Source organism: Levilactobacillus mulengensis (assembly GCF_003946045.1).
GTDB lineage: Bacteria > Bacillota > Bacilli > Lactobacillales > Lactobacillaceae > Levilactobacillus > Levilactobacillus mulengensis.
In genome coordinates this window covers 1-57,671 of the sequence record NZ_RHNW01000001.1, presented here as the reverse complement: position 1 = coordinate 57,671, position 57,671 = coordinate 1, and the positions used below count along the sequence as shown (strand labels likewise).

General features: G+C 52.2%; 52 protein-coding genes (1 of these 52 running past the window's edge). 11 read left to right on the top strand and 41 right to left on the bottom strand.

What is annotated here, in order from left to right:
• Window positions 1-123, bottom strand: the 5' portion of a protein-coding gene (locus EKM84_RS00255; RefSeq protein ID WP_125762454.1) for an RsmF rRNA methyltransferase first C-terminal domain-containing protein. 1,242 nt of this gene lie to the left of the window's left edge; the window shows 123 of its 1,365 coding nt (coding positions 1-123); the start codon lies at window positions 121-123; its stop codon lies beyond the left edge, outside the window.
• Window positions 124-345: 222 nt separating this feature from the next.
• Between EKM84_RS00255 and EKM84_RS00250 the strand changes: the two genes are divergently transcribed.
• On the top strand, window positions 346-1,158 hold the full coding sequence (locus EKM84_RS00250) for a Cof-type HAD-IIB family hydrolase (protein WP_125762452.1): 813 nt from the start codon (window positions 346-348) through the stop codon (window positions 1,156-1,158).
• A gap of 60 nt (window positions 1,159-1,218) precedes the next feature.
• On the opposite strand, the gene EKM84_RS00245 is transcribed toward EKM84_RS00250, so the two are convergent.
• Window positions 1,219-2,376, bottom strand: a complete 1,158-nt coding sequence (locus EKM84_RS00245) for an ArgE/DapE family deacylase (RefSeq protein WP_125762450.1) — start codon at window positions 2,374-2,376, stop codon at window positions 1,219-1,221.
• A 185-nt stretch (window positions 2,377-2,561) separates the two neighbouring features.
• Here EKM84_RS00245 and EKM84_RS00240 point away from each other — a divergent pair, with 185 nt between their 5' ends.
• Window positions 2,562-3,089: a hypothetical protein gene (locus EKM84_RS00240; RefSeq protein ID WP_125762448.1), complete on the top strand. Its 528-nt coding sequence runs from the start codon at window positions 2,562-2,564 to the stop codon at window positions 3,087-3,089.
• Here the strand turns inward: EKM84_RS00240 and EKM84_RS00235 are convergent.
• The 4 genes from EKM84_RS00235 to EKM84_RS00220 form a co-directional block, all read right to left on the bottom strand.
• Window positions 3,086-3,460, bottom strand: coding sequence for a hypothetical protein (locus tag EKM84_RS00235; RefSeq protein WP_125762446.1), 375 nt, complete (start codon window positions 3,458-3,460; stop codon window positions 3,086-3,088). The two genes, EKM84_RS00240 and EKM84_RS00235, sit on opposite strands and share 4 nt — an antisense overlap.
• Before the next feature lie 80 nt (window positions 3,461-3,540).
• Window positions 3,541-5,043 carry a glycerol kinase GlpK gene (gene glpK / locus EKM84_RS00230; protein ID WP_125762444.1) on the bottom strand — a complete coding sequence of 501 codons (1,503 nt, stop codon included), beginning with the start codon at window positions 5,041-5,043 and terminating at the stop codon, window positions 3,541-3,543.
• Between the two features lie 175 nt (window positions 5,044-5,218).
• Window positions 5,219-5,407, bottom strand: a complete 189-nt coding sequence (locus EKM84_RS00225; protein ID WP_011667624.1) for a 2-hydroxymuconate tautomerase — start codon at window positions 5,405-5,407, stop codon at window positions 5,219-5,221.
• 71 nt (window positions 5,408-5,478) lie between these two features.
• Entirely contained in the window at window positions 5,479-6,375 is an 897-nt protein-coding gene (locus tag EKM84_RS00220; protein ID WP_125762442.1) for a YitT family protein, read from the bottom strand.
• A gap of 257 nt (window positions 6,376-6,632) precedes the next feature.
• Here EKM84_RS00220 and EKM84_RS00215 point away from each other — a divergent pair, with 257 nt between their 5' ends.
• Window positions 6,633-8,048, top strand: coding sequence for a C69 family dipeptidase (locus EKM84_RS00215; RefSeq protein WP_125762440.1), 1,416 nt, complete (start codon window positions 6,633-6,635; stop codon window positions 8,046-8,048).
• A gap of 45 nt (window positions 8,049-8,093) precedes the next feature.
• Complete coding sequence (gene yjeM / locus EKM84_RS00210) at window positions 8,094-9,605, top strand: glutamate/gamma-aminobutyrate family transporter YjeM (RefSeq protein WP_125762438.1); 1,512 nt, start codon at window positions 8,094-8,096, stop codon at window positions 9,603-9,605.
• An 870-nt stretch (window positions 9,606-10,475) separates the two neighbouring features.
• Here the strand turns inward: yjeM and EKM84_RS00205 are convergent.
• On the bottom strand, window positions 10,476-12,479 hold the full coding sequence (locus tag EKM84_RS00205) for a KUP/HAK/KT family potassium transporter (RefSeq protein WP_125762436.1): 2,004 nt from the start codon (window positions 12,477-12,479) through the stop codon (window positions 10,476-10,478).
• 461 nt (window positions 12,480-12,940) lie between these two features.
• On the opposite strand from EKM84_RS00205, the gene EKM84_RS00200 reads away from it, so the two are divergent.
• On the top strand, window positions 12,941-14,116 hold the full coding sequence (locus EKM84_RS00200; protein ID WP_164511256.1) for an MFS transporter: 1,176 nt from the start codon (window positions 12,941-12,943) through the stop codon (window positions 14,114-14,116).
• Window positions 14,117-14,651: 535 nt separating this feature from the next.
• Here the strand turns inward: EKM84_RS00200 and tnpA are convergent.
• Window positions 14,652-15,071 carry an IS200/IS605 family transposase gene (gene tnpA / locus EKM84_RS00195; RefSeq protein ID WP_125762432.1) on the bottom strand — a complete coding sequence of 140 codons (420 nt, stop codon included), beginning with the start codon at window positions 15,069-15,071 and terminating at the stop codon, window positions 14,652-14,654.
• Window positions 15,072-15,167: 96 nt separating this feature from the next.
• Here tnpA and EKM84_RS00190 point away from each other — a divergent pair, with 96 nt between their 5' ends.
• The gene (locus tag EKM84_RS00190) at window positions 15,168-16,421 is read left to right on the top strand and encodes an RNA-guided endonuclease InsQ/TnpB family protein (protein WP_125762430.1); all 1,254 of its coding nucleotides are present in this window, start codon (window positions 15,168-15,170) and stop codon (window positions 16,419-16,421) included.
• 277 nt (window positions 16,422-16,698) lie between these two features.
• Window positions 16,699-17,238, top strand: a complete 540-nt coding sequence (locus EKM84_RS00185) for a hypothetical protein (protein WP_125762428.1) — start codon at window positions 16,699-16,701, stop codon at window positions 17,236-17,238.
• A 57-nt stretch (window positions 17,239-17,295) separates the two neighbouring features.
• Here EKM84_RS00185 and EKM84_RS00180 read toward each other — a convergent pair whose 3' ends face one another.
• Together EKM84_RS00180 and EKM84_RS00175 are read right to left on the bottom strand one after the other, a co-directional pair.
• A complete protein-coding gene (locus tag EKM84_RS00180; protein ID WP_225418103.1) occupies window positions 17,296-17,778 on the bottom strand; it encodes a hypothetical protein in 483 nt (160 codons plus the stop codon).
• 114 nt (window positions 17,779-17,892) lie between these two features.
• Window positions 17,893-18,495, bottom strand: a complete 603-nt coding sequence (locus EKM84_RS00175) for a DJ-1/PfpI family protein (protein ID WP_125762426.1) — start codon at window positions 18,493-18,495, stop codon at window positions 17,893-17,895.
• Between the two features lie 418 nt (window positions 18,496-18,913).
• Here EKM84_RS00175 and EKM84_RS00170 point away from each other — a divergent pair, with 418 nt between their 5' ends.
• Complete coding sequence (locus EKM84_RS00170; RefSeq protein WP_125762424.1) at window positions 18,914-19,996, top strand: acyltransferase family protein; 1,083 nt, start codon at window positions 18,914-18,916, stop codon at window positions 19,994-19,996.
• A gap of 248 nt (window positions 19,997-20,244) precedes the next feature.
• Window positions 20,245-21,510 carry an MFS transporter gene (locus EKM84_RS00165; protein WP_125762422.1) on the top strand — a complete coding sequence of 422 codons (1,266 nt, stop codon included), beginning with the start codon at window positions 20,245-20,247 and terminating at the stop codon, window positions 21,508-21,510.
• Between the two features lie 136 nt (window positions 21,511-21,646).
• Here EKM84_RS00165 and EKM84_RS00160 read toward each other — a convergent pair whose 3' ends face one another.
• The 13 genes from EKM84_RS00160 to EKM84_RS00100 form a co-directional block, all read right to left on the bottom strand.
• On the bottom strand, window positions 21,647-22,036 hold the full coding sequence (locus tag EKM84_RS00160) for a type II toxin-antitoxin system death-on-curing family toxin (protein WP_125762419.1): 390 nt from the start codon (window positions 22,034-22,036) through the stop codon (window positions 21,647-21,649).
• Window positions 22,033-22,287 (bottom strand): AbrB family transcriptional regulator, encoded by a 255-nt coding sequence (locus tag EKM84_RS00155; RefSeq protein WP_125762417.1) that lies wholly within the window; start codon window positions 22,285-22,287, stop codon window positions 22,033-22,035. The genes EKM84_RS00160 and EKM84_RS00155 overlap by 4 nt, the downstream gene beginning before the upstream one ends.
• A gap of 120 nt (window positions 22,288-22,407) precedes the next feature.
• Entirely contained in the window at window positions 22,408-22,764 is a 357-nt protein-coding gene (gene rplS / locus EKM84_RS00150; RefSeq protein ID WP_048736156.1) for a 50S ribosomal protein L19, read from the bottom strand.
• Between the two features lie 128 nt (window positions 22,765-22,892).
• Entirely contained in the window at window positions 22,893-23,657 is a 765-nt protein-coding gene (gene trmD, locus EKM84_RS00145; RefSeq protein ID WP_125762415.1) for a tRNA (guanosine(37)-N1)-methyltransferase TrmD, read from the bottom strand.
• A complete protein-coding gene (gene rimM, locus EKM84_RS00140) occupies window positions 23,657-24,175 on the bottom strand; it encodes a ribosome maturation factor RimM (RefSeq protein ID WP_125762413.1) in 519 nt (172 codons plus the stop codon). Before rimM ends, trmD begins: the two co-directional genes overlap by 1 nt.
• A gap of 88 nt (window positions 24,176-24,263) precedes the next feature.
• A complete protein-coding gene (locus EKM84_RS00135) occupies window positions 24,264-24,524 on the bottom strand; it encodes a KH domain-containing protein (RefSeq protein ID WP_125762411.1) in 261 nt (86 codons plus the stop codon).
• A 9-nt stretch (window positions 24,525-24,533) separates the two neighbouring features.
• Complete coding sequence (rpsP, locus tag EKM84_RS00130; protein ID WP_020088982.1) at window positions 24,534-24,809, bottom strand: 30S ribosomal protein S16; 276 nt, start codon at window positions 24,807-24,809, stop codon at window positions 24,534-24,536.
• 87 nt (window positions 24,810-24,896) lie between these two features.
• Window positions 24,897-25,184 carry a hypothetical protein gene (locus tag EKM84_RS00125; protein ID WP_225418102.1) on the bottom strand — a complete coding sequence of 96 codons (288 nt, stop codon included), beginning with the start codon at window positions 25,182-25,184 and terminating at the stop codon, window positions 24,897-24,899.
• Window positions 25,184-26,497, bottom strand: a complete 1,314-nt coding sequence (locus tag EKM84_RS00120; protein WP_125762407.1) for a vWA domain-containing protein — start codon at window positions 26,495-26,497, stop codon at window positions 25,184-25,186. Before EKM84_RS00120 ends, EKM84_RS00125 begins: the two co-directional genes overlap by 1 nt.
• A 3-nt stretch (window positions 26,498-26,500) precedes the next feature.
• Window positions 26,501-27,673: a P-loop NTPase family protein gene (locus EKM84_RS00115; RefSeq protein ID WP_125762405.1), complete on the bottom strand. Its 1,173-nt coding sequence runs from the start codon at window positions 27,671-27,673 to the stop codon at window positions 26,501-26,503.
• 386 nt (window positions 27,674-28,059) lie between these two features.
• Complete coding sequence (locus EKM84_RS00110; RefSeq protein ID WP_125762403.1) at window positions 28,060-30,708, bottom strand: cation-translocating P-type ATPase; 2,649 nt, start codon at window positions 30,706-30,708, stop codon at window positions 28,060-28,062.
• Window positions 30,709-31,176: 468 nt separating this feature from the next.
• A complete protein-coding gene (ffh, locus tag EKM84_RS00105) occupies window positions 31,177-32,634 on the bottom strand; it encodes a signal recognition particle protein (protein ID WP_125762401.1) in 1,458 nt (485 codons plus the stop codon).
• Between the two features lie 19 nt (window positions 32,635-32,653).
• Entirely contained in the window at window positions 32,654-32,995 is a 342-nt protein-coding gene (locus tag EKM84_RS00100) for a putative DNA-binding protein (RefSeq protein ID WP_125762399.1), read from the bottom strand.
• 257 nt (window positions 32,996-33,252) lie between these two features.
• Here EKM84_RS00100 and EKM84_RS00095 point away from each other — a divergent pair, with 257 nt between their 5' ends.
• On the top strand, window positions 33,253-33,714 hold the full coding sequence (locus EKM84_RS00095; protein ID WP_125762397.1) for a GNAT family N-acetyltransferase: 462 nt from the start codon (window positions 33,253-33,255) through the stop codon (window positions 33,712-33,714).
• A 127-nt stretch (window positions 33,715-33,841) separates the two neighbouring features.
• On the opposite strand, the gene ftsY is transcribed toward EKM84_RS00095, so the two are convergent.
• The 8 genes from ftsY to EKM84_RS00055 all read right to left on the bottom strand — a co-directional run bounded on the left by ftsY (window position 33,842) and on the right by EKM84_RS00055 (window position 46,710).
• Complete coding sequence (ftsY, locus tag EKM84_RS00090; RefSeq protein ID WP_125762395.1) at window positions 33,842-35,422, bottom strand: signal recognition particle-docking protein FtsY; 1,581 nt, start codon at window positions 35,420-35,422, stop codon at window positions 33,842-33,844.
• Window positions 35,422-38,976 (bottom strand): chromosome segregation protein SMC, encoded by a 3,555-nt coding sequence (gene smc, locus EKM84_RS00085; protein WP_125762393.1) that lies wholly within the window; start codon window positions 38,974-38,976, stop codon window positions 35,422-35,424. The genes ftsY and smc overlap by 1 nt, the downstream gene beginning before the upstream one ends.
• Before the next feature lie 12 nt (window positions 38,977-38,988).
• On the bottom strand, window positions 38,989-39,684 hold the full coding sequence (gene rnc, locus EKM84_RS00080) for a ribonuclease III (RefSeq protein ID WP_125762391.1): 696 nt from the start codon (window positions 39,682-39,684) through the stop codon (window positions 38,989-38,991).
• Between the two features lie 600 nt (window positions 39,685-40,284).
• Window positions 40,285-40,536: an acyl carrier protein gene (gene acpP, locus EKM84_RS00075; protein ID WP_125762389.1), complete on the bottom strand. Its 252-nt coding sequence runs from the start codon at window positions 40,534-40,536 to the stop codon at window positions 40,285-40,287.
• 929 nt (window positions 40,537-41,465) lie between these two features.
• On the bottom strand, window positions 41,466-42,500 hold the full coding sequence (plsX, locus tag EKM84_RS00070; protein ID WP_125762387.1) for a phosphate acyltransferase PlsX: 1,035 nt from the start codon (window positions 42,498-42,500) through the stop codon (window positions 41,466-41,468).
• 16 nt (window positions 42,501-42,516) lie between these two features.
• A complete protein-coding gene (gene recG, locus EKM84_RS00065) occupies window positions 42,517-44,550 on the bottom strand; it encodes an ATP-dependent DNA helicase RecG (protein WP_125762385.1) in 2,034 nt (677 codons plus the stop codon).
• A 73-nt stretch (window positions 44,551-44,623) separates the two neighbouring features.
• Window positions 44,624-46,315, bottom strand: coding sequence for a DAK2 domain-containing protein (locus EKM84_RS00060; protein WP_125762383.1), 1,692 nt, complete (start codon window positions 46,313-46,315; stop codon window positions 44,624-44,626).
• Between the two features lie 32 nt (window positions 46,316-46,347).
• Window positions 46,348-46,710 carry an Asp23/Gls24 family envelope stress response protein gene (locus EKM84_RS00055; protein ID WP_061776403.1) on the bottom strand — a complete coding sequence of 121 codons (363 nt, stop codon included), beginning with the start codon at window positions 46,708-46,710 and terminating at the stop codon, window positions 46,348-46,350.
• A 233-nt stretch (window positions 46,711-46,943) separates the two neighbouring features.
• Between EKM84_RS00055 and rpmB the strand changes: the two genes are divergently transcribed.
• Entirely contained in the window at window positions 46,944-47,129 is a 186-nt protein-coding gene (gene rpmB, locus EKM84_RS00050) for a 50S ribosomal protein L28 (protein ID WP_048736175.1), read from the top strand.
• A gap of 650 nt (window positions 47,130-47,779) precedes the next feature.
• Here rpmB and EKM84_RS00045 read toward each other — a convergent pair.
• From EKM84_RS00045 to EKM84_RS14275, 10 genes are all read right to left on the bottom strand, one after another.
• The gene (locus EKM84_RS00045) at window positions 47,780-48,454 is read right to left on the bottom strand and encodes a thiamine diphosphokinase (RefSeq protein ID WP_125762381.1); all 675 of its coding nucleotides are present in this window, start codon (window positions 48,452-48,454) and stop codon (window positions 47,780-47,782) included.
• A complete protein-coding gene (rpe, locus tag EKM84_RS00040; protein WP_125762379.1) occupies window positions 48,454-49,107 on the bottom strand; it encodes a ribulose-phosphate 3-epimerase in 654 nt (217 codons plus the stop codon). Before rpe ends, EKM84_RS00045 begins: the two co-directional genes overlap by 1 nt.
• Before the next feature lie 12 nt (window positions 49,108-49,119).
• Window positions 49,120-50,016 (bottom strand): ribosome small subunit-dependent GTPase A, encoded by an 897-nt coding sequence (gene rsgA, locus EKM84_RS00035; protein WP_125762377.1) that lies wholly within the window; start codon window positions 50,014-50,016, stop codon window positions 49,120-49,122.
• 479 nt (window positions 50,017-50,495) lie between these two features.
• The gene (locus EKM84_RS00030) at window positions 50,496-50,963 is read right to left on the bottom strand and encodes an MFS transporter (RefSeq protein ID WP_404819483.1); all 468 of its coding nucleotides are present in this window, start codon (window positions 50,961-50,963) and stop codon (window positions 50,496-50,498) included.
• Window position 50,964: 1 nt separating this feature from the next.
• Entirely contained in the window at window positions 50,965-51,582 is a 618-nt protein-coding gene (locus tag EKM84_RS00025) for an MFS transporter (protein WP_125762373.1), read from the bottom strand.
• A 359-nt stretch (window positions 51,583-51,941) separates the two neighbouring features.
• Window positions 51,942-53,972 (bottom strand): Stk1 family PASTA domain-containing Ser/Thr kinase, encoded by a 2,031-nt coding sequence (pknB, locus tag EKM84_RS00020; RefSeq protein WP_125762371.1) that lies wholly within the window; start codon window positions 53,970-53,972, stop codon window positions 51,942-51,944.
• Complete coding sequence (locus EKM84_RS00015) at window positions 53,972-54,718, bottom strand: Stp1/IreP family PP2C-type Ser/Thr phosphatase (RefSeq protein WP_125762369.1); 747 nt, start codon at window positions 54,716-54,718, stop codon at window positions 53,972-53,974. Before EKM84_RS00015 ends, pknB begins: the two co-directional genes overlap by 1 nt.
• Before the next feature lie 12 nt (window positions 54,719-54,730).
• Complete coding sequence (gene rsmB, locus EKM84_RS00010) at window positions 54,731-56,074, bottom strand: 16S rRNA (cytosine(967)-C(5))-methyltransferase RsmB (protein ID WP_125762367.1); 1,344 nt, start codon at window positions 56,072-56,074, stop codon at window positions 54,731-54,733.
• Entirely contained in the window at window positions 56,074-57,018 is a 945-nt protein-coding gene (gene fmt / locus EKM84_RS00005; RefSeq protein WP_125762365.1) for a methionyl-tRNA formyltransferase, read from the bottom strand. Before fmt ends, rsmB begins: the two co-directional genes overlap by 1 nt.
• 427 nt (window positions 57,019-57,445) lie before the next feature.
• A partial coding sequence (locus EKM84_RS14275; protein WP_225418101.1) for a hypothetical protein occupies window positions 57,446-57,671 on the bottom strand: 226 nt, incomplete at its 5' end.

The following is a 57,671-nucleotide window of genomic DNA, read 5'->3' as shown; positions in this document are numbered from 1 at the left end:
ATGGTGGGCGGGATTGACCCGGTAGCCACTGAGGCTGGGTGTGTCAAAACTGGCAAAGAAATCGGCCGCTGCCGGTCCCAAGAGCCGTTGGTACTTCGTAATAAAATCGTCAGGTAAATTCACCGTTATTCCTCCATTTTGCTAGATACAACTAATCATTTGTTATATACATATTACTAGTCTTCGTCTTAAATTCTGTTCCCATTATACCCGTTTCACCGGGCGAACTCTACCCCGGGTGAAACTGAAATGGTCGCTATTTTCAGAAAGGTGTGTTAAGTTGTAAGGGCGAGTTTTATTTGAACGTGAATCCAATCAACCAACGAAATTGCGAGGTGTTTCTCTTTGGAAAGAAAATTAATTGCCATTGACTTGGATGGCACGACTTTAAATGCAGAATCTCAGCTCTCTGCCAAGACCAAGCGCGTCTTGACCCAAGCCCGAGAAGCGGGTCACATCGTCAGCATTGTGACCGGCCGACCGAACCGAATCTCGGCCAACTTTTACGATGAGTTGCACCTGGATGGCCCGATGATCAACTTTAACGGCAGTCTGGGGCACATCCCCCACCAACAGTGGTCGGACGAATACCAATATACCTTTAACAAGGAAGTGGCCTTTGACCTGCTGGCCCACCGCGAAGAACTGGGCATCAACATGATTGCCGCGGAAGGCAAGAACCTCTTTCTGGCCGTGCGCGACCAACCCGTTGAAGTGGGCTTCTTCCCCTCCGTCTTACAGTCCAATCAAATCTTGAACCAAAAGACGTTGACCGAAAATCCCACGAGCTTGACGGTAGCGGTCGACCGTAGCCATCAAGAACACCTGCTGAGCTACCTGCAACACAACTTCAGTGATGAGATTGACGCTGCCCCTTGGGGTGGCCCGAACGCCGTCGTTGAGTTGGGCGTTAAGGGTGTGCAGAAGGCAACCGGCGTGGACTTCCTGGCCCACCAGTACCACGTGGACCGCAAGAACATCATTGCCTTTGGTGATGAGCACAACGATACGGCCATGATCGATTACGCTGGTTGGGGTGTGGCTATGCAAAACGCCACCCCAGCCATCAAGGGTCTGGCCCAGGACGTCACGTCGCTCGACAACGACCACGACGGCCTCGCCACCTACCTGCAAGACTATCTAAAATTAGCCGAATAAATCACAAAAAGTCGTCACCTCAAAACGTTGAGGTGACGACTTTTTGTTAGGCACAATTTATTATTTCAGCTTTAAATAACCAGGCAATAACTGCTGGTACAGTTCCGTAAAGTCCAAGAACATTTGCCGGTCGACATATTCATCAACTTGATGGGCCGTGTTGCTACCGGGACCGAAGACGATGAACGGAAACTGGTTGCCCTTGTCCTTTAACAGGTTGGACGCATCGGTCACGGCGGGCAGTGGCAGCTTCGGAATTGGTTCACCGGCAAATGGCTCCCCGAGCTTAGCCGCTAAATTGCTCAGTGGATTGTCCTGCGGTTCTTCGACCGGCCATTGATCCATATAGATGTCCATGGTCACCTGGGCGCCCTGCGCATTTTGCTGGTCGACCAGGCGTTGAAGTGTCTCACGCACCGCGGCGTTATCAAATTCCGGAATCGTCCGCACGTTCATCTCGGCCGTGGCCGCCTCGGGAATCGAATTGACCTGATTACCCCCGGAGAAGATGGTCGTGTTGAACGCCAATTTACCCAGCAAGGCGTTTTCCTTGGGCGTTTCCCGGAAGGCCTGGTTGGCCTGCGTTAAAATCACCAGCAGCGGATCGATCGCGTTGGCGCCTAACTCCGGCATCGAGCTGTGAGCGGCAAGGCCCTTGGCCGTCAGCCGCACATCCATCGAGCCCTTGTGCGAGGAGAAGAGGTTGTAGCCGGTAGGTTCCCCAATCAACAGGGCATCGACATCGTCCATGGTCCCTGCCTCATAGAAGGCCTGGGAGCCGTATTCGCCGACCTCTTCGCCCACCGTGGCCATGAGACGAATCGTGCCATGCGTGGGTTGCCCGGCCGCGTGCAGCTCAATCAGGGCAATCGTTAACGCGGCCAGCCCCGATTTCATATCCGCCGCCCCGCGACCGTACAACCGACCATCACGGTTCGTTAACGTGAATGGGTCACTTTGCCACTGACCGACCTCACCGGGTGAGACCACGTCCATGTGCCCGGAAACACCTAAGACTGGGCGACCACTGCCGATTTCGGCGACCAAATTAGGACGTTGGGCGTTGCCATTCACCGGCAACAATTTCGCCGCAATACCGTATTCACCCAACAACTGTTGCAGGTAAGTGGCCACCGCCACCTCGTTATCGTTGACCGAGTGAATCGCCACCAGGTCGCTAAGAATTTGAACTTTCTGTGCCGCCGTCAAGACTGCCATCGCAGATTCCTCCTTCAATGATTCAATCACTTAATCGATTATCCCCATTGTAACCCGAACGCGCGCACAATTCCCGCAACCCGTTCGGCCAGTTTTGCGTCTAAGGTTTCGGGCAAGCGTCAAACCCCTGCACGAATCACTCGCGACAATGGTAAACTAGAACCAAGACCAAAGGAGGTTTCCCCATGCGTCCCACGATTCAAACCCTTTACGACCCCAACCTGCCAACGATTCTCTTCTCCCTGCATCCCCTGCCGACCGAACAGATTCGGCTCGGCGAGAAGGTGCTCGAATATCGCAAGCATTTTCTCAAACACGCCTTTCAGGGCTTCGTGCACATGACCGGGACCCATGGCGGCGTCACGCTGTTCGTGCGCTGTGCGCAACCGCTCTCGGCCACACCGGCAAAACTCGCCGAACTGGGCCAACAGCTCCAGCACGACGACCCCCAGGCCATTGAGGATTACCTGGGCATGGCGGGCGTTGCCATCCCCATTTCAGCCGTGGCAACGCTGCCCACCTTACCGGCGCAGACACTGCGGACGATTGACTCAACATTCGTACCGCCGCGGACCTTCGTTTACCTGGACAAGCCGCAAAAGCAAGACTTATTAGCCTTTCTGCTTAGCCAACCTTATACCAACTACTTAGAAAACGACTGGTGCGCCCGGATCAAAACCGTCCGCGCCATTTTAGGCGACTGCCTCGATTAATTGTCGCGCCACATCTTGGTCACCCGAAACCGGGAAACCAGGCCTAGTGGATCAATCTTTTGCCGGTGGACCTTCAGTAACAGGTGCCACTTGGTCCCGGTGATGGTGCCCATGTACCAACTGGCCGGCCAATCGCCATCCGGCTGCACAGTCACCGTGATTTTAGGGTGTTGCTGCAGGCGCCGCAACAGCTGCTGGTCGTTGCCCGTTAAGGCCTTAATCTTAGACCACTGGTGGGTCCGCAAATCCCGGTTGACCGTGCGTTCTGCATAGGCTTGGCCCTGGGCACTACTGGGGTCGCTCACCACGACCCAGCCCCATAGGCCACCGACAACGAGCACCCCAATCACTAACCACAATCCTCTACGCATCCTCATATCCCCCATCTCTAACGAAAAACGGCTCACCCGTCTACAAGCTGCAGTGGTGAGCCGTTTCGTTTTATTTTCAATTAGTCTTGATGGAACGCTTGCGTGGCCTTGATGGCCGCTTGCCAGCCGTTGTAGCAGCGCGCCCGCTTATCTTCAGCCATCTGCGGCACGAACTCATCTCGCGACTTGTGCATCGCGCGAATCGTATCCATGTCCGGCCAGAAGCCTACGGCCAAGCCGGCCAGGTAAGCCGCGCCGAGGGCGGTCGTTTCGTTGATGGCGGCCCGCTTGATCGGCGTGTTTAAAATGTCCGCCTGGAACTGCATCAGGAAGTTGTTGTTGGCGGCCCCACCATCGACACTCAGGGACTGCAGGTTCAACCCGGTCTCCTTGGTCATGGTGTCGACCACGTCGCGCGTTTGGTACGCAATGGCTTCGACCGTGGCGCGGACGAATTGTTCCCGCGTGGTGCCACGAGTCAGGCCAAAGACGGCGCCCCGTGTTTCCTGGTTCCAGTAAGGTGCGCCCAACCCGGTAAAGGCAGGGACCACGTAGACGTCGCCCGTGGTCTGGGCGTCCACGGCCATTTTTTCGGACTCGCTGGCATTTTCAAAGAAACGCATGCCATCGCGTAACCATTGAATGGCGGAACCGGCCACGAAGATGGACCCTTCCAACGCATAAGTCACCTTGCCATTTAGCCCATAAGCAATCGTGGTCAGTAACCCATTGTGCGACAGCGTGGGTTCTTCACCGGTGTTCATCACGATAAAGGCCCCGGTGCCGTACGTGTTCTTGATCATCCCTTTGTCAAAGGCGGTCTGCCCAAACAAAGCGGCCTGTTGGTCTCCGGCGATTCCGGCAATCGGCACCTGAACCCCACTGAACGTGTAGCCCGCGGTGTAGCCGTAAATTTCAGAGGAAGACCGAACCTCTGGCAACAGGGATTCGGGGATGTTCAACCAGCCCAGGATTTCCTTGTCCCAAGCCAGGTCGTGGATGTTGTAGAGCATGGTCCGGCTGGCGTTGGTGTAGTCAGTCGCGTGGACCCGGCCCCCGGTCAGCTTCCAGAGGATCCAGGTGTCGATGGTCCCAAATAACAGTTCGCCGCGTTCAGCGCGTTCCTGGGCCCCGTCAACGTGGTCGAGGATCCACCGAATCTTGGTAGCGGAGAAGTAGGAGTCGATGACCAGCCCGGTCTTCTCGTGGATGGCGTCGGCATAGCCATCGGCCTTTAATTGGTCCGCAATCTCACTGGTTTGCTTGGATTGCCAAACAACCGCATGGTAAATGGGTTCGCCGGTCTTCTTATCCCAGATGATCGCCGTTTCCCGCTGGTTGGTGATCCCGATACCGCGGACCTTGTAAGGTTGTACGTCTGAATCGATTAACGCATCAGAAATAACGGATTGCACCGCATTCCAGATTTCGTTTGCATCATGTTCGACCCAACCTGGTTGTGGGAAGTACTGGTGAAACTCACGCTGTGCCTGTCCCGCAATTTGGCCGTGCCGGTCGAATAAAATAGCCCGGGTACTCGTGGTCCCTTCGTCAATTGCCATCATGTATTGTTGATCACTCATCGTTCAACTCTCCATTCATTCGTTCGTTAGCGACGGCCTAATTTTGCCGTGATGTCGCACTTGTTACTAGTATACCGAAAACGACCGCGTTAGCCAAACGTTTTTCAAAATGAAACCGCCACCAATACCGGTATATCGGGCTTGGTGGCGGTTTATAAGTTTTCGCAAATATTTATTACTTTTCGTCGCTCTTCAAAACGCCGGCCACACCGTAACGGTTAGGCTGCATTTCGCGTAAGATGACGTGCACGTGTTCGGCTGGAGCGCCGGTGTTCTTGGTTACAGCAGTGGTGACGTCTTGAACCAAGGCCTTCAATTGGTCTTGTGAACGGCCAGCAATCAAATCGATGTTAACAATTGGCATTTAATCTCGTTCCCTTCTGTATGTGAATAGTCATATTATACCGGTAAGTCCGTGTCGGAGCAAGAATCAGCTTACTTTTTGACGCTTTCTTGCTTCAGCTTCAACTGTTCCGTTTCGTTGTAGAAGTTTCCTTCAATATCCACAGTGTTGACCAGGTTCACGAAGGCGTTGGCGTCGACGTCCTTGACCGCGTGCTCCAAGGCATACAGTTCATACCGAGAAATAACGGTCATCAGGACCGCGCTGTCCTTGCGACTGTAAGCTCCGAACGCCGGCATCACCGTGATCCCACGAATCAGCGTCTGATTCAGTTCGTCGATGACGGCATCCTGCTTCGTGGTGACAATGAAGGCCGTCAGCTTTTGGTGCCGGGTGTGAATGCTGTCGACGACCCGTGACATTGCATAAATTGAGATGATTGTGTATAAAGCACTTTCCCAGCCAAATAAAAATCCGGCCAAAATCACGATGCTAAAGTTGATCATCATCATGAGCGTCCCAATCGTCCGGCCGGTGGTCTTCTCCAGCACCACGGCGACGATGTCCATGCCCCCGGTCGAGAACCCATTTTTCAGGGGATAGGCCACGCCAATTCCGGTCAGAATACCGCCAAACAGCGCCGCCAACAGGGAATTGTTGGAGATGTTGTTGACGGGCACCACGATGGCCAGCAGCGAGGTCAGGACCGCCACGGCAATCGAGTAGATGGTGAAGCTCCGGCCGACCTTGAACCAGCCTAACAGGCCGATGGGGATGTTGAACAGCAGGATGAACCACCCTGTACTCAGGTGAATGCCACCCATTTCTAATAACGTTGAAATAATCTGGGAAATCCCGTTGATTCCGGCACTAAAGATCTTCCCCGGAACCAGAAATTCATTCAGGGCGATGGCGGTAATCAGCGCGGACCCAATTAAAATCAAGAGATGCTTCCCAAATTCGCGTCTACTTTCTAATGTGTTTCTCATCTTATACTCCTCTCACGCGTTGTGTCGTTTTAATTATTTAACCACAACGACGGGCCGTTGACCAGCGATAGGAGGGGCTTTGCCGGGTCAACTAACCACAAAAGCCCCGGAGTGCTTGCAATCTTTCTGCATAAATATTTATTTTTATGAGAATTATAAACAAAATAATTAAAAACGCCCCGAAATTAATCGAACCGAAAATAAACATGCTAGGATTAGGACTGTAGTCTAATCAAATTTAGAAAGGAGAGCCCCTATTGAATTATTCCGCATGTACCAGTATTTTAATTGGTCCCCGGGCCACAGTGGATGGCTCGGTCATCATTGGGCGTAACGAAGATGCCAAGGCCGCTTGGCCCAAGCATTTCGTCGTCCACCCTGCGAAGACCACAACCACGCCGCAACAGTTTGTCAGTACCGACAACGGCTTCACCATGCCCTTGCCCCTGACGGCTGCGAAGTACACCGCCACCCCCGAATGGACCGACAAGTATGGTCTGTTTGAAGAAGATGGTATCAACGCGTACGGTGTGGCCATGAGCGCCACGGAGAGTACCTACTCCAACGAACGCGTTCTTGGCGCCGATCCGTTGGTCAAAGACGGCATCGGTGAAGAAGCCATGGTGACCGTCGTTTTGCCCTACGTGAAGACGGCCAGAGAAGGTGTCTTACGCCTCGGCCAATTGGTCGAAACGTACGGGACCAGCGAGTCCAACGGTATTTTGTTTGCCGACCAGCAGGAAGCCTGGTACCTGGAAACGGGTGCGGGTCACTACTGGGTCGCTCAGCGGATCCCGGCTAACGGTTACGCGGTCGTCGCCAATCAAATGGCGATTCAAGCTATTGATTTCCACGATGACGCGAACTTCCTTTACGCTCGGAATCTCAAGCGTTTTGTGGTGACCAACCACCTGAACCCGCACAGTGACCGGTTCATCTGGCGCGACATCTTTGGGACCCAGGATCAGTCGGATCTGTACTACAATACGCCACGGGTCTGGGACGGCCAACGTCGTTTCACCCCTCAAGTGGCCCAAGAACCGCAATCATTTAAGCTTCCCTTTATTCAGTACGCCGACCACCTGCTGGCTGTGGACGAGGCCCAGGCCTACCTGAGCAGCCATTTCGAGGGCACGCCGTACGATCCGGTGGGTGCCGGTTCCGCCACTGAGAAGACTGCGTTTCGGCCAATCAGTTTGGCCAAGACCCAAGAATCTCACGTGCTTCAGCTCCGGCCCGACATGGATCCCGCTTTGGCTGGGATTCAGTGGCTGGCCATGGGTGTCGCCGCACAGAGCGTCTACGTGCCCTTCTACGCCGGCATCGACAGCACGCCAGAGGCCTATCACTTGGGCGCCGAAACCTATGACGACCAGTCTGCTTACTGGGTCTACAAGTTAGTGAGCGTCTTGCTGGATGCCCACTACCACGAGGCTTGGCCAACGGTCAGTGCCGTGCAAAAGGACCTGCGGATTGCCTTTAAACAGTCCGTGAAACAAACGGATGCCACCGGTCAACAGCTGACTGGCATCGAGCTCAACCATTACTTAACGCAACAGGCGAACGCGAACGCTACATTGGGAATTAAGCGCTACCGCGAGCTAGCCGCGACCTTGATCACCAAGGCCACCGACATGGGTCCGTTGAATTACCATCAGGACCTTAATTTATAAGACGGGTGAACCAATCGTCACCACATATAATGGGAGATATTAAAAATGACTAAACAAAAGAAGATTGGACTTTCGAGTCTGATCTTAATGATCTTCACGGCCATCTACGGCTTTGCCAACACGACGGTTGCCTATGATCAAATGGGTTACGCAAGTATCATCTGGTACATTTTAGCGGCACTCCTGTTCTTCTTGCCAAGTGCTTTAATGCTGGCGGAATACGGGTCTTCGTTTAAGGAAGCCAAGGGAGGCATTTATTCTTGGTTAGCCGGTTCCATCGGTGAAAAATGGGCCTTCATTGGGACCTTCATTTGGCTGTCATCCTGGATCATCTGGATGTTATCAACCTCAACGAAGGTGTGGATTCCCCTGTCAACGCTGATTTCCGGCTCCGACCAAACGCAAACTTGGTCCTTCTTAGGACTGAGCTCCACGCAAACAATCGGTCTGTTGGGAATCGTGTGGATTCTCGCCGTGACTTTCTTCGCATCACGGGGAATCAACTCCATCGCTAAGATTTCCTCATTGGGGGGGATCTTCGTGATGATCTTGACCGGGGTCTTCTTCATCGCCAGCATCGTGATCGTCATTTTAAATCACGGTCAACTCGCTGAACCCATCAACGGGATTCACAGCTTCGTGGCCTCGCCAAATCCGCAATTCTCTTCACCAATGGCGCTGTTATCCTTCGTGACGTACGCGGTCTTCGCCTACGCCGGGATGGAATCCATGGGAGGCATCACCGACAGTATGGACAAGCCTGAAAAGACCTTCCCTAAGGGATTGATCATTTCAACGATTGCCATTACCATCATGTACTCCCTGTCCATCTTCCTCTGGGGGATCAGTGCCAACTGGACCCAAGTGTTGGGCAAGAGTCAAGTCAACCTGGGGAACATTACCTACGTGTTGATGAACAACTTGGGACTGGTCTTGGGTAAAGCCATGGGCCTCTCCGGTGCTGCTTCATTGACGATGGGCCACGTGTTAGCCCGGTTAACTGGGTTGAGCATGTTCATGGCTTACCTGGGTTCCTTCTTCGTTCTGGTCTACTCACCATTGAAGTCCTTCATCGTCGGGTCTTCACCAAAATTGTGGCCAGCCCGGATGACGAAGTTAAACAAGGCCGGCATGCCCGGTTACGCGATGTGGGTCCAAGCTATCGTGGTTGCTGTGTTCATCTTCCTGGTTGCCTTTGGGGGTAACGCGGCTAACGAGTTCTACTTGATTTTGACGGATATGGGGAACGTGTCAACGTCCTTCCCTTACCTGTTCTTGATTGGGGCCTTCCCATTCTTCAAGCGTCGGACGGACCTAGAACGGCCATTTGTCATCTTCAAGAGTCGCCTGTGGACGAACGTCATTGTGACGGTCGTGCTGGTCATCTTGGTCGGTGGGATTGGGTTTACCTGTCTCCAACCAATCCTGGATCACGACTACATGACCGCCTTCTGGACGATCATCGGGCCTATCTTCTTCGGGGCCGTCGCCTGGATCTTCTACTACAACGCACAAAAGCGTGCTTCTAAGGATGAAAGTCCTGCTGACGAAAATTAATTGATTTGTGCTTTGTGAGGAAACCCTTTGTTTTCGGGGTTTCCTTTTTTGTTGGCTGTTTTGCATTGAAACAAACCAAATAGAAGATGGCATCCTTATTTTTCGAAGATGCCATCCTCTATTTAGTCTAAGTGGTCATTCTTTCTGTGTTGCGGTCAACTAGAGGAATCCTTTTCAAATTAAACGTGGCTAAGCCCTCTAGAAACAATCATTCAGAACAACGATTCGTAAGATAATCAAGCAGGTACTCGATGACTTTTGCGACCACTGCCATAACCATAAGAACTTTAGTGCCTCGTGATAGCTTCATATTTTCAAATAATTTCATCTTTTTTCCCCATATCCGATTAATAATTAACACTTGATGTTTCAATATGGTAAGTGCCATTTTCTCATCACACTCTGGTGATACTCTGTTAGCAACAAATAAGACGTCATCTGCTAAATTCGCTATAAGCTTGATGATAATTAAAAAACACTTTGATTTTTAAATCAATGTATCTTTCAACTGATATGGTGCTATGACCTGTTAGCCTTGTTAAGGGCCAACCTTATATTCCGATACCCCGCTGACAAAACTAAATAACACTAAAATTCACCCCCACCTCCGTAGGGAATACGTGCACCTTCTTTGCCACGAAGCTGTTGCATGCGGATCACCCCCACATCCGTGGGGAATACACTAAACAAACGCCGTCACACCGGGATCCCATTTTTCCAAAAGTGCTGTTTTCCTTTAACTTGCTTCTCTAGCATACCTCAGTCACAACCCATTAACAATTACTAAAACGCCATCCGCCAAATCCGCAATAAATCTTATAATAAAAGCCACCTCCGCTCAACAGGAAGATGGCCTCAAGCTCTCTATCACTACTCCACCCGATTCCGCCGCAAGGTCCGGTCGGGCTGGTGACCAATGAACAGCGGCACCCGCTCCTCGACCACGTCGCTGAAGGCCAGGCCGTACCAGCGTTGTGGCGACAGTGAAATTCGCTGCAGCAGCAAGCGTCCGCCGATTAGCAGGCGGTCGAGTGTTGGCAAGTCCTCCTGCGCACCCAGGTCCTGGAACTGCTGGTTCAGCATGACGAACTTAAAATTACCCACGCGCCGGCCCGGAATACTGGAATATCGCGGCGTTTGGTCGTCCAGCAAGCCCTCCTTTAGCAAGTCATTCACAATTTGGCGCAAGTAGACGTTTAACCGCTGGGGCTTCTTGAATCCGAGGTACAGCTGCACGTCCATCACACTCCGCGACCCCAGCTGTTCCACCGTGTACGCGCACTCATACGGCGTATCCGTCTCGTTCACCGTCACGAACCAGTAGACCTTGGCGCGCTTGGGCTGCTGGTCCAAAATGGAGTAGACCGTTGCCCGCTTGACCGCATAATCTGTCCCCACGTGCCCGATGTACACCAAATTAGTCGCAAACGGCGGCACCTGGTCGTCCTGGCTCAACGCGTCTAGCTGCGGCACGAAGTCCATCAGCGACACGTTTTCCGCCTCTGCCAAATGCGCATCTCGCCGTAGATTGCCCGCGTGCCAGAAAATCATCACGGTCAGAATCGCCAGCGTGAGCAATACCGTCACGTACCCACCGTGCACAAATTTTGCCAAGCTGGCCACCAGAAACAAGCTTTCCAACAGGCCAAACGCCACCACGTACACCTGTGCCAGGACGCGGTGACCCCGCTGCAGTAGAAAGGCGTGTAGCAACAACGTCGTCATCAACATCGTCAGCGTAATGGCCAGGCCGTACGCCGCCTCCATGTGACTGGACGTTTGAAAAAACCACACGATGCTCAGCGTCACGGCACACAGCAACCAATTGACCGCACCGACGTACAGCTGACTCTTCACGTTGCCCGGAAATTTAATCCGCAGCCGCGGCAGTAATTTCAGCCCGATGGCTTCGTGGACCAACGTGTAGGAGCCCGTGATCAACGCCTGCGACGCGATGATGGCCGCAATCGTAGCAATGACAATCGCAAACCACTGCCAGCGTGCCGGGACCATCGCGTAAAAGGGGTTCACCGGATGAGCCGCTGCCAAGGCCGCTCCGTGGCGAATCACCCATGCCCCCTGGCCCAAATAGCTCAGCATCAGCATGGCGTACACGAACGGCCAGGTACCGTAAATATTGCGCTTGCCGACCTGCCCCATGTCTGAGTACAACGCCTCCGCCCCGGTCGTTGCCAGGAAAATGCTCCCCAGGATGAAGATTCCCTGGCGGTTGACCGGACTAAAGAGAATTTTCACAGCGTAGACCGGCGACAATGCCCGTAACATCCCCGGCACCGCCAGCAAATTTTGCAGACCCATCACCCCAATAAAACTAAACCAGATCAACATTAATGGGCCAAACGACCAGCCAATCATCTGCGTGCCGAAGCGTTGAATCAGAAACAGTCCCAGCAAGATACCGGTCACTACCAGTAGGACCCAGCCCTGATTGACGCTGAAATGCACCGGCCCAATCATCTGGCCCTTGAGCCCCTCAATTGCCGAGGTCACGGTCACCGCGGGGGTCAACGTCCCGTCTGCTAAAATGGCCGCACCACCAATCAGCGCGGGAACAATCAACCACTTGGCCTGTGTCCGCACCAAGGCGTACAGGGCAAAGATACCGCCCTCATCGCGGTTATCCGCCCGCATCGCCAACAGAATGTATTTAATCGTGGTAATCAACATCAGCGTCCAAAAAATCAGGGAGACGCTTCCCAACATGATGGGCGTCGCGGCCGTCATCCCCCGCCGGCCCGCCGCATCAATGATTGCGTTCATGACGTAGAGCGGTGAAGTGCCGATGTCCCCATAGACGATACCCAGGGTGATCAACATCCCCAGTCCCGATAGCGTACGCGTCGTGGTTTTCATGGCTCAGACCTCCCTTGAATTCTGATACCCATGATAGCGATTCTGCGGACAAACCCCAAAGATTCGGGGGTAATTACGTTACTCACTAACCGAATTACCGGGCAAGCCTACTTGGGGTGAAACTGTTGTCGCGCAGTGACGGCCCGAAATCAGGCCCCGCGGCGTTTTCCAACCTAAAAAAGCGCAAAAAAATAGCCCCTCGTTCCTTGCGAACGAGCGGACTATTTTAAAATCTAAGAAACTCCGGCTTGCTAACCAATCTCTCTGAATCACGTTATTAGCATCTCTTAAACTCTAATAAGTAACTATACACGTAAATATCCTAATCGTCAAGAACTATTTTGATTTTTCTGACAATCATCGTGAATCATCTCTACACTGAACTTACCAAGTTCCCTGTCCCCACACCATTTATGACACCCTTTATAATGAAACACAATTATATCTGGGGAGGTAACGCCATGACCCGACTCTTCTACATCCTATTGGCCGGTGAAACAGTCTCTAGTTTTGGAAATAACTTATTTGACATTGCGATTGCTTGGTACCTATACGATTTGACCAAGAGTTCCTTATTGGTCGGCATCATTTCCGGCGCCTTTAACTTGTTGGTCTTGATGAATCTGATTACCGGCTTTGTCGCCGACCGACACGTGAAAACGCAACTTATGCGGCGTGTCGACGTCTGCCAAATGTTGATCATGGTGGTCGCCGGTGCCATCTACGGGCAGCGTACCATCACACTCCTGCCGTTCATTTTGATTCTCTTTGCCACCCGGTTTGTTGGGACCTTCTTTAACCCCGCCGAAGATACCCTGATTCCCCAGTTGGTAGAACGCGAGTCATTGGCCAAAGCAAATGGTTTAAACCAAGGGTGCACCATGGTCGCTCAGATGATTGGCATGCTGGTCGGCAGCACGCTGATTGCGTGGGCCTCTCTGGCCGATTTCATGTGGCTCAACGCCGCTACATTTGGTATCTCGTTGCTCTGCGTCTCCGTCGTTCACCATCAACACCACGAGGTTCTCGCCATGTCCGCCGCTAGCGACCCGCAGGACCACTGGGATGCCGGTCTTAAATATATCAACCGAACCGCCATACTCCGCGCCATCTGCACACTGGCCTTGATCATCAACCTGGCGCTAGGGCCCATCATGAGTCTCAACGTGATTTGGGTCAGAGAGAACCTGCACAGCACGAGCTTCGTTTACGGCGTCATGCAGGTAGCCCTCATGGTTGGCGTGATTCTCGGCAACGTGGCAGCCGCTGCCTTGAAGATCCCGCTCAAGCGTAAAATGATTCTTTCCCTCACCCTGGTTAGTGTGGCCGTCATCGGCATGGTAGCCCTGCCGACCGTCGCCATGACCTTTATCATGCGTCTGCTCATTGGCCTGGGAGCTGGGACCATCAACGTGGCCGTTTTCACGCTGATCCAGTCAACCACTCCCGTCAGTATTCTGGGGCGCGTCAACGGTGCCATGCTAGCGGCATCTAACCTGGCCCTCCCCGCTGGCATGATGCTGGGTGGCCTGATTTCTGCCGTGATCGGTGTAAGCGGCGTGTTTCTCGTGGGTGCCATTTTCACACTACTCGCCCTGCTGGGGTTCGCCAGGGTCACCGTGCCTGAGCTTTCATAGTCTCTTTGTCCATTTCCCCTTGAAATATTAAGTCAGTGTTGTATACTCCTAAGTGTAGAGGCAAATTCTCATCAGATTTTAACACTAGTCGGTCGTCTCAAGCCTGACGTAGGATGTTAGGGTTAGCGGCTGGTGCCAATCGTTCCAGGGAAAGAAGCGGGGAAATTGAATTATCTTTTACGGCCGAGTCTCAAGGGCCTATTTCGCATTGGTTTTGTGGATTTTTATGCTTTTCTAATTGTAGCAGTAGCGTTGATAATGAGGGCGCCCCAGCATGTGATGGTTTTGCTTGGCAGTGTGTTAGCCGTCATCTTTGTGCTGTCGAGTATTTCGACAATACTGGGCATGATTTTCAATCGACTCTACCAGGAACCGGAGACCTATTCCATCCTAGTTTTACAAGTTGCTTTTAGCATTCTTTTCATCGTCTTATTAACTTAGTCATTGAAGGTACGCTGACCCGAATCTGTCAACGTGCCTTTTTTAATATAAATTTGGCAGAATTCCCTTGTTTTCAAACAAGGGATGAATGCCACTATGGCTTTTGCTGATTAGCAATGTAGTTTTCCACGGTTGTCTTGCTCATATCACCAAGGGTACTCATGAAATAACTAGGGGACCAAAGATGTCCACCCCAGAACTTTTGAGCCTTTATCTCTGGATGTAGTTCAAAGAATAGGCGGGCGGAACCGCCCTTGAAGGCTTTGACAATATTGGTTGGGGCGTATTTGGGCTTAAAGCTTAGTAGTAAGTGGATATAATCAGGCATTACCTCCATTTGCTCAATTGTCACTTCGTTCAGTCGGGCTATCTTCGTTAGAATGCCGGTCATTTCAGCCACTAGCTTTGGCGTTATAAACGCTTCGTGTCGGTATTTGGTGACCCAGATCAAGTGAAAATGAAAGTTGTAAACATAACCTCGTTCGTGGATTCCTCTACCATTGCTTTTACTCATATGTTGCCTCCATAAATATTATTATAAGACGTTTTGCTATGGACACAGTATACTCATATGATATGCTTACTATCAAGTAAAAGGAGGTGGCAGTTTATGACGAAAACGATGGCACAATTACCTTATCATTATGGGGTTAAGGTTCGGGTCTTTCCTTCAACCGAACAGAAACGTCTGATTAAACGTAACAGTGATGCGAGTCGCTTTATTTATAACGAAATGAATGGGATGAACACTGACCTATTCTGGCTGAAGAAAGTTAACACGCCAATCACGCTTGTTTTGCAGCGAATCGCTGATTTGACCGAGCGTCTGAAGAAACCATCGACTGCTATCTCCAATATCCACGGCTGGCTCAATCATCCAGACTTCGATAGCCTGATGAAAGCCAACGCTATCAAGAATTATAAGACTGCCTGGAAGCTATTCCATCAGGTTCATCAGGCGGGGACACCTAAATTTCATAAGCGTGGTTACACGCAGAGTTATCAGACATCTTGTCTTTACAGTGCCAAAGTGACAGTTCCAACTATGAAAAATGGTAGCGTTAGACTAACTGACACTCACCACCTATGGCTACCCAAACTAGGCCGTCTCCGTTTCAAGGGACTTCCATCGAAGATTTTAGACCGAGCTAATGACATTAGAATTGGAACGACAACAGTTTCAATGGACGCTGTGGGTCATTATTTCGTGTCCCTACAGATTGGATCAGAACACCCCTTTGTTGCTAAGCATCCTGAGATTGAATCTAAAGTCGGCATTGATTTGAATCTTGATAATTTTTTGACGGACTCCAATGGACAAGCGATTGATAACCCCCGTTACTACCGAATGATTAAAGGAAAGTTGGCTAAAGCCCAACGAAAACTGTCACGGCGAGCTAGACGAGCTAAAAAGAGTCAACGGCGGTTGTCAGAATCAAAGAATTATCAAAAGCAACGGCTACAAGTAGCTAAGTTACAGCTCAAAGTTGCCTACCAACGTAAAAACTTCTTGCACCACGTCTCTACGGCCTTGATCAAAAACCACGATTTAGTCGTAGCTGAAGAACTGCGGAGTAAAAATATGTTGCGGAATCACGCCTTGGCAATGAGCATCTCAGACGTTGGTTGGCGAACTTTACTGAGCATGTTGGCTTACAAAGCTGACCTATACGGCCGGAAATTTTTGACGATTGATCCCCGAAATACGACGCAAACTTGTAGCCACTGTGGGTACATCATGGTCGGCAAGAATAAGTTGACGTTGGCTGACCGCAAGTGGACGTGCCCTAATTGTGGGACATTTCATGTACGTGATCATAATGCAGCTAAAAACATTTTAGCTAAGGGTTTAGCAACCCTGTAAGAAATGAGTCCGTCTGGCAACCTGCGGACCTAAAAGGCTTTGGTAATTAGCGGATAAGTCCTATTCGTAGGCTAGCGCCGTATCTAAGCAAATTGTGGTCGCCATGCCAAAGGGTGTGGTTCTCACAAGCGTCCGTTTTTAAACGGACGTGGTTGACTCCGACCAGTTAGTTAGCTGTAGCTGCCCGTTAATAACCTGACGCACGCATTGCTAAACTAGTCGCTGAGGCATACACTCTAGAAGAACCACCAACCAACTAAAAGGAGAATTAGTATCTATGCATAAGCTAACGAAGCAAGCCCTATTGACCGCGACTCTGGTAACCTTGACCCTCGGTGGATTAACCGTAACTGGCACGACCTCGGCATCCGCTGCCTACGCACCACGTGACACCGTTCCTACGGCATTGCGGGGCAATTGGTATGCCTACAACGCCAAGGCTAAAAAGTATCAACACATCAAACTAACCGCGAAGACATACCAGTTTTCCGTTGACCACAGTAAGAAGAGTGCCAACTGGAACTTTCCTTATTTGAAAAAGGGCTTCACCCAGTCACCCACCTTTAAGATCAAGGCCACGGGCGGTAAGGCCTTTACCATGATGAGTGGCAACCACGGCTGGACGTCGTTTCTGGCCCACAACTACACGGTCAGTCCCGACTACCAAGTCACCTCTTTGAAATTTAACGGCAAGAAGCAAAAGGTTCTCCTAGCCTACATCCCAACGGCCGGCAACCAGGAATCCGCCTTGGTTTACAGCCATCACAAAACGCACACGCAAAAAGTTGTCCACGTAAAGTCTAGCAACCTGTATTAACCGCATTTAAAAACCGGACGCAAGGGTTTAACCCCCATCGCGTCCGGTTTTGTCTATTCAATTAACTTGTGCCTTCACCCATCGGACCGCCCACACCAGCAGCGACCACGCCACCAGCACGGGCCCAAACAGAATCAGTAAAAATGTCGCCCATAAATGTTCGGCAAAAACGAGAATTGGGTTCAGAATCTCATCGGTGCTTTGTGTTTCGCCCATGGTGTACTCCCAGGGATTCGCCGACACGCCGTTCGTGGTCCACCGCCGATTCACGTGACTGTTGCTCATGTCTTGATGGTGCAGCGTCAACGCACGGTATTTGTATGATTCAAAGCGCTCACCATTTTTGCTGTACATGTCCCGATACTTTCTGCGCAGCCACGGGTAACCGAGGAGCCAGCTCAGACCTACCCAAAGAGTAAATCCCGAGATAGGCAGCTTCCAGCCGCTTCGGGTATGCTCGAGGGCCCCGGCTAACAGGAGACCCAGGATGAACGCCCCCTTGAGCAGGGTTCGCAAGTACCAACCGATTTGGTTTTTCATGATGGCCATCCCTTCTGACTTGATGCCGGGATGATTCCATGGACTGTTCACAAGTCGTTAACTTTTACTCTGTGTTACTGCCTTTATTTTACAAAGGGGCGCTTTCTAGCTGACTTACCCGGCAAAATGGTAAGTCAGCTCTTCAGCCGTATAGGGCCGATCCGTCCGCGCCGGCTCCAAGAAACGGTCACCCACCTGAATCCCACAGGCCCGAGCCGCCGCAATCGCAAACTCGCGGAAAAATTGGAAGCTCGATGTGATAATGCCGTTATCAACCACCACTGGCTGACGGACCAGATTTTGCTTTGGAATAAACGCGTTCTTGGCGTACGTTTCCTCAAAGATGCCTCCGGTAAATTTGGTGTCTGCTAGAAGCCCCGCCTTGGCCAATAGAATTGGGGAGCTCGACATCGCCGCAATGATGGGTCGCTTGGCGGTTGTCTGTAATTGTGCCAGAAAGGCGGCGTTACGGGGATCTGCCAACGGTTCGTGGTAGTCGTCGATTCCGGGAAGAATCAGGAGGTCAGCCGCCAAGAGATCCACCTGGGAAAAATCCTTTTGCGCTAAGATGGCCAATCCATCTTCCCCCTGATAAGCACGCTGCTCGGCCCCGACCGTTGTCAGGTGCCAATCCTCTTCAAAGGCCAAAATTTCAGTTAACGCCGCAATTTCAAAGTTACAAAGCCCTGGGTAAAGCATGACCAGACACTGTTTCATGGCGAATCCCTCCCTTTTGATTAGTATTATATCATTGATTTATCACTGAATTTTAATTTAAATGAATAAAACGGCCAATTTGTTTCGTCAATAAGCCAACACCTACAAATCAGACCACCCTTTTTGACTTAAGCATCTAGTCCTCATCACGCAACACAAACTTTTCTGAGTGATTGTAATCTCACTCTTTTCTAACTATAATGGTACTTATCCCAAATTAAGAACAGCGTACGTTATTAAGACTTGAACCGACTAAGCTGACCATCATCATGCAGCCGTTTTGGTTTTAATATTGTTTACATAAATACCGGTAATGGCGTGACCATCGCTAAGCCTACACACAGCTCAACCGGCCACCCGTCATTCTGACAAAGGGAATGCCAGTCTTTAACCATTACGAGGAGAGGTTTTCAGTCAAATGGATTTGATCTTACTAATCATCATTATCAGTTTTGCGGCATCGCTTCGGTATCGTCCAGGCGGCCCGGATGTGGACGACCTGAACCGGCAGACCACCACGACCATTAACGGATTGTTCCTATTATTAGTGGTTTTTAGCCACTTCATGACGTACATCCCCCTGCCACACGACCTGGCTAAGCTCACCCAGATTTGGATGCTGGTCAAGGGCCAACTTATTGTGACAACCTTTCTCTTTTTCTCCGGCTATGGCATCTATGTCCAATTTGGAAAACGGGGTCGCAACTATTTAAAAACTTTCCCCAAACATCGGCTGTTGTTCCTATGGCTAAAATTTGCGGTGGCCGTCACAATCTACCTCATCATTAGCCTGTTGACCCAGAACGTGGTGCCCCTGCCACATGTTCTGTTAAGTTACTTGGGGCTCGCCACGATTGGGAACAGCGCTTGGTACATCTTCATCATTTTGTTTCTCTACCTGTTGACCTACCTGGCGTGGGAACTCTTTCCAACCAATAACCGTCGAGCCATCGCGTTTATCATCATCGGCAGCGGTGTCTACATGGTCGTTGCCGGCTGGCTCCTGCCAGAATACTATGCCAGCACCGTCTTCTGTTACGTCGCGGGGGTGCTCTACGCCCACTACAAGCCGGCGATTGAGCAGGCGGTTTGTCGAAATTGGTTCCGCTATCTGGCCGTGGGACTGGGCGCGTTCCTCGTATTTGCCGCCAGTTACCTGGTCTGTGCCAAAATGTCTGGTCCAATTCGCCTCGTTAGCTATCAAATTGCGGGGATCATGTTTGCCTTTTGCTTTGTCTGGTTGGCCATGCGCTTTAAGATTCATAACCCCGTTCTCGCCTACATTGGGGGTCCCGGCATGTTCGCCATTTATATCCTACAGCGCATCCCCATGATGCTCTTGAAGCAGACGGGACTGGCTGATCAACCCGTATTCTACTTCATCGCGGTCTTGGCGGCCACCCTGCTGTTGGGCTGGCTGTTCGATAAGGCTTACGGTGCTGTCTGGTCACGGACGTTTGGTCGCCGTAAAACGAGTACCGTACAACAAGTTGGCTCTTAAAAGTCTTTGGATTTCAAAAATAGCATGATTCCGAAAAATTATCGGAATCATGCTATTTCGTGTTTTTAGAGCGTACTGGCGCCTACTTTAATTCCCTTGGTTAGCCTTGTGGACCAACATCTAAAAACCAGGCCATCCCTTTTGCCCTACCGGTATTATCCGTGTATCGTCAGGACTAGAAATTTCTTATCGAATCAGATAGGTCGACTACTCACTAAAAATTCCACCACAAAGGAAGCGAGCCACCCGTGGAAGTCTTCTTTCGCAACCACCACTACCGAATCTTTATGCTGGCCAACATCATCAGTGCCATTGGCTCCTCACTGTTTGGCATTGTCTTCGTCATTTACGCCCGACACATGCCACATCCAGGTCTAGCCATTAGTGTGGCTTCAGTTGCGGGAAGTTTCCCGCTCCTGCTAGACATTTTAATGGGTTATCTGGCGGATCAAACGACCAATCACTTCCGGCAACAGCTTCGTAACCGATTAATTCAAGGCCTGCTTTACCTCATCATCAGCCTAATACTGTTAGCCCAGGGTAACTGGCCGGGCTTCATTATTATTCTGAGTCTGAGTATGCTAGTCAGCCTTATCAGCAGTTACAACACGTATGGGGCCATCCCCATCATCAAAGATATTGTGGTGCCCAAAGACATTTCGGAAGCGGCGGGCTTTGAAGCCGGCATTAACGCGACGATTTCTATCACTGGAGGCCTGATTGGCGCCGCACTGCTAGCCGCCTTTCACTATCACTACAGCCTATTTGCACTAGTCAATGCGGCTTCCTTTTTCCTAGCCTTTGCCTTACTCTTTCATGTTCGCCGCCATTTTGCCATACTAGCTAGTAGCCAGGTCGTTGTGCCAAAACAAGTTGGTTTCACCGCTAGCATTCGCCACTTTTTTCACCAAACTCGTCACAACTTTAAGTTACTCAAACAACACGCCAGCATCATCCAATTCACCGAAGTTTTTATGGCAATCAATCTCTTCGATGCGGGTCAGGAGGTCTTGCTGAACCTGTCCTTCGCTCACCAACCCCGCTTGTTGCTCATCAACTACGGTTATACCGTCGCCTTGGTCGGCATGGTTGAATCCGTGGGGAGTATCGTCGGTTCACTCCTACCCGGACGACTCACTCGACGCTTTAACATCCCCATCGGTATTGTGTTGATTTACGCCACGTACGGCTTAATGCCGCTAAACATCCTGTTTCTTAAAAGTCGAGCGCTCTTACTTCTTGTGGTAATCGTCTCAAGTGTTTTAACAGGCATTCTCAATCCCCAGGTCCAAGGAAAAATGATCAATGACTTACCCAAGGAATCGATTGGGTCCATTATCAGTGCCTTCTATACGGTCGTTCAGCTCACCGTTCCCTTGGGTTCACTGATTTTTGCCACCCTGGCTAACGCCCTTTCCTTAAAGTTCTCCTGGATTGGGCTCCTCGTCTTCGATGGCGGTACCTTCTTACTCTGGCTCGTACAACGTCGCCATCAACGCAACGTGACTGACTAACCCAACCACTGAAAGAAATCCAAATGGATAAATTTGATGACTAAAACACCTATAAAATAATCCCTTACCTATCCATCTACGGCTAGGTAAGGGCACTTTGGAAATCCATTAACATACACTCCCGTATCGTCACTGCCTAAACTTGATGCGCTTTTAACCATTCAGCAAGCGTAATCATAATTTCTTCATTATCCAAGCTAGTCGTGACACTCAGAATTACCTTTTCCCCTTCTTCCTGACTAAAACGTAGCTTATAGCCATTAATCTTCAGGAAGGTTAGTCCTGATAGAAGTGCAGTTCGTTTATTCCCATCAACAAAAACGTGCTTCTTGGTTAGTTTTTGAATAATAAAGGCTGCTTTCAGCCAGATACTAGGATACAATTCTCTCCCAAATATTACTTGCTGGGGCTGTTCAACCAGTATGTCTAAGCCTTGCGGGTACTGAACCCCAAAAGATTGGCTGTGTGCCCGATTTAAAACCAATTTATTTAAGGCGACAAACTCTTCCTTAGTTAGAAAAATCATAAGTTTTCTAGCCTTTTCATCAGGTCTTCATGCTCATCGAACAACTCGTTAGCTGCCTCTAAAACATTCGGTCTAACCTGTTCGATCTTTCTAAAAGTAACTTCCTTGCCATCCGGGGATATAATTTTTTCAAAAGCAGTCTCACCATCTGCATTTAAAAACTCACGATCGCTTTTAGAAAGTCGAAAAGCATATGAATTTCCGTTTTTAAATAACTTTACTGGTCCATTTAGCTTCTCTGGGTTGATCATAAAAATTACCTCCCTTTCGTTCGTGTGTACATTATACCATCTTGTACACACGTAAGCTATCTAAGGCTCTGTAAAACAAAAAAGCCAACCACCGAAGTGATTGACTTTCTCTGAATGTAACTAGTTGCGACGGCGTTCTGGGATCCGCGCTGCCTTACCGTTAAGTTCACGGAGGTAGTAGAGCTTAGCACGACGTACACGACCTTGACGAATAACGTCAATCTTAGCAACACGTGGGGAGTGTAATGGGAAGATCCGTTCCACACCGACACCGTTACTGATCTTACGTACCGTGTAAGTTGCTTGGATGCCAGCACCCTTACGCTTGATTACGACACCTTCGAACAATTGGATACGTTCGCGGGTACCTTCGACGATCCGGGCGTGAACCCGAACAGTGTCTCCGGCACGGAAGTCTGGAACATCGTCCCGTAATTGTTCTTGGTTGATCTTAGCAATTAAATTGTTTTGGCGCATAATATATTCTATCCTTTCGCCAACATTCATTCTCAGGTTCGACAGCGGAATGTTGTTTCTGTGGCTAAACAGCCAAAAGTAAGTGTATCATATCTAGAAATGCCTGTAAAGGTTATTTTCTTGACTCCTTACTTTTTGCCCTGCCGTTCTTCTTCTTCGATCCGCACGTCCGCTAACAACCGCTTCTGTTCCGCGGTCAGTTTCCGGTGATCAATCAGGTCTGGGCGCCGTTGGTAGGTCCGCCGCAGGGCCTCTTTTTGCTGCCACTCGGCAATCTTACCGTGGTCGCCACTGGTCAGGACGTCTGGCACCTTCATCCCCCGAAAATCGGCCGGTCGCGTGTACTGCGGGTATTCCAGTAAGCCGGATGAGAAGGAATCGCCGGGTGCCGACTCCGAATTGCCCAGCACGCCGGGTAGCAGGCGCACCGTCGCGTCGATCATGACCATTGAGGCCAATTCCCCACCGGTCAGGACAAAGTCCCCCAGGGAGACCTCATCCGTCACCAGCGTGCGAATCCGCTCGTCATAGCCCTCATAATGGCCGCACAGGAAGGTTAAATGCTCCTCGTGGGCAAACTCCTCGGCCACGTGCTGATTGAACGTCACGCCGGCTGGATCGAGCAGAATCACGCGTCCCTTGGGTAGCCCTTCGGCTGCGGCTTGTTCCTGCGTGGCTTTTAACGCGTCAAAGATGGGTTGGGCCTGCAGCAGCATCCCCGCACCCCCACCAAAGGGGTAGTCGTCGACGTTGCCGTGTTTGTTGGTCGAGTAGTCGCGAAAATTGGTGACGGGCATGGTCAGATGCCCATTTTGAATCGCCTTACCCACGATGGAATCGTGCATGGGGCCGGAAAACATATCGGGAAATAAACTTAACACATCGATGCGCATTACTCGAGTCCCTCCATCAATTCTACCGTGACTTGACCGGCATCCAAATCAACCTTTTTAACCACGTCGTCGATTTTTGGCAGCAACAGGTCTTCCTTGCCTGGCCGGTCCACGACCCACACGTCGTTGGCGCCTGGTGACAAGATTTCTTTAATTTCGCCCAGCTCCTCGCCGTCTTCGGTGACGACCTTCAGGCCCACGATTTGGTGATAGTAGTACTCACCCGGTTGGAGGTCGCCGGTTTCTAATTCATTGTCCGTGACCTTGAGTGTGCTCTGCTTGTAAATTTCCACGTCGTTGATCGACGGCTTGCCTTCAAAGCCCAGCAAGTAAAAATTCTTGTGCTTGCGCATGGTCGCCACGGTCAGTGTGACGGGCTTGCTTTGACCCTGCTGAAACGCATAGAGCGTTGAACCGACCGCAAAGCGACTCTCTGGGAAGTCCGTGGTCGCAATGACGCGGACCTCACCCTTGATACCGTGCGTGTTCACGATGGTGCCTACCGTATAATAAGCCATTTATTTGCCTCCCTAATTTTAAAGTAATTTATTTTAGATGTTAATTTCGAATTTTTTATAACAAAAAACTCGAGGAAACGTTGCCGCCTCACTCGAGTTTCTGTGCGGGACGGTCATCAATGATGAGCCGTACTCGCTTATTGCCTTGAACGCGAACGCTGTAGACAATCGTTCGGATTGCCTGCGCCACGCGGCCTTGTTTACCGATCACCCGTCCGACATCATCGGGGTGAACGGCTAACCGATATTCGTAAAAGCGATCCGTCTCGACCGGTGTCACCACCAAGTCCTCGGGATGCTCCACGAGTGGGCTAACAATTGCTAGAATTAATGCCTTAAAATCGGTCATTGCTAATCACTACTTTTTAGTGTACTTAGCTTCATGATATTGCTTCATGATACCAGCGTTGGAGAGTAAAGTCTTAACCGTATCTGAAGGTTGAGCACCATTGTTCAACCAGTTCATGATAGATTCTTCCTTCAACGTGATTGAAGCAGGTTGGGTAACTGGATTGTACGTTCCAACTTGTTCGATGAAACGACCGTCACGAGGACTCCGTGAGTCGGCAACCACAATCCGGTAGAATGGGCGCTTCTTAGAACCCATCCGCTTTAAACGAATCTTAACTGACATGTAGACACCTCCTGTATTTCTTTCAACGTGTAATAATATACCAGTTTCTGGATATGATGTAAAGGGTTTTTTCTTTACACCTTGAAATTAATCGAAATTCCTTCGCAACCAAGCCAGATCATCCCCGGTCAACGACGCCCGATTTGTCGTGATCCAGGCCTGAACGGCGGCATAATCGTCAAAATCAAGGTTTGACGTCACCACACCAGCCGCCTGCAGGTCCCGCGCAAATTTTAAATCCGCAATCGTCATCGGTGCGCGGAACAACGGGTTTTCCTCGGCCCGTGACGCCCACTCACCGGTCAAAACGGCTCGCGCGTTGCGGTAAGCCGCATCCTGTTGTATCAAGGAACGTAATTCATTAGCCGTTAACATCATTCATGCCTCCTCAACGCCTGCCACTGCGGGTCGTCGGTCAGACTGACCACGGTGCCCGGGGCTTGCTTCACAGAAAATTGACTGACCGGACTCGTTAGGAGCCAGATCACCATCACCGGTAACGTGGGCCGCAGTTGTTCTTCGCCATAGCCGTCGGTCAAAATCACAACAACTTGGTTCGGTCTGCCGGCAAACAAACGGGGTAGCGTGTCAAAGACCGCCTGAAAACGGGTGCCACCCCCACCCGTCCGTTGCAGGCGCTGGGGGCGCTTCTCCAGGGCAAAACTGTTGGCCGGGTCCACGACCGTATCAAACGGATAAACCGTCACCTGAGCGGGATAAACGGCCAATAACGTGGCCATCTGCCCCAGCAGGTAACTGATCTCACGATTGCCCATGGACCCCGACTCATCGACGAAGACGGCGACCTGCCGCCAGGTCTGCACGATGTCACCCGGGAGGTCCATGCGTACCGGCTGACGGCGGTTAAAGCGACCGTACGCCGCTTGCCGCCCCGTGGACACTTGACCCAGCCCCCGTTTCAGCAAGGCCCGCCAATCTAAGGGGTGTTGGGCCAGCGTCGGTGTGAGGGCCGCCTGCATGCTGCCAGGCAACGTGCCGCGCTCCTTGGCGGACAAGTCCGTGCTCACGGCCTGAAAAAGCTGAGAACGCCAGTGTTCGCGGTTAGCCGCGGCCTGGTCAGTCGCCCCCCGCCAGCCAGCGTGGCCATCCTGAGTTACGGCCGTGTCCGCACTATCCGGGCCGCCCGGCTGCCGGTCTTGCGTGGTAGCCGTCTGTTGGGCCTGCCACCGCCGGAGCTGGCGCAAGTACACCGCCGAATCCTGCCGTGGCAAAACGGGTTCACCCAATGCCGTCGCGAGTTTGGCACTGGTCACGGCTGTCGATGGGAGATCCGTCAGGTAGTCGTTGACCGCCGCATCCGTGGCCCAGCGAACGAGTCCGGCCTGCGCTGGTGTTTGGAGTGCCGCGGCGTAGCGCTCGGGATGCCGCCACAATAAATGTAGCACCGTGTGTCGCAACATTGCTAACCACTGGGGACCCGTCCAAGTCGTCTGGGCCAGCGCACCGGGACCTAAGGCCAGTTGCCAATCTCGTTCCGTGGGCACCAATCCTAGAGGTGCGCGCTGATCAGCGACGGTCACCGTTACTCGACTCAGCACGTGCCCATAGAATGGGTCGTGCTGCAACAAATACAAAACGGCGTTCCGGTAAACTCGCCGCGCCGAAGCCGGTTGGTCACTGGGCGAGGCCTGCCGAAGCCGTTGCAGGTCCTGCGTCAGACTCGTCATGGCCTACACCTCGATTTCACTACTACGTTTGCCAACCAACGTTAAACTCTGATATAACGCCGCCACGCCGAGTTGGTCGTGAGCGGCGGCTAAATTTTCAAATAAGTTTGGCTGGGCCGCCATCCGTTGGGCAATCGCAAACTGCCCGTCCGGTGGGCACACGTCTAGTAATTCTGTAAACCGGCTAGCCGTGGCATCGACCGTCAGCGGCCAGTCTGGACTCGCCAAGCAGTTCTGCAGGATCGTCTGTTGTTGCGCGGCGGCTAACGTCTGAAAGGTGGCGACCGCAGTCGGTGCCGTCAACGCCTGTTTCACCGTCAGACCGGGCCGCTGGGTGGTCACGTAGCTGGCAAAGGCCGTCCCCACGGTCACGCCCAGGTTTCCCTGGATAATCGCGGTCATCACGGCCGTTTGGTGGAAGAGCCCCTGCCGTTCCAACTCGCGAAGTGCCCGAGAAACGCGCTCCCAGGCCCGCGGCGTGGGTTGGAGGTCGTCATCCGCCAAATTATCCGCGGCGACCACGTGCAGGTCAGCGGGCGTCTCTTGAAGATAGGCCGTGACCAACGGATCAATCCGCGGCTGTCCGTCGACCAGGGTCGTTGCCCACGCCAACCAAGACGAGACGTCGGCCTGCAAGACTAGCCGCGTCGTCCGGTCGGCAATCGCCGCATCCCCCGGCGTGACGCCGTAGTGACTCTGGGCAAACCCGGCCATCGTGGCATCCGGGTTCTCCGCCAAGATCAGGTGGACCTGGTCCGGCAGCGTCAGCGTGTTGATTTGTCGCTGGAGCACCAAGTTCATGAGTTCACTCTGAACGGCCTGGGTGCCCCGGTTGAACTCATCCAGGAACCAAATAATTTCCTGGTCAGGATGCGCCTCGGCATAGCGAATCATGGCGACCAGGGTGTGTGAGTAACCAAATTGCACGTCGGCCAACGACCCGTACTTAGCCGTCTGCACAAAGGAATCGGCGGTCAACGGCGGCACGGGAATCACCAGGTCGCCCTTTTCCACCAAACTCACCACGGTCGTAAACAATTTTGCCTGCCGTCGCTGCGCCAAATCGGCCACCAGCGCGGACTTCCCGATACCGGCCTCGCCAACAATCGTGGGCACGGCCCCGCTATTCAAAATAACATCGGCAGCCTGTAAACAAGACGCATAGGTTAATGCCATGGTCCCAACTCCTTTCGGATACTAGAAAGCCCACTCGAAAAACACACGAGTGGGCAGATTTTTTGAGTAACTTCAAAATTTGTTTTAACTGGATAGTGGTAGACGACTTCGGACTAATGCTGAACGAATAAACATCATCCGTTTAAAAGTCGATGACTACCATCCAAACCAATCGCACCCCCGCGGGCTAAACCAGTGTGAGCCGCAGGGCCGGTGAAAATGTGCTCAGCCGTGGGAGTGGCCTTAGCGGTTTACCGCTTAGACCACTGCTATCTTTGAGACTCGGGTTAGGAGGCTCAAAGTAAGTCTGGAGACCGCCCTTCGGCTCCAGACGGCGCCCACCGCGTTCCGGCACATTTTCACCGGCCCGGAGGCGCTGTTAATACTTATTTTAACACGCGGCGCTGGAAGAACTTAACAATTTCCACGATCACAATCATCATAAACGAAGCCGCCAGCACGATAGCCCATTGGAACCCATCCAGGTGGGCAACGTGGAACATGCCGTTCAAGCCGGGCACCAGAATCGTCATGGCCAGTAAGGCAAAGGCAATCACGATGGCCCAGTTGAAGAACTTGTTCTTGAAGAGGCCGACCGTGAAGATCGAGCCGTGAATCGACTTAGAGTTAAAGGCGTGGAACAGTTGAATCAGTCCCAACGTTGCAAAGGCCATCGTTAAGGCATCGGCGTGGGCCAGGCTGGCCGTTGCGTGTACCGGGTAGGTCAACGCCAACCAGTAGACGATCAGCGTAATGCCCCCCTCTAACAGCCCCTGGTAGATGATGCCGCCGAAGACCCCACCGGAGAAGAAGTTCGACTTCCGACCCCGTGGTGGCTGCTTCATGATGTTGCGTTCCATGGGTTCGACCCCCAGCGCAATGGCTGGCAGGGTATCGGTCACCAGGTTGATCCAGAGAATGTGGACCGGCGCCAGAATTTGCCAACCCAACATGGTCATCATGAACAGGGTCAAGACTTCCCCCAGGTTGGCGGACAGCAGGTATTGGATGGCCTTTTGAATGTTGGCAAAGACCTTCCGTCCCTCTTCCACGGCGACCACGATGGTGGAGAAGTTGTCGTCGGCCAGGACCATATCGCTGGCGCCTTTAGAAACCTCGGTCCCGGTGATGCCCATGCCGATTCCAATATCGGCGGCCTTCAGGGCGGGGGCATCGTTGACCCCATCCCCGGTCATGGCAACGACCTTGCCGCGCTTCTGCCAGGCATTGACGATGCGGACCTTGTGCTCGGGCGCGACCCGGGCGTAAACCGCGTAGTCGCTCACTTTCTTAGCAAAGGTGGCGTCGTCCATCTCATCGAGTTCGGCCCCGGTAATCACAGCGGCGGTCTCACCCTTGTCGATGATGCCCAGCCGGACCGCAATCGCAGCGGCCGTATCGCGGTGGTCCCCGGTGATCATCATCGGCCGTATCCCAGCAGATTTGGCATCCGCCACGGCCTGGGCCACCTCTGGGCGTTCGGGGTCGATCATGCCGACCATGCCGGCCAAAATCAGGTCATTTTCCACAGCTTCACTGGTCATATCCGTGGGTACCTGATCCGTGATGCGGTAAGCAAACGCCAGGACCCGTAAGGCCTGGGTGGCCATGTTGTGGTTGGTATCCAAGATGTGTTGCCGGTCGGCGTCGCTCAGGGGTGAAATGGCACCGTCCTTGGCCAACCGGGTGACGCGCTTCAGCAGTTCATCCGGCGCGCCCTTGACGGCAATCAGGAAACGGCCATCCGCTAAGGGGTGGACCGTCGACATGAGTTTTCGCTCGGAGTCAAACGGAATTTCTGCGACCCGGGGCATGTCCGTTAACACCCGATCAACCGGATAGTTGCGGTCCAGTTGGTACTGTACTAGCGCCGTTTCGGTGGGGTCACCGGCTAAGCCATCCGGTGTCACCTTGGTATCGTTGCTGAGAATCATGACCTGCGCCAACCGGTCCTCGCGGTCAAAATCAACCATATGGGCGTCGGCTAACCGTAAGTCCTCGTAAACCTTTTCGACCGTCATCTTGTTTTGGGTCAACGTCCCGGTCTTATCCGAGGCAATAATGTCGGTGCTCCCCAGCGTTTCCACGGCGGGTAGCTTTCGGACGATGGCGTGCCGTTTGGCCATCCGCTGGGTTCCCAGCGCCAAGGTAATCGTGACGATGGCGGGCAAGCCTTCCGGAATCGCGGCCACGGCCAAGGAAATCGCCGTCAGTAACATGTCAATCAGGCTCTCGGCCTGCCGCCACATCCCCATCGCAAAGACAATCGCCGCAATCACCAGGATCAAGATGGTCAGCGATTTTCCTAACTGGGTCAGGTTGGCCTGGAGCGGCGTGGTGGTCTCATCTGCGGCTTCGATCATGCCGGCGATGCGGCCGACCTCCGTCTGCATCCCAGTCGCCACCACGACCCCGGTCGCCCGACCGTACGTGACGTTAGAATTCATGAACGCCATGTTGTGGCGATCCCCGATGGGCAGGTCCGCGCCGGTCAAGATGGCGTCCGCCTTTTCCACGGGCACCGATTCCCCGGTCAACGCGGATTCCTCGACCTTTAACGAAGCCACGTCGAGCAAACGCAGATCGGCGGGAATGATATCGCCGGCCTCAAGCAAGACGATGTCTCCCACGACCAGCTCGTCGCTCTTAACGGTCATGACCTGGCCGTCCCGGCGAATCGTGGCGTTGGGGGCCGACATTTCCTTTAAGGCGTTGATGGCTTCCTCGGCCTTGGCCTCCTGAAAGACCCCGAAGATGGCGTTTAGCACCACCACGACCAGGATAATGACGGCATCCACGACCTCGCCCGTCAGCCCGGCAATCAGCGCGGCCACCAGTAAGACAATGATCATGAAGTCCTTGAACTGCGCGAAAAATTTCTGCACCAGGGATGTAGTCTTCTGCTGGTTCAAGACGTTGTGTCCATTCGCCGAGAGACGTTCCTGTGCGGTTGCCGAGCTTAACCCGTGCTCGCTGGTCTGCAAGCGCTGGTATAAGTCGGTAACAGTTTCCTGATAAAACGGTAATTTGGCCATTGCCAATTCCTCCTGAGGTGTGCTCGTAAGCCCTTTTCTTCCCATTTTCGGGGGTAAAAAAAGAGACTCACGCGTGCACACAAAATAAATTGTGAACACACATAAGTCTCACTATTTAAGGCAATCCCGGATTGGCAACTGGCTGGACACCAGTTCCAAAGAAATCTTGCTGACGGGTATTGCCGCAGAATCGCTCTGCTAGTTACTCCCTTATGGTTGCTTTAGGAACAGTATACCGGAATGATTTCACCGCGTCTACCCAAAAGATATTTAAAAGTTAATGGGGTTAGCCATAAGACTGGTCCTTGCCCGGCCTCCCCATTAATCTTTCACCAGTATGACTTTTGGCTACTCAGTCATTATTTTCCATTAGGTCAACACTTGCCACATCCCTGAATCCAACAAAAAACAGGCCCCAGCACAGCGATTACGCATCGCCATCCTCGAACCTGCTTAGGCTATCAGAAACTATTTCCGCTTCTTACGCTTTAACCGTTTCTTCTTGTTCTTCTTAATTTGTCGCGTCATGCGGTTCATGGCCATCTTTTGCATGCGACCACTAATACCACCGCCCATGCCGCCACCCATTCCTGAGTTGCCCATGAGTTGTTCCATGCCAGACATGTTCCCCTTGGAAACTTGGTTCATCATTTTCTTCATTTGGTTGAACTGCTTGATCATGCGGTTCACTTCATGAATTGGCCGACCGGCCCCAGCCGCGATGCGTCGCCGCCGTGACGGGTTCAGCACGTCTGGATTGGTCCGTTCCTGTGGCGTCATGGAGTACACGACCGCCTTCAGGTGATTCATATCCTTGGGGTCGACCTGAGCATTCTTCAACGCAGGGTTGTTGGCCATCCCCGGAATCATCTTCATCAACTCATCCATTGGCCCCATCTTTTGAATCTGTTCGATTTGGTCCAGGAAGTCGTTAAAGTCAAACGAGTTTTCCTGAATCTTTTCGGTTAACTCCTTGGCTTGTTTCTCGTCAAAGTCTTTTTGGGTCTTTTCAATCAGGGAGAGCATATCGCCCATGCCCAAGATTCGGGACGCCATCCGGTCGGGGTGGAAGACGTCCAGGTCGGTCATCTTTTCACCTTGCCCGATGAACTTGATTGGCTTACCGGTGACGGAACGAATGGATAAGGCGGCCCCACCACGGGTATCACCATCCAACTTGGTCAAAACGACCCCGGTCACGTCGAGCTTGCCGTTGAATCCTTCGGCGGTGGCCACGGCGTTTTGCCCAGTCATGGCATCGACCGTCAACAGGATTTCGTCTGGGTGCGCGAGGTCCTTGATGTTAGCCAGTTCATCCATCAGCTGTTCGTCGATTTGTAAACGACCGGCCGTATCGATGATCACGTAGTCGTTGTGGTCCTTTTCCGCTTGAGCTAACCCTTGACGGACGATTTCCACGGGATCCACGTCGGTGCCCATTTCAAAGACGGGCACGTCAATGCCGGCGGCCACTTGGACCAATTGGTCGATGGCGGCTGGCCGGTAAACGTCGCCCGCAATCATTAAGGGACGGGCGTTTTCTTCGTTCTTTAACTTCAACGCCAGCTTGCCGGCAGTCGTCGTTTTCCCGGCCCCTTGAAGCCCAACCATCATGATGATCGTTGGAATCTTCGCCGACTTGTTCAGGGGAACGGCTTCGTCACCCATCGTCTTGGTCAGCTCTTCGTCAACGATTTTCACAATTTGTTGTGCAGGGTTTAAGCCTTCGAGAACGTCGGCGCCCATTGCCCGCTCGCGGACCTGCTTAACAAAGTCCTTGACCACGGTAAAGTTAACGTCGGCTTCCAGCAAGGCCAGCCGAATTTCTCGCATGGTTTCGCGTAAATCACTTTCGGAGACCTTGCCCTTGCCCCGAAGTTTGCGCATTGCGTTTTGTAGTCGTTCAGTTAATCCTTCAAACGCCATTCGTATTGCCACCTAACTTTCATTGTTCTTCTAGATTTTCGAGACCCGCCACCAGCCGATTTAACTTGGCATCGTGCGGGTAATTGGCCGCCACGTAAGACTGAATCTCATCAGCCTGGTCGTTGCGCGCCGTGAATTCTTGGTAGAGGTGCAGCTTACCCTCATAATCTTCGAGGATTTTTTCCGTCCGTCGCAGATTATCGTAAACCGCTTGCCGACTGACGTTAAACTCCTCGGCGATTTCGCCCAAAGAGTAGTCGTCGCCATAGTACAGCTGCATATAATTATTTTGCTTTGCGGTCAGTAGCGGCTGGTAGAACGCAAATAAGGAATTAATGCGATAATTTTTTTCAATCTCCATGCTTGGTCCTCCAGTTCGTGTCACACTCTACCAGAATACCGATTTTTAGCGGTTTCGTCAATTTTTTTCGCTGATTTCGGGTAATCTGGATGGTAAGTCAGATTAATCGCATTTGATGTGAATTAATTGTATTTAAATTAGAAATTATCTCACTTACTTTTCATAAATCGATAGAACTCCATGTCCCTTACTATTATACTTATTCCATTGGAACAAGTAAGTCATACTTATTTTCCACCCATCAGGAGGATGTCACTATGTCAATCACTTTCACGCGTGAAACCAACGCCAGCGTCAAGGCTAACATTGTCCAAGAAGTTCTCGCCGATCTTCCCGATTGGTTCGGTTTACCAGACTCAACAATAGAATACGTTGACGCTGCCCGCACTCTACCGCTATGGGTCGCGCGCGACGGAGAAACAGTCGTAGGCTTCATCGATCTCGCCACGACTAGCACCGCCACTGCAGAAGTTCAGTGTATGGGGATCAAACGTGCCTATCACCATCAAGGAATCGGCCAACAACTCATGGCTAAACTCATTACTAGTGCCCGCCAAACCGCCGATTACCTACAAGTCAAAACGGTTGCTCCCGGCTACTATGCTACCTATGACCAAACAAACGCCTTCTACCGTGCCATGGGCTTCGAACCGTTAGAAATTTTCCCGACTCTTTGGGATGCTTGGAATCCCTGTTTGATTCTGATTCAAAAAATCTAAGTTATACGAAATTAGCGTTGTAGAGCTGATTGAGATTTTACAACGCTAATTTTAATATTCTATTTTTACTTGGATAAAATTTAAAAACGACCGCGCCAAATTTCATCGGCGTGGTCGTTTCCTTTAGTTAAGCTTTTTTATCCAACGCCTTCACGTCGATCAAGCCCTTGAACAAGCCGTAAACAAACTCATTCGGGTCGAATGGCCGTAAGTCGGAGATCTGTTCGCCCAACCCAATAAACTTCACGGGTACGTGGAGCTCGTTGCGAATGGCTAACACGATTCCCCCGCGAGCGGTCCCGTCCAGTTTGGTCAGGACGATGCCGGTCACGGCAGTGGATTCCTTAAACAATTTCGCTTGCGTCAAGGCATTTTGCCCCGTCGTTGCGTCCAGCACCAGGAGAACTTCATGCGGCGCGCTGGGAATTTCACGGGTAATGATCCGCTTCATTTTTTCCAGCTCGTTCATCAAGTTGACCTTGTTCTGTAACCGACCAGCGGTGTCGACAAAGAGAATATCGTAAGCCTCTTCCTTAGCCTTTTTAACGGCATCAAACACCACGGCGGCCGGGTCAGATTGAGGCTTCCCTTTGACAATGTCCACGTCCGCGCGTTTGGCCCAGACGTCTAACTGTTCGGTTGCCCCGGCCCGGAACGTGTCGGCAGCGGCCAGCAAGACCTTCTTGCCAGCCTGGTGGTACCGGTTGGCCATCTTACCAATGGTGGTCGTTTTACCAACCCCGTTGACCCCAACGAACAGGATCACGGTTGGGCCATCAGTTGCCATGTTCAGCGCGGTGCTCTCGTCGTTGCCGGCGGCGTCATAAATCTCGACCAGCTTCTCGACCACCACGTTTTGCACGTCAGCGGACTTCTTAGCATTCTGGAGTTTGACCTCGTCGCGTAACTCATCACTGAGCTTCACGGCCATGTCAAAGCCCACGTCGGCACCAATCAGGGTTTCTTCCAAATCATCAAAGAAGCTCTCATCCACGTGCCGAAAGTTAGCCAATAAGGCGTTCAACCGTTGGCCAAAGGTCGTTCGAGTCTTTTCCAGGCCCTTATCGTACAATTGTTCATCGGATTGTTCTGCGGGTTCGGTTGAAGCGGACTCAGTCTCTGTCTCAGTTTCTTTTGGCTCTTCAGCTGCGACCTCCTCTGATTCTGCTTCAGCGGCTTCCACTGACGTTGCCGACTCAGGAGTCGTCTCAGCTTCTTCAGTCGTTACTGGTTCACTGGCTTCAGTAGCTGGTGCTTCAGTCGTTTCAGTTGCAGCGGGTTGATCGGTATCTTCTGCTACTGACGCGGCTGGGGCTTCACTACTTGCTGGTTCAGTAACCGTTTCATCCTCGGATGGTGCTTCAGATGTGACCGACGCCACTGGTTCGGCCTCACTAGCCGCTGATTCTGACGATGCCACAGATTCCGCAGCACTGCTTGACTCAGCTGGTTCTTCAACAGCCGCACTCGAAGCAACTGGTGCCTCGCTGGCCGCCGCAGAACTTTCATCAGGCGCGGCAGTCGCCGCTGATGCTGGCGTTTCTGCTGCCGGGGTCGCGGTGACCGGCGCCGCACTAGAGGCGGCTACGGGCGCTTCACTAGCGGGTGTTGCCGCTGCAGAAGAGTCTACGGCCGCCTCACTGCTGGCTGGTGCCTCGCTGGCCGGCTCCTTTTTAGCACGCCGGCGAAAAATATCAAATAATCCCATTAGGATTGCTTCCTTTCCTGAGTGGTTTCTTGGTCCAGGTCGACGGCGACCATCTTAGAGACGCCGGATTCCTGCATCGTCACCCCGTAAAGGATATCGGCCTGCACCATAGTTTCCTTCCGGTGGGTGATGACGATAAATTGCGTTTGATCTTGAAATTGGTGAATGTAGCGGGCAAACCGGGTCACGTTGGCCGGGTCAAGCGCCGCCTCCACCTCATCCAGAATACAGAATGGCACGGGTTGGACCTGTAAAATCGCAAATAAAAGCGTGATGGCCGTCAATGCCCGTTCACCCCCGGAAAGGAGCCCCATGTTCTGGAACTTCTTGCCAGGTGGCTGCGCCATGATGTCGACCCCTGTGGTCAGCAGGTCGGTCGGGTCGGTCAAAACGAGTTCAGCCTTGCCCCCACCAAACATCTGCTTAAACGTGGCCGTAAACTTCGCGGCAATTTGGTCAAAGCTGGCCTTGAACCGGCGCTTGACCTGCCCATCCAACTCGGTCATGGTCGTGGTCAACTGTTCCTTGGCCGTGACCAGGTCATCGCGTTGTTGGGTCAGAAAGTCGTAACGTTCCTTGACCTCTTTGTATTCATCAATGGCGTTGAGGTTGACCGGACCAATTTCATCCAATCCCCGCTTCAACAGCTTAAGCTGCACGGCCAGTTCATCGGCGGGCAACTCACTGACGTCTTGCTCGGCGGCGGCTAAACTCAGCTGGTATTTCTCAGCCAACTGGTTCTGTTGCTGGTCGATCAAGGCGGCTAACCGGGCCTGCTGGACCTGGGCCTGTTGCAAATCATCGTTGGCCAGTTGCAGTAAGCCACTGGTCCGTTGATTGGCGGTCTCGGCGGCTGCCAGGTCATCGTTGACCGTGGTCAGTTGTTCGTTGGCCTGGTTCAGATCGGTTTGCACCGTCTCGCGGTCCTTTTTCGCCTGGGTCAGTTGCGCCTGCGCATCGGCTGGCGTCAACGTGGCCTGCTGCTTGAGGTCGGCCAGGCCGGTCGTTACCGTCTTAGCGGTAGCCTCATCGGCGGTCACATCCTCTTGCAACGACTTGATGGTCTCGCGCTGTTGTTGGTGGCGTTCCTTGGCGCCCGCCAACCACGTTTGCTTAGCCGTCAAGGCCGCTTGTTTCTGCGACTGCTCGGCCGTGACCATCGAAATCTTCTGTTGCAGGTCAGTGATAGCCTGTTCGGTTGCGGCGACCTGTTGCTCACCAGTTGTGATCTTTTGGGCTAATTGACTGCCCTGATCATCCGCGTCGCTGTCCTGGGCCTGTTGAATCTCCAACTCGGCGGCTTTCACTTGCCGGTTGGCCTGTTCTAAGGTCGTTTGCGCATTGGCCAACTGGTCGTCTAATTGCCGACACTGTGGTTGTAGCGTGTTAATTGTGCTCTGAAAGGCCTGGCTTCGCTGTTCGCTAGCCGTTAAGGCCGCTCGTTGGGCTTTAATTTTAGCCTCTTGCTCGGTCAGTGACTTTTGCATTTGAGCAATGTTGTTTTGTAGCTGCTGGAGTTCCTGTTGTTGCCGGAGCACGCTACTGTGGCTCTGCCGGGATTGGCCCCCGGTGATGGCCCCACTGGCGCTGACCACGTCACCCGCCAGACTGACCACGCGATACCGGTGGTGAATCCGTTGGCTGATGGCGACGGCCGTGTCCAGGTTAGCTGCAAAAATGGTAGTGCCTAGCAGATAATCCAATACGTTGGCGGCAGATTGATCAATGGTGATCAGCTCGCTCCCGACACCTAGATACCCGGTCATACTGTGTAACTGCTGCAGGGTGTTGCGGTCAATTTGCCGGCCGCGCACCGTGCTCAGCGGTAGAAAGGTGGCCCGACCAGCGCGGTGCTCGCGTAGGTAGCCGACTGCGGCCTTGGCCGTCGTTTCATCGTCGACCACGACCTGTTGCAGCTGACCGCCCAACGCGTATTCAACGGCGCTGGTATAGCGTTCTGGGACCTGTAACAGCTCGGAGACCGCCCCGAGGAGTCCTCGGAAATGGTCGCGCTGTTTCAAAATGGCCCGAACCCCTTGGTAAAAGCCACCGTATTCCGCGGAGGAAGCCTGTTGACTGGCCACCTTGGTTTGGGCCCGCTGGTAGACCTCTAAGGCCGCCTGCCAGTTGTGTTGCAGGGTTTGATACGTTTTTTGATGGTGTTGGTACAGCCCGGCTTCGGCGTCCAGTCCCCGTTCCGCGTCGTTTAACGCGGCCTTCTGACTGGTGGCTTGGGCCGTTAACGCTTGGACTTCAGTCTCGGCAGACTGTGCCCGTTTCTGGAGCTCGGCCAATTGCTGCGCGACCCGTTGCCCCCGTTGCTGCAGGCGCTCCTGGTTTTGCTGCAAGTATTGCCGTTGATTACGCCAGTTGGCGACGTCTTGCTTTTGATCGAAGTAGGTCGTCCGCAAGTCTTCCAGGTCCTTCCGTAGCCCCGCAATCACTTGGGGATCCGTGGCCTGGGTCAGCTCGCGTGCTTCCTTCTTCGCCGTCTTCATGGCATCTGTCAGCTCGGCAATCGACGCCTCAGCCTTGGCCAACGCCTCACGATTGGTGGTCATCCGCGCCTGCAGGGTCGTCAGCTGCTGCTCTAACCGCTGCCGTTGCTCGTCCTGGTGCTTTTGCTGCTCGCCAGACAGGTTGACCTGTCCTTGGCGCTGCTCCACCAGCTGTGTGGCCGCCACCAATTTGGCCTGCAGGTCATCCTTGGTGGCCAGCAACGCCGTCTGTTGTTGCTTGAGGTCATTGACCGTCGTCGTCTGGGCTTTCTCGGCAGCCTGATGCGTGGTGACCTGGTCCTGTTTCTCGGTGACCTGGGCATCCGCCGTCTGCTTCTGCGTCATCTCGGTGTGGAGTTGGCGCACCAGTTGGGTCCGGTCCAGCAGGGCAAATTTTTCCTGCTGATCCAGATAGTCCTGGGCGAGATTGCTCTGCTCCTCTAACGGCTGCACACGGCCTTCCAGCTCGGCGATGATGTCCTCGACCCGGTGTAAATACGCCGTGGTGTCGTCCAGTTCACGCTGGGCCTTTTCCTTGTGCTTCCGATATTTATAAACGCCCGCGACTTCCTCAATGATGTTGCGCCGGTCTTCGGGCTTGCTGTTGAAAATGGCCTCGACGCGTCCCTGAGAAATGATGGAGAAGGAGTCTTGCCCCATCCCCGAATCCATCAGGAGTTCCGTGATGTCCTTCAACCGGCAGCTTTGACCGTTCAATTGGTAGTCCGAGTCGCCGGACCGGTAGAGCACCCGGCTAAGGGTCAACTCAGTGTAATCACTTTTTAAATAGTGGTCGCTATTGTCCAGCGTGATCGACACGGCTGCCCGATTCAACGGGTGCCGGTCGGCTGAGCCCGCAAAAATAACGTCGGGCATCTTACTGCCCCGCAAGCTCTTCGCGGACTGTTCCCCCAAGACCCAACGAACCGCTTCGGAAATGTTACTCTTACCGCTCCCATTGGGGCCGACGATGCCGGTCATCCCCGGCAAAAAGTCAATTCGGGTTTTATCCGCGAAGGACTTGAACCCGCTAATTTCTAATGTCTTTAACCGCATCGTTAGTCATCCTTACTCTACTTTCAGATTCTCCAGCGCATGGCGCGCCGCATTTTGTTCCGCGTGCTTCTTCGAATGGCCGTGGCCCTCGCCTAACTGCTTGTCGTTCACGTAAACGGCCACCATAAAGGCGCGGTCGTTGTCGGGACCTTCCTCGTCTAATAACCGGTAGTCGATATCTACGGGGCCATTTTGTTGGACGAGTTCTTGTAATTCAGTCTTGTGATCAAAGAACTCATCGAAACGGCCCTCGTCTAGCTTAGGGAAGACCACTTTCGTGACGAATGGCACAACTTTTTCCAGCCCCTGATCCATGTACAGGGCGCCGACAAAGGATTCGAAGATATCACAGAGCAGGGAATCCCGTTGCCGGGCCTGCGCCTTTTCCTCACCCTTACCTAAGCGAATGTACTGGTCAAAGTGACATTCGCGAGCAAAACTGGCAAAGCTTTGTTCGTTGACCATAGCAGCCCGTAGCCGGGTCAACCGACCTTGAGGCATCTTGGGATAACGGCGGAAAATGTAATTGGAAACAACCAATTGCATCACGGCGTCACCTAAGAATTCGATGCGTTCGTAAAATTTCAGCCCCTGGTTCGGGTGTTCATTGACGTACGAGGCCTGAGTAAACGCCTCGTCAAGCAACGACTGATCTTTAAAATGTATATCATAATTTTCTGCTAACTCTTGATTTAATCCAGCAATCACGCGCTAATTCCCTCATTTCTTCAATACGCTGGGTGTTCCCCGATTTGCCTGCGGCTGCCAGGACCACCACCCTATGGGACACGGTCAAAGCCTGAGAAGCGGTCTTTGACCTCAAGCCGAAGCTTCACAAGAACCGTGAATCTCCAGCTTGGCCCATGTTCTAAGGCTAGGAAAGTCCGCCTAACCTAAGAACACCGTCACAGGGTGGTGGCCCTGACCTCCTCCGGCTAAGGCAACACCCAACAAATTCTCAACTTAACCAAATGGCTAACCGGCCCGCATCTAAGGCACGTATCCTCGTAATCCGACCCCGACTACCGACAGTTACCCGAGTCACCCAACTTAATTTCTTTGATATTGGTTTCTTTAATTAATGTCTTCCTAACACGGGTTATGCCCAAATGTTAATGGCTAACTAGCCAATCTAAAAGACACACACAGTCACTATTATACCTGAATCCAGCCGTTTTCACTGGAAATCACGCAGAATTTTCACGAGAAAATAATTCTGGTGGTGGACTGACTGCCTGACTGGGAAATATTTCCAGATTGAAAAAGCCCGGGACGACTTAACCTGCGGCCCGGACTCGCTCAAATAATTTATTTTTGTTGATTCTGGTGGGCGTCGATGTAATCGACTACTTCACCAATGGTGTTCAGCTTTTCAGCATCTTCATCCGAAATTTCAGCGCCAAACGTATCTTCCAGTTCCAAGACGAACTCCACAAAATCAATGGAATCAGCGTCTAAGTCCTGCTTGAAGTTCAGTTGTTCGTTGATGGTATCTCGGTCAGCCTCGAAACGGTCGGCAATAATGTCGGCAATCTTGTCAAAAATTTCTGCTTTTGTCATTGTAATCCCTCGCTCACAGTATTCAAATAGTAGTCTAACCGTTTTGCCGGTCCTTGTCTAGCCAATTAATCATCCGGGTTAAACTTGGCTTTGCTGGTGCCTCCGGGCTGGTGAAAATGGGCCGGGACGCTGTGGGCGAACGTCTGGAGCCAAAAGGCGGTCTCCAGACTTACTTTGAGTCTCACAGACCGAGTCTCAAAGATATCAGTTGCCTAAGCGGTAAACCGCTAAGGCAACTCCCACGGCTGAGCCCATTTTCACCAGCCCTGCGGCTCACACTCGTTTAACTCGTATCGTACGCGTCCTCGGATTCGTGTTGCCAGGTAATCACCTGACGACTGCTCTCTCGCATCAAGAAAGTTTCCTGACGCGAAGACCTAAACGGGCTAAACCACGCCAAGCCGTAAGGACGTGAAACATGGGCGACACCACCGTCAGTGACCAGAGGCGGATCAAGTTGACCAGCTGTGTCGGTGGTCTTGGCTGAGGTTTCTTACTCAGCCTAGAGCACGGGACGGCCTTTGAGACCGTCTATCAGGCTCAAAGTCGAGGTTCCAGACCGCTTCTTCGGCTGGAAACGTTCCCCACAGCAGGGCAACTTGAATCCACCGCCGGGAACGCCAGCGATGACACCAGTCCATACAATTCCGGCAATCATCTGACATCAAGAGAAGCTCCCGATATGAACACCTAACTGGGCTAAACGACGCTAAGCCGTGAGGGCGAGAAAAATGGGCTCAGCCGGGGGATTTCTTGTTTGACGGTTTAACGTCAAACAAGAAATGGTGACTTTGAGACTCGCTCTTAGAGGCTCAAAGCAAGCCCAGAGACCGCTTTTGGGCTCTGGGCGTCCTGCCCCCAGCGTTCCGGCCCATTTTTCTCGCCCGGTAAGGCGACACAGAGCGCTCCGTTTAGTCCATTATAGGCGTTTACTTCAGGGACTCCTTGAGGGCGCTCATTTGCTCGCCGTGTTCGGCAAAGTAAGTGACTAACTGGTCAGCACTCTTGCTAGCAATCAGTTCATGGATTTGACCAATCGTGTTCTTAACGGTCGGTGCCTTGGTGGAGCCGTGGGTCTTAACGACTGGGGCCTTCAAGCCCAGAAGTACGGCCCCCCCGTATTGGGAGTAGTCCATGGCGCTCCGAACGTTGCGGAAGACCGGCTTCAACATGCTGGCCCCAATTTTACCACCCAGGCCACCGCTCATGATTTCACCCTTGATCAGCTTCAGCATGGACAGCGCGGTGCCTTCGATGGCCTTCAACGTGGCGTTTCCGGTGAACCCATCGGTCACGACCACGTCCGCCGCCCCATTCAGTAATTCACGGGATTCAACGTTGCCGACAAAATTAATTTCGTCCATCGCAGCCAGTGCTTCGTGAATAGCCCGGTGATTCTTATCACCCTTATCCGCTTCCGTCCCGTTATTTAACAGGCCGACGCGGGGCTTTTCCACGTGCATGACGGATTGAGCATAGTACTGGCCCATGATGGCATATTGCACGACGTTAAACGGCTTGGTATCGGCGTTGGCTCCTACGTCCAGCATCACAAAGCTCGATTGGTCTGGCTTTTGCAGGACGGGTAAGGTGGTCGTCAGCCCAGGCCGGTCGATACCCTTGATTCGGCCGACAATCAGCAGGCCGGCAGCCAAGACAGCCCCGGTATTTCCAGCGGAGAAGAAGGCGTCGGCCTCCCCCTCACGGACGGCCGTTGCGGCCAGCACGATGCTGGAATTTTTCTTCCGGCGCACGGCACGAACGGGTTCGTCCTCCATGGCAATCACTTCTGGTGCCGGCATCAATTTGATACGGGTACTGTCCTGTAACAGCGGTTGAACCTTTTCTTCTTGACCGTACAGTAAAAATTCAATGTCTGGGTACGCGTCACGGGCTAATTCGATGCCCTTAACGATTTCAGCGGGCGCATAGTCGCCGCCCATTGCATCTACAGCAATTTTCATGAGTAATCTCCTTTGGCTAATCCATGGTGGTGTTGCGGTGCGCGGTGGTGCTGAGAAACGCTGCCAGAGCCAGGTTATCGTCCTTGTCCGCCCAATTTGGCGAGGCGACGGTTTCTTTAGCGGCCTGTTGCGCCGCGCTTAAAATATTGAGGTCGGCCACGGGATCGCCCACCTTAAAGTCGGGTACCCCGGACTGCTTTCTTCCCAGAATATCACCCGGGCCCCGCAATTCCAAGTCCTTTTGCGACAGCACAAACCCGTCATTGGTACTGGTCATGGTCGTCATTCGTTCGACAGCTAATTGATTTTTGGGGTCAGCAATTAAAATACAAGCCGATGCCCGCGTTCCTCGACCGACCCGGCCCCGTAATTGATGCAATTGGGCCAAACCGAAGTGGTCGGCGTCGTAAATCATCATCAGCGTGGCGTTGGGCACATCGACTCCGACTTCAATCACTGTCGTGGCGACCAACACCTGAAACTCATTGGCCTTGAACGCATCCATGATGGCATTTTTCTCGTCATCTTTCATCCGACCATGCAGCAGGCCTACCTTGTAGGTCGGTTCAAATTCTTCTTTAAATCGTTCGTAAATGGCCTCGGCATTTTTCATGTCGACGGCTTCGGATTCCTCAATCAGGGGCGTGACCACGTAAGCTTGTGAACCCGTGCTCAGCTCCGCCTTGACCTGACGCAGCGTGGCGTCGACCTGATTGCTACGAATCCAGGTGGTCTTGATGGGTTGCCGACCGGCGGGAAGCTCGTTAATGACCGAGACATCCATTTCACCGTACGCGGTAATCGCGAGGGTCCGGGGAATTGGCGTGGCCGTCATGGCCAGCACATCGGGCTGTTGGCCCTTTTCTCGTAACGCCTGGCGTTGGTTGACCCCGAAGCGGTGTTGCTCATCGATCACGGCTAGTCCCAGGTCATGGTAGTCGACCTCGGGCTGAATCAGGGCATGGGTCCCAATCAAGAGGTCCACGCCACCCCGTTTGATTTGCGGCAACAGGGTCTTGCGGGCCGCGGCCTTGGTCGCTCCGGTTAAGAGGGCGACATTGACTGGGAAATCAGCGAACAGCTTGGCCAGGTTATTGGCATGTTGTTCGGCTAAAATTTCGGTCGGGGCCATCAGGGCCGCCTGGGCCCCCGCGGTAATCGCGGCGTACATGGCAATGGCGGCGACGACGGTCTTCCCACTCCCGACATCCCCTTGCAGGAGTCGGTTCATGTGAACCGGTCGTTTCAAATCGAAACAAATTTCATTAACGACTTTCTTTTGCGCCCCGGTCAACTCATAAGGCAGTGAATCGATAAATGCCTTGAGCTTGGCCAAATCGTAGTGTAGCGCCTTGCCATGTAAGGTGTGGTCCTGTTCCCGCACGATTTGTAGACGCAGCTCAAAGAGATAAAACTCCTCAAACTTGGCCGTGCGACGGGCTGCCTGGGCCGCGTTGGCGTCGGCTGGAAAATGCATATCGTGAATCATTTGCTTGCGGTGAAGCAAGCGGTACTGGTCGCGCAAGCCCTCGGGAATCAGGTCGACGATCACCGGCTCATAGGTGTCAAACGCGGATTCAACGAGCTTTTGAATCGTGCCCTGCCGGATTTCCTTGTTGGCCGGGTAAATGGACCCCATGCCGCTGTCGGCACTGGCCAGGATTTTCATCCCCGCCAGGCTCTGCCGTTTGGCATCGAACCGCCCGTAGACCACGATTTCATTACCGACCTCGAGCTTATCTTTTAGCCAGGGTTGGTTGAAAAACGTCACCGGGATGACAGTGTGTTCATCCAGTAACAACCGGAAATTTAACCGATTTTTCTTACGACCGAACCGCGTCAAGACAGCTGCCCCCGCAACCGTTCCCTTTAAGGTGACCTTGGCCTGGTCGGTTAACTCGGCCGGGTCCTTAGCCTGTAAGTCTTCGTAACGGAAGGGAAAGTAGGTCAATAAATCATTAATATTTTCAATGTCGAGACTCTTGAGCGCCTGAACCCGCTTGGGGCCGACCCCTGCTAAGGCGGCGACGCTATCGCTTAAACTTGTCATGTGCTTCCCTCCCGTCACTGGTGATAGCGAAAAAAAGACTGGACCATTAGCCCAATCTTTTTTCGTTTACCGGTTATTCAACCGAAATCAAGAATGGGTAAACCGGTTGGTCCCCTTCATGAACTTCTGTTTCTAAGTCATCATCCAACGCTTCGACCTGTTGTTGCAACTGTTCCGCAACCTCGGCCGTCGTGTCAGAACCGTAAATAATCGTAATAATTTCACTCTCATCATCGAGCATGGCCTTCACCGTGTCGACGGCGGTCTTTAACAGATCGGCGTCGGTCACCTTGATGGTCCCGTCAACGATGCCCATGAAGTTCCCTTCCTTGATATCAAACCCATCAAGTTGGGTATCGCGAATCGCGTGGGTCACTTGACCACTCTTCACGGCGCTCAAGTTATCTTCCATGGCTTCTTGGTTTTCTGCCAATTCAGCGTCTGGATTGTACCCGAGCATCGCCGTCATCCCTTGCGAAACCGTCTTGGAATGGACGATAACGGCTGGAATATCAGCGACCTTAGCGGCTTGTTCAGCGGCTAAGAAAATATTTTTGTTGTTTGGCAACACAATGGCCCGTTTAGCTTGGCTCTGGTTGATGGCATCCACGATATCCTGCGTACTTGGATTCATGGTTTGCCCACCGTTGACCACGTGGGTCACGCCTAAGCTCTTGAACAACGTCCCAAGGCCTTCGCCGGCGGCAATCGCAATGATGGCCGTGTCGGCAGGGGCTTCGTCGGTTGCTGTGGCCACCGGAGCGGCCCCAGTTTCTTCATCGTGCTCCATGATGGTTTCCTGTTGCATCCGCATGTTATCAACCTTGACCTTGGCTAAATCACCAAATTCTTGGCCCCAGGCAATAACTTTACCAGGATGTTCCGTGTGAACGTGAACTTTGACGATTTCTTCATCATTCACGACCAACAGGGAATCCCCTAAATCAGCGAGATACTTGTAGAAGGTATCGTAATCAAAGTCGTGGTCAACTTGTTTCCCACGGCCGATACGTACCATGATTTCAGTACAGTAACCATACTTGATGCTGTTAGGATCTAATTTTCCTTGCACACTCTGATGGTGCGCAGCGTCAATCATTTCGTCCATTTCAGCATCGTCTGGCTTGTAGTCGCCCTCTTCAGCGACACGGCCGTTTAGGGAGTCGTTAAAGGCTTCCAGTACAAAAGTCAACCCTTGACCACCGGAGTCCACCACGCCCACCTGCTTCAAGACAGGCAGTAAGTCTGGTGTGGTTGCCAAAGCAGCCTTGGCCGCCTCAAAGACAGCGTCCATCACAGCTAAGACGTCATCGGACTCCTTAGCCGTGTTTAAGCCCGCCTGAGCACCCTCACGAACAACGGTCAGGATAGTTCCCTCCGTTGGCTTCATAACGGCCTTGTAGGCGGTCTCTGCGCCGGCTGCGAAGCCATCGGCCAAATCTTGGGCCGTCAGCGTTTGCTTGTCAGCTAACTTTTTGGAAAAGCCACGGAAAATTTGGGACAGGATCACACCGGAGTTGCCCCGGGCGCCCATCAGTAAGCCCTTGGCCAAAGCCACGGCCAGGACACCGACCGCCGTGCTATCAGCATCGCGTTCGTACTTGGCCCCACTTTGTAACGACAGGCTCATGTTGGTCCCAGTGTCCCCATCAGGAACTGGGAAGACGTTCAATGAATTAATAAAATCAGCGTTTTGGTTTAGCTTTTGCGAGGCGGCTTGGACCATCTTACCAAACTCAAGATTAGTAATTTCTGTTACTTTCAACTAAGTTTCCTCCTTGATTTCAGTACGACTGGCTAATCAGCCAATACCCGCACCCCTTGTACGATGACGTTCACTGAGTTTGCGGTAACCCCCAGCATTGTTTCTAGGTTATATTTAACTTTAGACTGGACGCTGCGTGAAACTTCGGAAATCTTAGTTCCGTAGCTGGCAATCACGTACACGTCAATGGCAACCCCGTTCTCTTCTTGGCGAACGACGACCCCGCGGGCATAATTCTCCCGCCGTAAAATATCGTTAACGTTGTCACGAATCTGATTCTTACTTGCCATGCCCACGACACCATAGTTATCAGTCGCGGCGCCCCCAACAACGGTCGCAATCACTTCATTGGTAATATCAATTGTTCCGTACTGAGTTTTAATCTTTACGGCCATGGAAATAGCCTCCTTGTCTGGATATAGAATCTTTAACAGAAATTAATCTTACCACAACCTAAGCAAAAATAGAAATAGGAACACCGAAATGCTTGTTCTTACGGTAAATAAGTGTCAAGTAAATTTCCTTGAAAGAAAACATTGCTTTCCACAAAATTGTATGGTAAATTATTCAGGTGAGTAAAAAGCACTGCTTTTTAAAAGTAATGAATCCATAAAGGAGGGTTTACGCCATGGCAAAGGATTTTCTCAACGGCAAGCGGACGCGCTTCGGTAACAAGCGTTCTCACGCTTTGAATTCAAGTCGTCGCGCTTGGAAGCCGAACTTACAAAAGGTTCGCATCTTAGTGGACGGTAAGCCGAAAAAAGTCTGGATTTCAGCTCGGACTTTGAAGTCAGGTAAGGTCACTCGTGTCTAGTTTCTAGATATGACTAATCTTGAAAGCACTAATCAGCAGTCGCTGGTTGGTGCTTTTTTATTTCATTTTTTTCGTATCTAGTCCCTCACTGATTGGATTCATTAACAATTGCTTCTATATGATAGTTTACCATTGTTCGGTTGAGTGAAACAGGGATTACCTTTGCTGGCCCGCAGTGACGCCTCTTGGCAAAACAGACTTATTAGAAGTGTCCTAAAATCAAACTCGGAGGTTTAAGACTGTTTCTCAAAGCCTCCTCGACGCGGACGGTTGCCCTCACCCGCTCATCAAGCTGGGTTGTCTTAAAATTTTTTCAAAATAAATACGACACACGAAATTCTTTTTACAGAATTTTGTGTGTCGTATTTTTCATTTCTAGTAAAAGGATAACACCCGTCTCAGACCAGTAACACACTAGAGAGTTAGCTGAAAAACTAGTGCAAGCCACAGGACGGGTGAAAATGGGGCCAGTCGTGGGAATTCTCTAAATGGCGATAGCCATTTAGGGAATTGGTCACTTTGCGACTCGTCTTATGAGGCGCAAAGGAAGCCAGGAGACCGTCCTTTGGCTCCGGGCGTCCGCCCACAACGAACCGCTCCCATTTTCACCCGTCCGGAGACGCTGAACCCGCTAGCTGTTCAGCTAACGCTTACTCGTGCCGCGCCTCGTAGGTGTCACAGCTTTGGATGACGCAGAGCACGCCCGTGTCAAACTGAAATTCCCCGGTGTCGCCGACAAACTCGTTGCTGGCAAAGGAAATCGGGTACGGAATCGGTTCGTCATGGAGCTGATACTTCTCATCGATCAAGCTGAGATGGTCGATGGGCGTCAATGGCACAAAGGCCAGGTAATTCTTGTCGGGTTCCTTCTGCAACGTGTAGTGACCCGGTAAATAGTACGTAATCGTATTCTGTTTATCAATCAACCGAATGCGACTCGCATACAACTTGTACTGCGGTTCCAACACGATAAAGAGGTTCGCCAAAAAGTGATCTAACCGACCGCCCGTCGCCCCATAAATGTCGACGTTGTCGGCCCCGTAATCCCCAAAGGCCACGGAGACCGCCATCTGCGTATCGGTAAAATCCTTTTCGGGCTGCGACTGCCGAATGTCTTTGACATTGCGCCGCACCCGTTGTAACTCCGGTGCCGCCAGGGAATCAAAGTCCCCAATGGCCGCCACCGGCTGCACATTGTGATCGATTAACCGTAAAGTCCCCCGATCAACGCCAATCCAGGGGCCAACGATTTTCTCAGTGAGGTCTGCCGGCCAATTAGCCTTGGGACCCCCCACTAACAGATTAAACGTTCCGCCCCGGGGCATTATTTTGTCGCGTCCTTCAGGGCTTGAATCCGGGCAGCTGGGTCTTCGGCGTTGAAGACGTATGAACCAGCAACCGCAACCGTAGCACCAGCCTTGGCACAGTCCACAACGGTTTGGTTGTTGACCCCACCATCGACTTCGATATCAAAGTCGTAGCCCTTGGCCTTCTTGATGGCATCCAATTCAGCAATCTTAGCAACCGTGCTGTGTAAGAACTTCTGACCACCAAAGCCAGGGTTGACCGTCATCACCAGCACTTGGCCGACCATGTCCAGAACGGGTTCGATCATGGAAACGGGCGTCCCCGGGTTGATGACAACTTCTGGCGTTGCACCGGCGTTTTGAATCATTTGTAAGGCCCGGTGAATGTGTGGCGTTGCTTCAACGTGGACACCAATGATGTCGGCACCAGCCTTGGCAAAGTCTTCAACGTAACGTTCTGGGTTTTGGACCATCATGTGAACGTCTAAGACCATCTTTGTGATTGGCCGAATTGCCTTGACCCAACCGGGACCGTAAGACAGGGCTGGGACGAAGCTACCATCCATGATGTCGATGTGTAAGACTTCAGCACCGGCTTGGTCGACCTTTTCAATGTCTGGTTGGAGGTTCACGTAATCTGCACTTAAAATTGAAGGCGCTACTTTAATCATAAAATCTCTTCCTCATTTCTTCTTGTTATAAATTGGTTTTTGATTCTTTAACAACGTAAGTAATTGTAAATAATTATCGTACCGACTCTGCAGGAAGTCCCCGTTCGCCAATCCGGCCTTAACGGCACAGCCCGGCTCATTAACGTGAACACACCCACGGAACCGACAGTCACTCGCCACGTTCAAAAATTCCGGGAAGTAGTGACACAGGTCACGATAATCGATCGTCAACGTCTCATACGAGGAGAACCCTGGCGTATCAGCCACTAGGCCCCCCGCAATCGGCATCAGACTCACCTTCCGCGTGGTATGTTTCCCCCGGTTTAACGCGGTTGAGATTTCTCCCGTCGCTAACGCCAGGTCCGGCGAAATGTGATTCAACAGAGTGGATTTTCCCGCCCCGGTCTGACCCATGATGACGGTCTCTTGGCCCTTTAACGTGGCCTTGAGTTGGTCAAGCCCCGCTTTGGCAAACGGTTCTCGCGTCAAACAAACTGTGTACCCAATCTTCCGGTAACCGGCCGCCAGGGTTTCAAACTCCTGGTAGCGGGCATCGTCGATCAAGTCGGTCTTCGTGAAGTAAATCACGGGAGTAATGTCACTGACCTCTAGCGCAATCAGTTGGCGATCCAGTAGGCCAGTCGAAAACTCAGGTGACGCCACGGCCGTAACCACAACGCCCTGATCAACGTTGGCAACGGGTGGCCGCGTTAATTCGTTGTCCCGCGGTAAAATCTCCAGCACATAACCTTCCTTAGGCGACGTACTTTCAAAGGTTACCCGGTCGCCCACGAGCGGCGTGATCTTGCGTTTCCGAAAGTTTCCCCGTGCGCGCGTCCGGTAAGTTTGGCCCTCACTGTAGATATCATAAAAGCCACTGAGTGATTGACGAATCTGTCCTTCTGACATGCAGCACCTCCTTTAAACTCTTTCCTTTCAGTTTACACTAATTTGCAGTTCGGCACTAGTTTTCCTGCAGATTGTGTTAGTTCAATTGTCCGCAAGACTAAAAATGTGTGGTGAATGACAACCGTTCCCGCCAGCAGGCTCAAGCGGTCCTACTGTGGGGAACGGTGTCAGCCTGAGGTACGGTCTGCCACCTCGCCTGGAAGCCTGGAAAACCACCAGTCTCCCAGGTCGTCCCGTGTTCTAGACTGAGCAGCCCACTCAGTCTAGAACACTGACACAGCTGTTCACCTTGACCCGCCTCTGGTCACTGACATGGACCCCGTATTTTTCACTATCCTGACAGCGAACACAATCTTTCGCTAAGCAACGCCTACCCAAAATATCCAAGCCAAGAAACAATCGCCGTGCAATCGTGCCTGTTTCCAGGGGCGATTCACCAACTAGCTAATCGCTGAGTTGGCTCGCTTCATCGTCTTCATCTACCTATCAGGACTAACATTTCGTTTATCAAAGATTAACGTAGTCATACCAACAATCAACAAAGCGATTGCCGTTAAATAGGCAAAATCAGGCGACACCGAATTGTAAAGAACGACAAGTCCAACACTTCCAATGGGCACAGCAGCTGTGACTAACGACCCCAAAGTTCCAACGACTGTACCAACAATCTTTTCATCCGCGGCTTCTATGATTTGAGCATACAATTTAGGATTTAATTTTGCTAAACCAAAAGATGTCAGAAATACCGTGAAAAGAACGAACCAATAATTCTGTATCAGTAAAAAGTTGCTGAACAAGAATATCAACAATCCAATATCTAAAATCATCAGACACTTGAAGGATAAACAATCTATCCACCTAATTTTACAAAGACTCCCAAAAATCGTTCCCAAAATAAAACAGGTATTGATTAGCAGAATTTCGAGACTGAACGGTAAGCTAGTCAATTCATGATGATGCCGACGTCATTTCAGTAGTTTTAACCACTAATCTATTCTGATCAAGTTTTAAAATTAAAGCTGCAACAAGAAATGTTCCCGCATTAATAAACGCTGCAATTGCGTAGTCATGTGACAACGCAATCACCGTAATCCCTAAAGACTGGCCAACAGGTTGTAACAAAGAAGCAATGCTTTGATTTAAACCTAGGACCTGCTGCCGCTCCCCTTTTGGTACCTTTTCTTTAATAATTGGCAATCGAAGACTGCTACTGTACTGTCCCAAGCAATGTGAGATAATATCAACCGCAATCACAACCCCGAAGACCCAAAGTGTTTTTCTCGTAATAACACAGCCTAAAAGCACATAGAGTCCAGACTGCACCAACTTGGCATAAATTAATGCTCGTGCTTTGTTACGGGAAAAATCAGCTAAACGCCCCGTTAGAATCCCTAATGTTCCTGGAATAATAACACTGATTGATACAATTGAAACCATCAACGTAGGCTGTGCCATCTGCTTGGCATACATTAGTAAAATAATATTAAAAAGACTGACGCCAATCGTTTCAGCAATGTTTGCCGTAGAGAGGGTCAACACAGCCCTATTCTTTAAAATATTTCTCATGTCTCCCCGTCCTCACTCTTAACCTCATACCAGACGTAACTATCTCTTATGATGAATTTATTAATAACGGAGTGATGGTACCGCTACATTTTCCCTTCGAAAATGGTGATGTTATAGATTGGGATGTCCAATCGTCAAAAATCATCTTGTATTATCACAGTACCCTATTTTAGAAAAAAACGAACAGATTACTCTTCCTAAATGCACTGAACTAAAAAACGTTTTCGTAGCCGCCAATTCCTTGACGATTACGAAAACGTTTTTTGTTTGAAAATTAATCATCCAATAACCTTGCTTGGCACTCCGAATTACCTGAGCGAAACAATCTAACCACCCGGTAAGGCGACCAACAACGTGCATTAGTTCTTGGTGACGTGGCTGTCGGAAGCGATGACGTGGCCGTCTCTGACCACCTTATACGCCCCCGCCTTGCCAGATGCCACGGTGAATGGCAACGTTACGCTGGTATCCGCCGTGATCGTCATCTGCTTGTAGATGGTGCTCAGCGAGTGATCCTGGTCCTTCAGATAGATCTGAACCAGGTTCGACGCCGACGAGCTACTGCTACTGCTGCTCTCATCGCTGTCGTCGCTTTCACTCTCGCTGTCGCTATTATCAAACGGAATCTTCACGTTCACGCTGAACTGATCGACGCTGGAGCTACTCTCGCTCTCTGCGCCCCGTGACAGGGTCAAGGTGACCTCATCGCCCTCTCGCACGACAGCACCCTCACCAGGAGACTGCTTGATCACGCGGCCCTTGGCGACGTCACTGGAGTAGGCGTAGTCAAACGCCAAGTTCAGGTTGTGGTTGGTCGCGTAGCCCTGGGCTTGGGCCTTGGTCTTGTCCGTCAGGTCCGCCAACGTCACGGTCGCCGAGCCGGTCGACACCGTGAAGGTTATGTCCGTCCGTGACGGCACGACCCGTTCGCCAGCGGTCACGCTCTGTTGCATGATTTTGCCGGCTGGCACGCTGGTTGAATGCACGGACTCCCGATGAACGGTAAAGCCCAGAGCCTCCAACTTGGCGGCGGTGCTGGCGTACGAATCACCCTGGTAATTGGCCAGTTTGTAGCGCTTCGGACCCGTGCTGATCCACAGGTCCACGACCGTCTCGCGTTTGAGCTGGGTCCCAGACCGGGGTTCCGTTCGGACGACGCGGTTCACTTTGACCTTGGAACTGGCTGTCTTGTGAACCTTGCCGACGCTCAGATAGGCGTCCTGCAACCGCGACTCAGCCACGTTTTCGGTCCGTCCGGTCACGTCGGGTACACTGGTCATCTGCGGCCGGAAGAGCGCCATGCCAATCAGAATACCGGCGACCAGCAGAAGCACGACAAGGCCGGCCAGCAGAAATTTACGCCGCCGCGGATGCCGGGTCTTCTTGCGGCCCTTCTTATCTTTTTTCTGCGGCGTTTTCTCGTCATCGGCCTTGGCCGCTGGCTTGGAGTCCGCCTTCGTGGCCGCTTCAGCCGCAACGGGTGCGGCCGAGTTCAGCGCGCTGAGGGGCAAGACCTTAGTCTCCCCATCATCGTCCTGAACCGGCGTAAATTTGCGTTCACCCGCCCGCTTGGGGGACAGCGATGTTTTCAAATCGGCTGCCATACTCGCGGCATCGACGTACCGGTCTTCCGGGCGCTTGGACGTGGCCTTGAGAACCACATTTTCCAAGGCTTGCGGAATCCGTGGGTCAATCTCGCGGACGGACGGAATCTCCGATTGGAAATGCTTCAAGGCAATGGAGACGGCGGTTTCACCCTCGAAGGGTACCGTTCCCGTTAACAGTTCGTACAAAATGATACCGAGCGAATAGATGTCGGACTTCTTGGTCGCCATCCCCCCACGCGCCTGTTCCGGTGACAAATAGTGCACCGAACCCAGGACCGTGTTGGTCTGCGTCAAACTGTGTTCCGACAAAGCCACGGCAATCCCAAAGTCGGTAATTTTCGCGACCTTATTTTGATCGATCAAAATGTTTTGTGGTTTCAGATCCCGATGAATAATGTTATGCTCGTGGGCCGTTTGGACCGCACTCAGGATCTGTTCCATGATCTGAATCACTTCTTGATAGGCAATGGGAAAGTGGTCCTTGATGTACGCCTTGAGGTCGGTTCCCTCGACGTACTCCATGACCAGATACTGCATCCCATTTTCCTCGCCCACGTCATAGACCTGAACGATGTTCGGATTGACCAGCTCGGTCGCCGCCAACGCCTCGCGCTGGAACCGGCGAATCGTGCTGGGATCATCCCGCAAATCTAACCGTAATAACTTCACGGAGACGTCCCGGTCTAAAATCAGATCGTGAGCCAAATAAACGTTGGCCATGCCACCTTCGCCCAATGCCCGGACGATGCGGTAGCGGCCGCTCAGCGTATACCCCGTCCGCATTAGCCAGCCACCTCCCGTGAGAAGTTGGTCAGCAGGAGAACGGTGATGTTGTCCAGCCCGCCAGCGGCATTGGCCATGTCGATCAGCTGATCACATTTTTCCTTAGGCGTCTGGTCACTGGTCAGGACGGCCTGAATCTGATGGTCATCCACCATGTTGGTCAGCCCATCGGTGCACAGCAAGAGCTGATCTCCCAAGACTAACGGATACGTGTTGAGATCAAAGCGCGCATCGTCCGAAATCCCTAGTGACCGAATGATCACGTTCTTCTGGGGATGGTGACGCGCGGCCTGACGGCTAATTTCACCGCGTTTGACCAGCTCGTTGACCAGCGAATGGTCCTCGGTCAGTTGTCGCAGCTCATTGTCTCGCATCAGGTAGGCCCGTGAATCACCAATGTTAGCGATGACGACCTCCTCCGTGAAATACAGAGCGGCTACTAGCGTCGTGCCCATCCCGTTCAAATCGGCGAACTGGTTGGACTTGTCAATAATTGATTGGTTCTCCGCGGTAATCTCCGTGGCAATCCACTGACGCGCTGCGGCCGGCGTGGTTAACTTGGTCTGTTCAAACTCGTGGCCCAGGTGGGAAACCGCCATGGCACTGGCGACGTCGCCACCCTGATGGCCACCGATACCGTCGGCGATGATGGCGAGATGTTTCCCTGCCTGGTTCGTGAACACATCCACGTAGTCTTCATTATCATTGCGTTGTTTTCCAATTGACGTGCGGTATGCCACTTCCATGGCTGGTCACCTCTACTTCTTTTTCCGGAAGGCACTGACGAAGAACCCGTCAGAGTCGAAATCATCTGGGTAGATGTTCAACGTATCCGTGTCCCGGTCGCCCTTAACGTTTAATTTTGTGGTTACCCGCATGGACTCGAAGTCGGGATGAGCCGCCAAGAACTTCGCTGCCACGTCCGCGTTTTCCGTGTCCAAAATGGTGCAGGTACTGTAAACCAAAATCCCATTTGGCTTTAACTTTTGACTCACGACGTCCAAGATACCCAGCTGAACCTTTTGCAGTTGTTGGATGTCTTGCGGCGTCTTTTCATAACGAATTTCTGGTTTCCGCCGAATCAGGCCCAGTCCAGAACAAGGGGCATCGACTAAGATGCGGTCAAATTCCTTGTGGGGGAACCGGTCGTCAATGTTACGGGCGTCTAAGGCCACGGCATCGACACGGTCGGCCACGTGCATCCGTTCGGCATTTCTGTCGATCAGATCGACCTTCTTGGGATGTAGATCCAAGGCCGTGACTTTCCCACCGGAATGGGCGTCCAGCAGTGCAGCAATCTGGGTCGTCTTGCCCCCAGGTGCGGCACAAGCATCGAGCACTTGGTCCCCAGGACGGACCTGTAAGGCCTCGACGGGTAACATCGCACTCTCATCTTGGATCGTCAGCTCCCCAGTTTCAAAGACATTGCTTTGGTTAGCTGCCTTATCGTCCAAACGGAAGGCATCGGCGGCAACCACGCTAGGCGTCACTGTGTAACCCTGGTCCTGTAAGGATTGTTCAACCTCTTCGGTCGTGGCCACTGCGGTGTTGACCCGCACGGACTGCGCGGCCGGTTGGTTGATCGTTTCTAAAATGCTGACGGCCTTGTCATCGCCAACCTGCTTTTGAATCGCGGTGACCAACCATTCTGGCACGGAGTATTCCAGGCTCAAGCGTTTCGTTGGGTCTTCAATTTTGCTCAAATCGGGCAAGCCTTGGCGGTCCATGGCGTGTAAGACCCCGGTCACAAAGCGCCGAATGCCTTCGTGGCCCCGGTCCTTGGCCAATTGAATGGCTTCGTTAAAGATGGCTCGCTTAGGAACCCGGTCCAAATATAATTCTTGGTATAACGCCACCAGCAAGGTCATTTTGACCCAAGGCAAGACCTTCTGGTTGGGCTTGATGAAGCCTTCCAGGTAGTATTCCAACGTTAATTGGTGTTGGATCGTTCCGTAAACCAGGTTGGTCACAAAGCGCCGGTCGACGTCACTCAAATTGTTATTTTCTAAGGTTTGTTCCAATTGTAAGTTTGAGTAAGCCCCATTGGATACTCGTGTCAGTGCTTCAACCGCTAAAGCCCGCGGTGTATTATTTTTTGTCATTATTCAGCCACCTGTTCGCCTATTGTCAGTGCGTCGCTCGTCCCGTTCAAGAAGTCCGTGATACTTAGCTTGGGCTTCCCGGCCGGTTGAATCTCGTCAAGGCCTAAGACCCCGTGTTCTCCCGTGGCAATCGCCAGGTGGTGCTTGTCATGGCTGACCAAGGCGCCCGGTTGTAAGTCGGTCGTCTCGTCCAGCACGGTCACTTGCCACAACTTCGTCCGCACACCGTTTAAGTAGATATGGGCGATAGGCGCTGGCCGTAATGCCCGGACCTTGCAGTCAATCAAATGGGCACTCAGGTTTAAATCGATCCGTTCTTCATCGGACTTGATGGTTGGTGAGAACGTGACCTTGGATTCATCCTGAGGGACCGGCGTGATTTCACCAGCCAGTAACTTTGGTAAGGTCTCCAGCAGTAAATCGCGGCCCAGCAAACTCAGCTTGTCAAACATGGACCCCACGTCATCTTGATCCGTGATTGGCATGGCCTGTTGGGCCAAAACCGCACCGGCATCCATTTTCTTTTCCATGAACATGATGGAAACCCCGGTCTCCTTGTCACCATTCATGATGGCATAGTGAACGGGCGCGCCACCGCGGTACTTGGGCAGTAAGGAGGCGTGAACGTTGACCGCCGCTACCTTGGCCGCCTTAAGTAACTTGGTTGGCAAAAATTGGCCAAAGGCCGCCGTCACAATTAAGTCCGGAGCTAATTCAATGGCCCGCGCCATCTCATCACTGCCGGAAATCTTTTGCGGTTGAAGGACTTCGATGCCATTTTCAACGGCGACCTGCTTAACGGGGGATGCCGTTAACACGTGTTTCCGCCCAACTTTACGGTCCGGTTGGGTCACAACGGCTAAAACGTCATAGCCGTTCTTGATTAAACTACTGAGGATGGGTGCCGAAAAGGCCGGCGTGCCCATGAAGATTACTGAAGTCATGCAATGCACCATACTTTCTGTTTTAACATTTGGTTTGATTTTTAACTGGTTATGCTTGTGTTTAATTTGCCTTATTGGCCGACTAAATGGCGGGTGACTGCCGTTCCCGGCGGCGGATTCAAGGTGCCCTGCTGTGGGGCCCGGCTCCAGCCTGAGAAGCGGGCTTCCACCTCGCCTTGAAACCTCGCTAACCCCCGCGAGTTTCCAAGGTCGTCCCATGTTCTAAGCTGAGAAATTCACTCAGCTAAGAACATCGACACAGCTGGTCATCTTGATCCGCCTCTGGTCACTTAGACTGACTCGTGCAATTTCTTTGAGTCAATCAATCACTGGCTAGAACTGTTAATTCAACGCTAATCCAATTGAAAGATGAGTTACTCGAATCAGAGACAATCCATTCATCAAACAATTGAAGACCGCGGACAAATCAGGCAACCTCCCCACTGATCAGAATCAACTGACACTGCTGTAGGGTTAACGCCGTGTCAGCCGCAGGGCTGGTGAAAATGGGCTCAGCCGTGGGAGTTGCCTTAGCGGGTTTCCCGCTTAGGCAACTGCTATCTTTGAGACGCGCTTTCAGCGGCTCAAAGTAAGTCTGGAGACCGCCCTTCGGCTCCAGACGTGCGCCCACAGCGTCACGGCCCATTTTCACC

Bases quoted from the DNA above. Each gene is read 5' to 3' on its own strand.
- EKM84_RS00245 (WP_125762450.1), bottom strand. From the start codon at position 2,376: ATGGCAGTCTTGACGGCGGCACAGAAAGTTCAAATTCTTAGCGACCTG.
- EKM84_RS00240 (WP_125762448.1), top strand. From the start codon at position 2,562: ATGCGTCCCACGATTCAAACCCTTTACGACCCCAACCTGCCAACGATT.
- EKM84_RS00235 (WP_125762446.1), bottom strand. From the start codon at position 3,460: ATGCGTAGAGGATTGTGGTTAGTGATTGGGGTGCTCGTTGTCGGTGGC.
- glpK (WP_125762444.1), bottom strand. From the start codon at position 5,043: ATGAGTGATCAACAATACATGATGGCAATTGACGAAGGGACCACGAGT.
- EKM84_RS00225 (WP_011667624.1), bottom strand. From the start codon at position 5,407: ATGCCAATTGTTAACATCGATTTGATTGCTGGCCGTTCACAAGACCAA.
- EKM84_RS00220 (WP_125762442.1), bottom strand. From the start codon at position 6,375: ATGAGAAACACATTAGAAAGTAGACGCGAATTTGGGAAGCATCTCTTG.
- yjeM (WP_125762438.1), top strand. From the start codon at position 8,094: ATGACTAAACAAAAGAAGATTGGACTTTCGAGTCTGATCTTAATGATC.
- EKM84_RS00205 (WP_125762436.1), bottom strand. From the start codon at position 12,479: ATGAAAACCACGACGCGTACGCTATCGGGACTGGGGATGTTGATCACC.
- EKM84_RS00200 (WP_164511256.1), top strand. From the start codon at position 12,941: ATGACCCGACTCTTCTACATCCTATTGGCCGGTGAAACAGTCTCTAGT.
- tnpA (WP_125762432.1), bottom strand. From the start codon at position 15,071: ATGAGTAAAAGCAATGGTAGAGGAATCCACGAACGAGGTTATGTTTAC.
- EKM84_RS00190 (WP_125762430.1), top strand. From the start codon at position 15,168: ATGACGAAAACGATGGCACAATTACCTTATCATTATGGGGTTAAGGTT.
- EKM84_RS00185 (WP_125762428.1), top strand. From the start codon at position 16,699: ATGCATAAGCTAACGAAGCAAGCCCTATTGACCGCGACTCTGGTAACC.
- EKM84_RS00180 (WP_225418103.1), bottom strand. From the start codon at position 17,778: ATGAAAAACCAAATCGGTTGGTACTTGCGAACCCTGCTCAAGGGGGCG.
- EKM84_RS00175 (WP_125762426.1), bottom strand. From the start codon at position 18,495: ATGAAACAGTGTCTGGTCATGCTTTACCCAGGGCTTTGTAACTTTGAA.
- EKM84_RS00170 (WP_125762424.1), top strand. From the start codon at position 18,914: ATGGATTTGATCTTACTAATCATCATTATCAGTTTTGCGGCATCGCTT.
- EKM84_RS00160 (WP_125762419.1), bottom strand. From the start codon at position 22,036: ATGATTTTTCTAACTAAGGAAGAGTTTGTCGCCTTAAATAAATTGGTT.
- EKM84_RS00155 (WP_125762417.1), bottom strand. From the start codon at position 22,287: ATGATCAACCCAGAGAAGCTAAATGGACCAGTAAAGTTATTTAAAAAC.
- rplS (WP_048736156.1), bottom strand. From the start codon at position 22,764: ATGCGCCAAAACAATTTAATTGCTAAGATCAACCAAGAACAATTACGG.
- trmD (WP_125762415.1), bottom strand. From the start codon at position 23,657: ATGCGCATCGATGTGTTAAGTTTATTTCCCGATATGTTTTCCGGCCCC.
- rimM (WP_125762413.1), bottom strand. From the start codon at position 24,175: ATGGCTTATTATACGGTAGGCACCATCGTGAACACGCACGGTATCAAG.
- EKM84_RS00135 (WP_125762411.1), bottom strand. From the start codon at position 24,524: ATGACCGATTTTAAGGCATTAATTCTAGCAATTGTTAGCCCACTCGTG.
- rpsP (WP_020088982.1), bottom strand. From the start codon at position 24,809: ATGTCAGTTAAGATTCGTTTAAAGCGGATGGGTTCTAAGAAGCGCCCA.
- EKM84_RS00125 (WP_225418102.1), bottom strand. From the start codon at position 25,184: ATGTTAACGGCTAATGAATTACGTTCCTTGATACAACAGGATGCGGCT.
- EKM84_RS00120 (WP_125762407.1), bottom strand. From the start codon at position 26,497: ATGACGAGTCTGACGCAGGACCTGCAACGGCTTCGGCAGGCCTCGCCC.
- EKM84_RS00115 (WP_125762405.1), bottom strand. From the start codon at position 27,673: ATGGCATTAACCTATGCGTCTTGTTTACAGGCTGCCGATGTTATTTTG.
- EKM84_RS00110 (WP_125762403.1), bottom strand. From the start codon at position 30,708: ATGGCCAAATTACCGTTTTATCAGGAAACTGTTACCGACTTATACCAG.
- ffh (WP_125762401.1), bottom strand. From the start codon at position 32,634: ATGGCGTTTGAAGGATTAACTGAACGACTACAAAACGCAATGCGCAAA.
- EKM84_RS00100 (WP_125762399.1), bottom strand. From the start codon at position 32,995: ATGGAGATTGAAAAAAATTATCGCATTAATTCCTTATTTGCGTTCTAC.
- EKM84_RS00095 (WP_125762397.1), top strand. From the start codon at position 33,253: ATGTCAATCACTTTCACGCGTGAAACCAACGCCAGCGTCAAGGCTAAC.
- ftsY (WP_125762395.1), bottom strand. From the start codon at position 35,422: ATGGGATTATTTGATATTTTTCGCCGGCGTGCTAAAAAGGAGCCGGCC.
- smc (WP_125762393.1), bottom strand. From the start codon at position 38,976: ATGCGGTTAAAGACATTAGAAATTAGCGGGTTCAAGTCCTTCGCGGAT.
- acpP (WP_125762389.1), bottom strand. From the start codon at position 40,536: ATGACAAAAGCAGAAATTTTTGACAAGATTGCCGACATTATTGCCGAC.
- plsX (WP_125762387.1), bottom strand. From the start codon at position 42,500: ATGAAAATTGCTGTAGATGCAATGGGCGGCGACTATGCGCCCGCTGAA.
- recG (WP_125762385.1), bottom strand. From the start codon at position 44,550: ATGACAAGTTTAAGCGATAGCGTCGCCGCCTTAGCAGGGGTCGGCCCC.
- EKM84_RS00055 (WP_061776403.1), bottom strand. From the start codon at position 46,710: ATGGCCGTAAAGATTAAAACTCAGTACGGAACAATTGATATTACCAAT.
- rpmB (WP_048736175.1), top strand. From the start codon at position 46,944: ATGGCAAAGGATTTTCTCAACGGCAAGCGGACGCGCTTCGGTAACAAG.
- EKM84_RS00045 (WP_125762381.1), bottom strand. From the start codon at position 48,454: ATGCCCCGGGGCGGAACGTTTAATCTGTTAGTGGGGGGTCCCAAGGCT.
- rpe (WP_125762379.1), bottom strand. From the start codon at position 49,107: ATGATTAAAGTAGCGCCTTCAATTTTAAGTGCAGATTACGTGAACCTC.
- rsgA (WP_125762377.1), bottom strand. From the start codon at position 50,016: ATGTCAGAAGGACAGATTCGTCAATCACTCAGTGGCTTTTATGATATC.
- EKM84_RS00025 (WP_125762373.1), bottom strand. From the start codon at position 51,582: ATGAGAAATATTTTAAAGAATAGGGCTGTGTTGACCCTCTCTACGGCA.
- pknB (WP_125762371.1), bottom strand. From the start codon at position 53,972: ATGCGGACGGGGTATACGCTGAGCGGCCGCTACCGCATCGTCCGGGCA.
- EKM84_RS00015 (WP_125762369.1), bottom strand. From the start codon at position 54,718: ATGGAAGTGGCATACCGCACGTCAATTGGAAAACAACGCAATGATAAT.
- rsmB (WP_125762367.1), bottom strand. From the start codon at position 56,074: ATGACAAAAAATAATACACCGCGGGCTTTAGCGGTTGAAGCACTGACA.
- fmt (WP_125762365.1), bottom strand. From the start codon at position 57,018: ATGACTTCAGTAATCTTCATGGGCACGCCGGCCTTTTCGGCACCCATC.